Consider the following 57,671-nt stretch of genomic DNA (forward strand, 5'->3'; position numbering starts at 1 on the left):
GGCTGGACTTCGCTAGTCGCTCCGAATGGAAACAGGCTTCTCTGTCGAGCAGAACTGCTTCTGCCAGCTTTAAAAAGCACGCGGGATAACTCAGGTTGTCTAAGGCTTATGGGAAACCTGATCTCATCAATCCGACAGGAGATTCTTTTTGAATGTCAGCCCTCTTCGCAAGTAAGGCTCTTTTTCAACCATTCAAGCGTATGCCCAAACTGTTTTTTAGATGTAACCAACAGCTGTAGAGATGAAAAAGGAGAAAACGGCGAAGGTCTTTGGGACACCTCCCAGGCGGAATGGAAAAAGCAAAACACGCTTTTAGCGTCCAACTCTGAAACGCTTCTTCGAGCCAGCCGCTTTTGGACGCGGTTTTGCTTTTGGAATGCAGCCGGACAGTCCAACCCCTCGCAGTGTCCCACCGAACCTGTAGCCGTTTTCTCCTTTTTCATCTCCTCCACCAAAAGCCCGTCCATCCACCAACAAAAAAGCGGCTCCGTCGAAAGCCTAGATTACAAACGAAACCGCCGATTGCCCGGCGGTTCGATGACTTGCTTCTTTGCTATGTTGTCTGCTCAGTGGTCCGCTGATCGACCTCTTCGCGAATGATCTGCATCGGATTGCCGCCCACGAACGCTCCGGGAGGAACATCCTTGTGGACAACCGTTCCGGCAGCCACGATCGCCCCTTCGCCGATGGTGATTCCCGGCAAAATGGTGCTGTTGGCCCCGATCAGCACGCGGTCTTCAATGCGGACTTCTCCCAATCGGTATTCATCCACCAGGTACTCGTGCGCAAGAATGGTCGTATTGTAGCCGATCACGCAATTGCGGCCGATCTTGATCAGCTCCGGAAACATGATGTCCATCATGACCATCAACGCTACCGCTGTCTTTTCTCCGATGTCCATCCGCAAAAAAGTCCGGTAGAGCCAGTTTTTCCAGGAGAGAAACGGCGTGTATCGGGCAATCTGTATGACGACAAAATTTTTGACCACTTTCCAGAAGCTAACGGTTTTATACAACTGCCACAACGGATTCGCCCCGTGAACGGGAAATCGTTTGGTCTTTCTGCTCATCTGCTCGTCCCTTTCGCGTGTGCCTTTCACAAGATGCTGGTAAAGCTGACCGCTCTTGAACAGCTCGTCTACAAGTCGGAATCGGTGTCCTCCAAAATCATATCGGACTGCTTTTTGGAAAAATGAACGGCGGCATTGTATCCCATCCGCTTCAGCCTGAAGTTCATCGCGGCCACTTCGATGATGACCGCCAGGTTGCGGCCGGGACGGACAGGCACGGTAATGATCGGGATTTCCGTATCCATAATCTTGATTGTTTCTTCATCCAGCCCAAGTCGTTCGTATTGCTTATGCGGTTCCCACAGCTCCAGTTGGACTACCATGGCGATGTTTTTGACGTTCCGGACGGCACCCGCGCCAAACATGGTCATCACATTGATAATGCCGACACCGCGAATTTCAAGCAAATGCTGAATCAGCTCCGGAGCGCTTCCGACCAGCTGCCCTCCCTGGGTTTGGCGAATTTCTACCGCGTCATCCGCCACGAGACGGTGCCCCCGCTTGACCAGCTCCAATGCCGCCTCGCTTTTTCCAATTCCGCTAGAACCCATGATCAGCACGCCTACCCCGTAAATGTCGGTCAACACACCGTGAATGGTAGTCGTCGGAGCCAGCCGATTCTCCAGGAAATTAGTCACTTTGCCTACCAAAGTGGTAGTCGCGAGCGATGATTGGAGGACGGGAAGACCGCGTTCATTGGAAATCTCCAGTATTTCTTCCGGCACCTGCAGGCTGCGGGCCACACAAAAACAAGGGGTTTGGTCTTGCATGAGAAAACGCATGCGTTCCAGCCTTTCTTCCCTGGTGAGCGTCTCGAAAAAATTTATTTCGGTCAATCCGAACAGTTGGATGCGTTCTTCGGCGTAATACGAGTAATAGCCGGCCAGCTGAAGACCCGGACGACTCAAGTCCGTTACCGTTATCTCTCTCCCCAGCCCTTCTTCGCCGCTCAGCAGCTTCATGTTGAAATGATCCATCAGGTGACTTACTTTTGTTTTCCTCACTAGTCTTCCCCCTCCAAGTCTGCCTGCGCTCGTCCCTTTTTGTATCCCCATTGTATCGAAAGAGCCAGCGTCGCTCAACATCAGAATATTCAAACTCTTTCAACATCATTTACATTAATCGACTTATTTCATAAGATAGAAGTAGTGTTTCAGCTTTGTTACATACAGTCTGGTATACTAGAAGTTACATAATTGCCCCCGTTTTTCGTATGTGCGTTACAGATTGAGAGGAGGCAAGGTAATTGGATTTCCTGCTCCGTTTCTTCCTTATAGATGTACCCGAAGCCTTCTTGCTTCTGACAATCGGTTTTGCTCTATTCAATCAATCTCCGGTTGCCCAATTAAAGAAAGCTATCTTTTTTTGTATCCTATTCGCAATTGCAGGGGAGTCTCTCAGCCTGTCAAATGTCCCCTACCAACCGAAAATTGTCACGATGCTTCTCGTGACCTGCCTGTTTATCCTGCTTCTCTTTAAAGTAAGGGTGTTTGTGGCTGTTTCCATGGCGATTGCCTCGATCGGAGGCATGATCCTCGCAGAATTTGCACTTCTGATGCTGTTCAACAGCCAACAAATTTACGGAGTTGACATTATCACCACATCGTTTCTGAAGCATTTTGCGGGCTTGCTTTATTTATTGATCCTGGCGCTTTTGGCTTTCTTTCTGCGAATGCTCAAGATCGATTTACGGAGGATGATTCCGCGAAACCGTCATAACCGTTACCTGTTCATGCTGATTTTGATTGGAAGCGTTGAGTTTTTGTTGATCTTGTTTATGAACACATCGTTTTTTATCAGGGGTAACAATTCTCCTTTACTTCAATTTTACACGACACAATATCAGCTATTCTTTCAACTCGTCATTCTGTTCTTGTTTATCGTGATCGTCTACCTTTTCCGAATTTACGTCAACCTGACGATTAACCGCGTCGAGACTGAAACGGAAACCCCTTATCTGCAAAGCATCAACGACCTTTTGACCGCGATCCGGTCCATCAAACACGATTCTCTCAACCACTACACGGCTATCAATGGTTTCCTGAAGGAAGGCATGCATGATATGGGCAGAGAATACGTGCAGCAGCTTCTGCAGGAAACGGTGTCAATCGAACAAGCGGTGGAAAACAGTGTCCAAGTTTTGGAGGGCATTCAAAATCCGGCCATCTCTGCGCTGTTTCAATCGAAAATGGCTATTTGCATCGCCGAGCGAATATCCTGCGACATCAAAATCTTCGGAACTCATCAATTTTCTTTTATTCGAACGTATGACCTGATCAAGATTATCGGCAACCTTTTCGACAATGCCATTCGAGCTTCCTCCTACGAACTGGAGGAAAACCGTTATATAAAGCTGGAATGGGGTTATTCCGAAGGGGAGCAATACCTTAATATCGAAAATAGTGGACCTACGATTCCACCAGAAAAACTCGAAGCCATATTTCAACTGGGATATACGACGAAAACAAATGGAGAAGGAGGGGTTGGACTGGCTATTGTCAAATCCGTGACCGAAAGATACGGAGGCAAGATTCAGGTTCGCTCAGAACAAGGCGTTACCAGCTTTCGTATTTCCTTTAGCTTGTAATAAAGGGGTGTTTCGATGGGATGGATGGAAAAGACATCGAAGCGGATTGCCAAAAAACTCATATCTGATGATACCACTCACACAGAGGAACAGCTCTCTCACGGCATCGAAATCTTTCTCTTAAATCTTTTAAACGTGTGCTGCCTGTTCCTCGTTTCTCTCCTACTCGACATCGTATGGGAGGTTTTTTTCCTCACCGCCATCTACTACTTGCATCGCCTTATCACCGGGGGGGTTCACATGAGCACCCCTATGTCCTGTCTCATCGTCGGGACAGTGACCTTGTCAGGAGCAGGATTCGCGATGGCCCGTCTTCCCTTGCTTCCCATACCATTGGCCTATTTCTTGATCATCATTTCCATGAGCGCAGCCTTTTTGATTAATTGGCGGCATGCTCCCGCCGCGCATACGTATCTGCCTACCGATGAAGGAGTAAGACAACTCAACAAAAAAATAGTTTTATTTATGGTTGCGATAGGTTGCGTTTTTATATTTTTTCTAGTAATATATTACCAAAAACCAGCTATGATTTACACACTCGCTGTTTTTCTTCAGTCGCTGCACCTCCATCCGGTTTCATACCGTATGGTGGCCGGCCTTGAACAAATGATTCGAAAGGGTGGTACGTTATGAAGAAATTGCGTAAACTGGCATCTAATTTCTTTGCATCCTTGTCAGCCTTGCATGTTGCCGGAGTATTAAAAGGAGGCTTCTTCTACGAACCGGTTCCTCCTTCTCAGCGCGAAAAACAGCAGTAGTCTTTCCGCCTTTACACACACAAGGGTGTCCCCGAACGCGGGGGCTCCCTTTTTTACGTGAAAAGCGGCTGTTTCGCGAGGAAAGCTCTACCTGCGAAGACAGCCACTCTCTTTTTTCCTGCCATCTTTCATCCAGTCTTCCGGTCCTTCCAGTCAGGCTGGCTGCACCCCACCATGTCCTTTTATGAAACGTTGCTTACTTGTTTTTGCTGAGGACGCTCTCAATGATCCACCCAAACAAGCTCATTAGCGCCGCTGCCATCAGAACCGTCCAGAATGATCCCGGCCAGTTCCCCACCTCAAAGCCATTGATCATATAGGCGGTCAGCGCAAAGGTGAGCGTGTTGATCACGAACCAAAACAATCCCAGTGTCAAGAAGTGCAGCGGCAAGGAAAAGAACACCAGGATCGGCCTGATAACCGTGTTGACCACCCCCAGGATGAATGCCGCCCAGACCGCTACCCCGAAACTGGAGAGGGTAATCGTCTCAAACCACTGGCTAATCAACAACAAGGCCGCACCGTTCAACAAGAGCTTGAGTATCCATCGAATCATCCGTTTCCCCTCTTTCCTGTGGCTTTAGAAACAGGCAACGCTGCCTGAATCACTAAAGCTCCCCTTGCAGTTCTTTGTTCCACTGTTCAAAAAACTGTTGCATAAAGGCGTGGCGCTCTGCCGCGATACGACGTGCTGTCCCGGTTATCAGACGTTCTTTTATCCGGCTGAGCTTCCTTTCGTACTCCTTGGCGGGCGTATGCTGGGACGGCTCATCCGAGACAAGCGGTTGACCGATCACTCCCGAATAGGCAAACGCGCGAGCAATCCCGATCGCACCAATCGAGTCCAGTTTGTCGGCATCGAAAAGGATCTGGTCCTCAAGCGAAGTCGGCGGCCGCTCCTTTCGAAAGCGGTGAGCCAGGATCACCTGTTGGACCAGCGCTACTTTTTCGGCAGAATAAGCGTACTCTGTCAGCAGCTCCGGCACGAGGCGTGCGCTAATTTCCGCATGACACTCCCCCGTCCGTCTTTCTTCCGCACGGCCAATATCGTGAAGCAAAGCAGCCAGCCGGAGGATTTCCATATCTGCCGATTCCTCGCGCCCGATCCGCTCACATAGTCCAATGACGCGAAGATTGTGCTGCCAATCATGCGCCGGGTCCTGTCCGCCGAAAAACCGTTCCGCCTTTTTTACCAATAGCTTTGGCAAGCATGCCAGCGCTTCTTTTGCGAACTCCATCTCTTTACACTCTCCCTTTACGGACGGAAGTAAAGCACTGCTTTTTTAAAAGAAATCCGATTTTGCTGCTTCGGAAAGAAAACCCGGAGTGATTACTCCGGGCTGTGTCGTGCATCTCTTGAAGCTCGTTCTTATTTAGATGAGCGCCTGCATGGGCCCTCTCGTAAAAATGCGCACATTTGACTGACATCCTTGCCGAGTCATACTCCATTATACTCACGAGCCATCGTGCTCATGTCAGTTGCACTTACTTGGAGACGAGCTCTTCCAATCTGGCTGCCGTGCGAGCGCGGTCGCGTTCCAGGACAGGCTTCAGGAACTGGCCGGTATAAGACCCCTGCACCTCTGCCAGCTCTTCCGGCGTCCCGGTGCCTACGATTTGTCCGCCGCGGGTACCGCCTTCCGGGCCCAAATCAATAATGTGGTCTACCGTCTTGATGACATCCAGGTTGTGCTCGATCACCAGTACCGTGTCCCCGTTTTCCACCAACCTCTGCAATACTTTCAGCAGGCGGTCAATGTCGTCGGTATGCAGGCCAGTCGTCGGTTCGTCGAGGATATAGAGAGTACGGCCGGAGCTTCGGCGGTACAGCTCGGAAGCGAGCTTGACGCGCTGCGCTTCCCCGCCTGAGAGCGTGGTGGCCGGCTGTCCCAGCTTCATGTAGCCCAGTCCCACGTCGAGCAAGGTTTGCAGCTTGCGCTCGATCCTCGGCAGGTTGCGGAAATACTCCAGCGAATCCTCAATCGTCATTTCCAGCACGTCGGCAATGCTTTTGCCCTTGTATTTCACTTCCAGCGTTTCCCGATTGTAGCGCTTGCCGTGGCAAACCTCGCAAGGGACGTATACATCGGGCAGAAAGTGCATTTCAATCTTGATAATTCCGTCACCGCTGCACGCTTCACAGCGGCCGCCCTTCACATTGAAGCTGAAGCGGCCCTTTTTGTACCCGCGGACTTTCGCTTCGTTGGTCGACGCAAACAGATCGCGGATATCGTCGAACACGCCGGTATACGTGGCAGGGTTGGAGCGCGGCGTACGTCCGATCGGCGACTGGTCGATATCGATCACCTTGTCGAGGTGCTCCAGACCCGTTATCCGCCTATGCTCGCCCGGCTTTGCCTTGGCGCGGTTGAGCTCGCGGGCCAGCGCCTTGTGCAAAATCTCGTTAATCAATGTGCTTTTTCCCGAACCGGACACGCCCGTGACGGCGACAAACAAGCCGAGCGGGATTTTCGCAGTGACGTTTTTCAGGTTGTTTTCTTTTGCTCCCTCGATAGCAAGCCACTTGTCGCTTGGCTTGCGGCGCTCCATCGGCACCGGAATGAACTTGCGTCCGCTCAGGTAAGCGCCCGTCAAGGAATCGGGGTTCTCCATCACTTCCTGCGGCGTACCTGCCGCAATGACTCGTCCTCCGTGAATGCCGGCTCCCGGACCGATGTCGATGATGTAGTCGCAAGCCATCATCGTATCCTCGTCATGCTCAACGACAATCAGCGTATTGCCCAGCTTGGTCATGTGCTCCAGCGTCTTGATCAGGCGGGCGTTGTCGCGCTGATGGAGACCGATGCTCGGCTCGTCCAGGATGTAGAGAACGCCCATCAGGCTGGAACCGATCTGGGTGGCAAGCCGGATGCGCTGCGCCTCCCCGCCGGAAAGCGTACCTGCCGCACGGCTCAACGTCAGGTAGTCCAGTCCGACGTCGATCAGGAAGTTGAGGCGAGCCTTGATTTCCTTCACGATCAAGTTTGCGATCTTCATTTCTTTTTCGGTCAGATCCAGTGTATCGATAAACTGATACGCATCGGTGATAGACAGATCGGTCAGCTCGGAAATGCTGCGCCCGCCCACCCGTACGGCCAGGCTTTCCTGACGAAGGCGATGTCCCTTGCAAACAGGGCAATGCTTTTGGCTCATGAAGCCTTCGATTTGTTCGCGAATATAGTCAGAACTGGTCTCCAGATGGCGGCGCTGCAGGTTGGGCACCACACCCTCGAAAGGAACCGTCGCCTCCCGCACCTGGCCAAACTCGTTTTCGTAGCGGAACTGGATTTTTTCTCCCTGGCTGCCGTACATCAGGATTTGTTTGTGCTCCTCCGGCAGCTCTTCGTACGGGATGTCCATCCGAATGCCGAAATGACGGCAAGCGGACTCCAGAAGCTGTTGGTAATACGTCGAGGATTTCGGCTCCCAGGCCCCGATGGCACCGTCGGCAAGCGACTTGGTGACGTCGGGTACGACCATGTCCGGGTCCACTTCCAGCTTGACGCCCAGTCCATCGCACTCCGGGCAGGCGCCGAACGGGCTGTTGAAAGAAAACATGCGCGGCTCCAGCTCACCGATGGAAAAGCCGCAGACCGGGCAGGAGTGTTTCTCGCTGAACAACAGCTCTTCCTGCTCCATGACGTCGACGATCACCTTTCCATCGGCCAGACGAAGCGCCGTCTCCAGCGAATCGGCCAGACGCGCCTGCACGTCCGGCTTGACGACAATCCGGTCCACGACGACCTCGATGCTGTGCTTTTTGTTTTTCTCCAGCTTGATCTCCTCGGACAAATCGCGAATCTCGCCGTCTACCCGCACGCGGACAAAGCCCTGCTTACGGATGTCCTCCAGGAGCTTGACGTGCTCCCCTTTGCGTCCCTGAACCATTGGAGCCAGGATTTGCAGGCGCGTACGCTCGGGGTACACCATCACGCGGTCGACCATCTGCTCGATCGTCTGGGACTGGATCTCGATGCCGTGTTCCGGACAGATCGCTCTGCCTACGCGTGCGTACAACAGGCGCAGGTAATCGTAAATTTCGGTTACGGTCCCTACCGTAGAGCGCGGGTTGCGGCTCGTCGTCTTTTGATCGATCGAGATCGCGGGAGACAAGCCTTCGATGGAATCCACGTCCGGCTTGTCCATCTGCCCGAGAAATTGACGGGCATAAGCGGACAGCGACTCTACATACCGCCGCTGTCCTTCGGCGTAAATCGTATCAAATGCAAGCGATGACTTCCCTGAGCCCGACAATCCCGTCAGCACGACAAACTTGTCGCGAGGAATGACGACATCGACGTTTTTCAGATTGTGGGCACGGGCGCCTTTTACCACAATATGTTCCAATGGCATGCAATTCCCTCTCCTTAGAGCTCTGCCTTCAGCTCAAGAATCAAATCACGCAACTCGGCTGCTCGCTCGAACATGAGGTTGCGCGCCGCTTCCTTCATTTCTTCTTCCATCCGCTCGATCACCTGGATGCGATCCTTCTTCGGCATTTTTTTGAAGTCCGCATGCGGCAGGTAGTCTGCCTTTTCTTCCGCCACCTTGGTCGCTTCGATGACTTCGCGGACAGCCTTTTTGACCGTTTGCGGCGTAATTCCGTGCTTTTCGTTGTATTCCGTCTGGATTCTGCGGCGCCGCTCGGTCTCGCTGATCGCCGCCTGCATCGAATCCGTTATTTTGTCGGCGTACATGATGACGCGTCCCTCGGCGTTGCGCGCGGCGCGTCCGATCGTCTGGATCAGGGAGCGCTCGTTGCGCAGGAAGCCCTCTTTGTCCGCGTCGAGAATGGCGACGAGCGAAACCTCCGGCAAATCGAGACCCTCCCGCAGCAGGTTGATCCCGATCAGCACGTCAAATTCACCCAGGCGCAAGGAACGCAAAATCTGCATCCGCTCAATCGTCTTGATGTCAGAGTGCAGATAGCGAACCTTGATGCCAATATCCTTCAGGTAATCGGTCAGGTCTTCGGACATCTTTTTCGTCAAGGTCGTCACCAGAACCCGTTCGTCCTTGGCGATCGTCGCCTGAATCTCGCCGATCAGATCGTCGATTTGCCCCTTGATCGGGCGGACGGTCACAGTCGGGTCCACCAGACCGGTCGGACGGATAACCTGCTGGACGACTTCGGGACAATGCTCCAGCTCATAGGGACCCGGTGTGGCGGAAATGTAGATCGCCTGCTTCAGCTTGGCTTCGAACTCTTCGAATTTGAGCGGCCTGTTGTCGCGCGCCGACGGCAGACGGAAGCCGTGATCAACGAGGACATCCTTGCGCGCCCGGTCTCCGTTGTACATGGCGCGGACTTGCGGCAGGGTCATATGCGACTCATCCATGACGACGAGAAAGTCGTCGGGAAAATAATCGATCAGCGTATACGGCGCGTGTCCTTCCGGCAGGCCGGTCAGATGGCGCGAGTAGTTTTCGATCCCGGAGCAGAAGCCCATCTCCATCATCATCTCGATGTCGTAGCGGGTGCGCTGCTCCAGACGCTGGGCCTCCAGCAGCTTGCCTGCTTCGCGAAACTCCGCGAGCCTTGCCTCCAGCTCCAGCTCAATGTTTTGGACGGCGCGTTTCATTTTTTCTTCCCGCGTCACGTAGTGGGAAGCAGGGAAAATCGCCACGTGATCGCGCTGCCCGAGGATTTCCCCGGTCAGGACATCGATGGCGGTGATTCGTTCGATCTCATCGCCGAAAAATTCGACCCGAATCGCCTGCTCGCTGTGCGAAGCAGGGAATATTTCCACGACATCGCCTCGTACACGGAATGTCCCGCGCGTGAAGTTGATGTCGTTTCGATCGTATTGGATGTCCACCAGACGGTGCAGGATCTCGTCACGGCTTTTTTCCATCCCGACCCGGAGCGACAGCAGCAGCTCCCGGTACTCTTCGGGAGAACCCAAACCGTAAATGCACGACACCGAAGCGACGATAATCACGTCGCGCCGCTCAAACAACGCGCTGGTTGCGGAGTGGCGCAGCTTGTCGATCTCGTCGTTGATGCTGGAATCCTTTTCGATATACGTATCCGATTGGGGAATGTACGCTTCCGGTTGATAGTAATCGTAGTAGCTGACGAAGTATTCCACCGCGTTGTTCGGGAAAAACTCCTTGAACTCGGCACACAGCTGGGCAGCCAGCGTCTTGTTGTGGGCCATCACCAGCGTCGGCTTGTTGACCTGGGCTATCACCTGGGCTACCGTAAAGGTCTTTCCCGTACCGGTCGCGCCCAGCAGTGTCTGGTGCCGCTTTCCGGCAAGTACACCCTCCACCAGCTCGGCAATGGCTGTCGGCTGGTCTCCGGACGGCTGAAACTCCGATACCAATTCAAAACGGTCCATTCCCTCGTTCATCTCCTTGTCACATCTCATTTCCATTATAACACAATCATTCAAAAAATAAGCCGGAAATTCGAACAAATGTTTGTCTTCACTTTCAGGCCGCTTTTGCCGATACTTCTAAAGAAGAATTCGACCGTATCGAAGGACCCGTCAGGACAGGGAGGACAGTCATGTCAGATACAAACACCGTCAATAACAGCACTTATATACAACCCCATTTGAGCTATAAAGGCAAAAAGGAGTTTTCCACCGAGCTGGACCAAAATGCCTTTATGAAGCTGATGCTGGAGCAGCTGAAACACCAGGACCCGCTCTCTCCGATGGACAACTCGCAATTCCTGCAGCAGACGAGCATGATGACCATGGTCGAGAAGCTGACTAAAATGGCCAGCCTGATGGAGCAATCTAACAGCAGCATGCTGACCCTGCGCGAATACGAAACGCTCGTCGGCAGAACAGCCAGCTATGACATGCAGACAAAAGACGAAATGACCGGCGAGGTGACCCATAAGAAAAAATCGGGAGTCATCGAAGCCGTATACATGGATCAGGGAAAAATCTATTTCCGCATCCAGGGCGAGAAAACGCCGGTTCCGCGCGAATGGATCGAGGGCCTGGAATCGAAGGGCTTGTCCGGAAACAGTCTGGACAGCAGCATCAAGTACGCCGGGATGATCGGCAAGGAGGTTTCCTATACCGAATCCAAACAAGTGGACAAGGACGGAAACCCTGACACTACAGATGACGTCACGACCGTCGATGAGGTCAAGAACGGAGTCATCGTCGGATTTACGCTGAAAAACAATGTCGTTCAATTCCAGTTGGACAACGGAAATGCGATCCAGCTGGAAAACATCACAGGCATGGCGGTCAAGCCGGACAATGTGAGTATGGATAATACCCTCCAGTACGCCCAGATGATCGGCTATAAAATCACCTACACAGACTCGGCCACCCAAACAGACGGTACGACCACGACCAACGAACACACAGGAGTGATCAAAGCCGTCAGCATGAAAAACGGCCTGGTCGAGTTTGTTCTAGGCGATGACAAGAAGGTAAAGCTGAACCAGATCATCGGGTACGAAGCGCAAGCATATGCATAAAACCCTTTTCGGGAAGCAAGTCAAAAGCCGTTCGGATTCTTCTTCCGAACGGCTTTTTCTGTTTGTGGAGCCAGCGTCTATTCATCGACCATCACTTTTCCAGTCAGAGCATCCACGTAAACGGTCGTATCCACCCGGGGCTCCGGTCCGCAGAAGCAATGGGCACGCGATTGTCGGAAGGACAGGTCGTACACAAGCTTCCACTCCGGTTTGTCCTCTGGTCTGTTTTGCAGCTTTACGTACGTAAGCTCCAGCGGATACGCCTGCAGCAGGGCGTTTAGAGCTGCTTGCTCGGCAATGGCTTTGGCACGCTCCGGCAATTTCGCCTGATCATAGCGCTCCGCCCTCAGTTCGCGGATCGAACCGTCCAAAGGATTGACTTCCACGACATATGCGCCCTCTTCTGCGGATTGTCCGCTCTTGATCACCGGCAGACCCGCCACGACCGGATCGGCCACCCAAATGCTCCGCTCTTCGTTGCCCTCATCAAACACGCGGAACTGCTGAGTACCTGATGGCAGCAGCTTTTCCAACCAGGAGACAGCCGATTGGAGATCCCTGCTCTTGTCTGTTTTTTTCCGTGGAGACGTCCCATCGGTTTGGCTCATGCCCATCAGTTTGCCTGTCTTGGCATCGACTTCGACGAGCAGATGATATCTCTTGTCTCCCTTCGCCTCGTCCGGAAAATTTCCCAGTTGGTACGGCTTCTCCTGATCAGTCACATCTTTTTTGAAAATTCCCCAGACATAAACGCGGTGCTGCTCACCATTCTCCATGTCCTTTGCAAACTCCGACAGCGGCCATTTCTCCACGTCTTTTCCAGTGATTTCCTTGGCAAATACCTTTACCTCCGCCTCGTTTTTCAGAGCGGCATAGCTTCCTTTGCCGACAACGGAGACCGTTTTCGCCTTCGCGGGGGCGGCCTCCATGCGTTTTCCCGTAAAGGCATCAATGGCACTGCCGGTATGAGGGCCTGCTACTATCCCGCCCTTGATGGCATAGACCAGATGCGCCTGGGGTTTGCCCGCTTCTGCTCCGGACAACGGTGAGGCTTGCCCGGGAACCATGTACATCAGCTCCAGCGGCTTGCTTTCGGCAAAGCGCTGTTGGGCTGTCGCCATCGACAAAACGCGCTGCGGAGACGGCATTTCCTTGTGGTCGATCGGTTCGTAAAGAGCGCCGTTAAACGTTCGGAAGCCGATAATCCGGCCTGTTGCATCGACAGTGACAAAACAGTCGTAGGGATCGCTTAGTGCGACTTGATTATGCTTGCGGACAAAACGCACCGTAAACGTACCGTCCTTGCGGGTGACGTCTCGCGCTTCATATGATTTTCCGAAAGGATGAAGGCCAAAAAGAAAGCCGGCAGCCCTCGACTTGACGACTTCCTCGGTCAGCTGCCCTGTCTGATGGTTTGAGGTACCCGCAGGGTTCAGCTCCAGCACCAGCAGATTCCCCGATTGACTATCGAATATCGCACGATCAGACTTCACTTCCCCTTTATTCACCGCCATGATAAAAGAAATACTATCCCCGCTGACCCCTGGACCGTCAACGGGACCATCGTATACAACCGAGCTGTTTCTCAGCTCGGGAATCAGCCGGGTCACATTTTGAATCCCCTTGGAGATCGCTACCGGTACGGGCGTGACCGCTGTCGCGGCGTTGGCTGCCGCAGCAAGGCCGGACGAGGCGAGCGGGAATGAAAGAAGACTGGCTGTTATGACTGTTCCGGCACAAAAACGCAGCGCATGTTTTCTATATGTGTTCATGCAGATTGTATCCTCCTTTTTCCACTATTAACAAGACGCGCGGAGGGGTTGTCTTGTTACATCGTAACTGTATAGAAAAATGTGAAAAAAGCTTTGTCCTTTATGTCCCACGGGGGAAATAAAAAAGCGCGGAACCTTTGCCCGCGCTTTTTATCGATTTAAAACATTCATGTAAAAGTTTGCCGTTACGCCCCGAGATTCAGCTTTTCCAGCTTCTGCTTCACCAGCTGCACGACGCTTGCCTGCTGCATATCCACGAACACTCTCGTATTTGCGTCCGGCACCACGATAATCCCCAGCTGATGATGATTGCCCGCATAGACGGCGCACTGGACAAATTTGACCTCGCCGTCCAGAGTGAGCACCTCCATTTTGCAGAAAGCGGGATTGACTTGCAGGGCGGGGTACAAGTCTTCCTTGTTCCGCACTGACACGCCGTTTACCTTGACGATAATCTCTCCCGGCCTGATCCCGATCTCTTCCGCTGGAGTGCCCGGCAGAACGGCCATTACCTTGACTCCCTGCGTGGACTGGATAAAATACGGAGCTTTTTGCCGCTCCTGCCACTGGCTCAGCCAGAACAGACCTTCGTGGCCGATGAGCGAGAACAGCGCAGCCAGGAGGATGAGCGGCATCCACAAGGCCGCCAGGGCAGTCAATCCGAGCAGCACGACCGCATACAGCGCCAGTTGTCTGGATATTTGTCCCGCTCGCTGTGCTGGCGTCTCTGTCTGTGTCAATACGGAAAAACCGGTAACCGAAGGGAGCAGCAGCAAAGCGAAGGAAGCTGCGCCAGGGGCAAAAAACGGCCAGCTTGGATACAGCGCTCCGCTGAAGCTTCCCGCCTCCACAGGCACAAACAATGCAAGCGGCGTCACCCAAAACGAGTGCAGCAGATAGGCTCCGACGATCCTTCCTCGCTGCCCCTCCACGAACAGCGGCGACGCATCCCGTCCCCTGTTCCAGCGGACCAGAAATGCCTCGATCAAGTGCATGATGGCTACAAGGGCCAAAAGCGGCACGGGCTTGGCCTGAACGAGCATGCTCCAGACCGTCCCGATTCCCGGTACAGCAGAGACGTCGGGAAAGACCCTTGCAATCGCGTGAAACAGCGTCAACAGTCCCGCTGCATAGGCAAAACAGAGAAAGCGCAGCCGGATTAAAGCCAAGACCGCCGCAAAGCCCCACAGCAGCCAAAGATCCTGTATTTGTATGACAACCCCCAATGCAGCAGCCAAAAGAGAAATCAGCAGTCCTCCGGTGATGCCCATGCCGAGAGAGCGGATCGTCTGCTGAAGGGGGAATTGAATACGAACGGCAAACAGCTGTCTCTCCAGCAGCATCTGGCGTCGGTAGTGCAAATAAATAAACAGCAGAAACAAGTAAAAAACGGGGTTGAGAAGAAAGCCGCCAAACCCGGCCAGCACCGAAAGGGTATCTCCTTGAAACGCCATTTGCCTCACCTCGCATAAACAGCTTTGAAAAGCGTGACTTTGCCAAGCTGCGGCACCGTCAACGCAGCGCTTTTCCTGTCATTTGCAATCAAAAAAGAAACCACGACCGTTCATAGCCGTGGTTACCATTTCTACGGAAGACAGGAGATTCCCTGCCACATCCCGCTGGATTATTTTACCTTTGTCTGCTGAGCCACTACTTCGAGCGCTTTTTGCAGTTGAAGGTCATTTTCCGGTTTGCGAATTTCTTCGCGCAGACTGTCCTCCAGCGCTGTCCGCGTCGCCTGATCGACCGCTCCCGTCACCGGCAGCTTGTGGGCAGCCTGGAATTTCTTCACGGCCTGCTCCGTCTTCTCGTCAAAGTAGCCGTCGTCACGGCCTGCCGGAAGCTTCAGTCCGGTCAGGATCAGCTGCAGGTTCTTGACATCGCTGCCCGCCATGTCACGGGAAAGCGCCTTGTCTGTCGGCAACTGCGTCGCGTTGAAGTACTCAGGCTGCGCTACCTTCACGTCAGGCTCGATACCTTTCTCGTGAATCCAGTTGCCTTTTGGCGTCAGCCACTTGGCGATGGTCAGCTTCAGTTGGCTTTTGTCTGCCATCTCCATGGTGCTTTGCACGGTTCCTTTACCGAACGATTTCTCTCCGACAAGCTTGTAGCCGCCGCTTTCGCTCATCGCTCCGGCGAGAATCTCCGACGCGCTCGCGCTGCCCCCGTTGATCAGGACCGCGATCGGGTACGGTTTGGCCGCGTCTGTCTTGGAAAAATACTCTTCGCGCTGTTTGTTCGCAGAGCCGTATTCGATCTCGACGATCTTGTCTTTGTTTGGTATCAGCGACTCGCCGATTTCTTTTACGGCCAGCAAGTAACCGCCCGGATTGCCGCGAACGTCGATGATCAAACCGCCGATGCCCTTTTTCTCCAGATCATTCAACTGGTCAGTAAAATGCTTGGATGTGTCGGAGGAGAATTGCGTCAGGCTGATGACTCCCACCTTGACTCCGTTCTTCTCTATGATTTGGCTCGTCACCGTCTCGATCGGAATATCGTCGCGGACGCAGACGACCGTAAGCGGCTCGGCGACTCCCGGACGGGCGATCTTCAGCACCGCTTTGGAGCCTTTGGGACCGCGAATTTTGGTAACAGCCTGATGGAGATCAAGTCCCTCAAGCGACTCTCCGTTTACGCTGAGAATCTGGTCGTTTGGACGCAGGCCCGCACGTTCGGCCGGGGAGCCCTTAAAGGGCGATACCACGGTCACACGTCCGTTCTGCATCGTCACTTCCGTACCGATCCCCTGGAATGTCGAATGCAGCGTCGAATTGAATTCCTCCGCCGATGACGGGTCCATGTAGTCGCTGTACGGATCCTTCAGGGAACCGACCATGCCGCCGATGGCCCCTTCAACCAGTTGATCAGTCGTCACATCCTGAATGTACTCCTGCTTGATGGCGGAAAACGCATCGAGCAGCTTCTTGAATTCTTTCGGGTACTCCTGCTGGCTCCCCGCGAACAGAGAGCCTGCCGCCGCAGTAACGGCCGTAGCGTTACTCGAACCGGCGGACGTTTTCATCAAACCCATGGTCAAAATGCTACTCGCGACCATGGCGACAAGCACGAGGGCAAACACGGAACGTCCATTCCATTTCATCGTCACGACACCATCCTTTGTGCTCCCCGGTGGAAAAGGTATGCAGCTAGTGTATGCAAATCTGTCAGGCAATATTTGCCTGAACGTCTCCGGAACGCGTTAGCGAAGGTACGGCATCGGATCGACAGCCACATCGTTTTTGTACACGGTGAAATGCAAGTGGTTGCCTGTAGAACGGCCGGTAGAACCGACCTCGGCAATGATTTGGCCTTTATCCACTTGTTGTCCCACCGACACCTTGATGCCTCCCTCGCGGATATGGCCGTAAAGCGTTCTAATCTCGGGACTGTGCTTGATCATCACCGCGTTGCCGAAGCCTCCGTAGTAGCCGGCGAAGACGACAATGCCCGGAGCCGCTGCCTTGATCGGCGTTCCCTTATGTGCAGCCATGTCTACTCCATTATGCCCAGCGGAGCGGCCGGTAAACGGGTCTTTTCGCACGCCGAAGCCGGAAGACCAGCGGAACAGCCCGTCATCGATCGGCAGAGCAAGCTGCCCGCCCTTGTAGCCGTTGCTGCCGGCGCTGAGCGCCCGCACTCTTTCAGCGTACTTGGCATCTTCCTGTTTTACAAGGGCCAATAATTGCTGGCCGTATTCTTCCAGGCTCTCATTCAGCTGCGCTTCTTGCTTCTGCAGCTCGGCCTTCACGACAACGCTGCGCTTGTACTGCTTGTCCAATTCGGCTTTCAGATTTTCCGCCTCTTCGTACATCCCCGCATACACGGTGAGCTGGTGGTCGATCTCTTTTTTCTTCTTTTCGATCGTGTCCTTGTCCCGCTTGTTGTCTTCGAGAATTTTCGTATCCTGCTCCAAAATCAGCTTCAAACCCTGCATGCGGGTCAGAAAATCGCCAAAGTCGGAGGCGCCGAGCAAAACATCCAAGTAGGAGACGGTTCCGCGCTCATACATGACCTTGACACGCGTCTTCAAGAGGGCGTCCCGCTTGACGACCCGGTCGATAGCCTCGTCGAGGTGGTCCTGCGCTTCCGCCGCCTTTACCTTGGTCACTTCCATCTCGGCTTCGAGCTTATCCAGCTTGTTCTGGGTTTCGTTTCGGCGAAGGTCAATCGCCATCAGCTCTGTTTCCAGGTCTTTCGTCTGCTTTTGGACCGTAGCGATCTGTTGTTTGGTCGCCTCTACCTTTTTTCGCTGCGCATTTTTCTTTTGCTGAATGGCTTTCAATTCCTGATTGATTTTGTCTAGGGATGACTTGCTTGCTGCCCAGCTGACGGTTGAAGGCGCGGCGGAGACAGCCAGGAGGCCTGTCACCAATACGGATAGCAGTATCTTCTTCCTCATAGTTCTCCTCCCTAGTAAGTGATTACACCCGCAAAAAGCGGCGGACTGACACCAGACTGCCCCAAATGCCGATAAAGGCCCCGATAGAAAGCAGCGCCAACGCCACCTGGTAGACAAGCGGGAACAGCGGCAGCAGTTGGAACATTTGCGATCCGATCAGGCTTCCATTGATCGCTTCGACCAAATAGTGATAGCTGATAATCAAAAGAACGATCGGGATCAAGGCGCCCAAGATGCCCATCAGCAGGCCTTCGACAAAGAACGGCCAGCGGATAAACCAGTTGGTGGCGCCGACGAGTTTCATGATCTCGATCTCCCGGCGGCGCGCTACGATCGTCAGCTTGATCGTATTGGCAATGAGGAACATCGCCGTGAAGCCGAGACCGATGATGAAGCCGATCCCCACGTTGCGGACCGCGCCGGTGGCGACAAACAGCTTTTCTACCGTTCCTTCGCCGTAGTTGATGCTGCTGACAAACTCCAGCTTCTTGACCTCGCTGGCGACTGCGGCCGTTTCCTGCGGGAGCCTTGTTTTGACGACAAACGCGTCCGGCAGGGGATTCTCCTTTTCCATACCTTCAAACAAATACGCCTTTTCGCCCATGCCCTCCCTCAGCTGCTTCAGTCCCTCGTCTTTCGGAATAAACTGAACGGATTCCACTTTGGGAATCGACTTAATCTTTTGCTCAAGCGACGCGATGTTGTCTTTTGTCGCAAGGGTGTCGATAAATACGCGAATCTCGACTTGCTTTTCCACATTTTGGGCGAAGAAGTTGACGTTCATCGCCAAAATCAGAAACACGCCCAAAATCAGCAGAGTAATGGTAACGGCGCTGATGGAAGCGAAGGTCATCCAGCCGTTCCTGACGAGGTTTTTGACCCCTTCACGGGCGTGGCGTCCCAGCGTTCTAATCTTCATAACCGTATTCCCCTCTCTGCTCGTCGCGGGCAATCTGTCCCGCCTCGATGGCAACGACCCGCTTTCTCATCGTGTTGACAATTTCCCGGTTGTGCGTAGCCATGACGACCGTCGTCCCCCGCTGGTTGATCTCTTCAAACAGCTTCATGATCTCCCACGAAGTTTCCGGGTCGAGGTTGCCCGTCGGCTCGTCCGCGATAATGATGCCCGGGCTGTTGACCAGCGCCCGCGCCAGCGCGACACGCTGCTGCTCGCCGCCGGACAGCTCGCTCGGCAGCATTTTTGCCTTGTGCTTCAGCTTGACAAGCCCCAGCACGTCCATGACGCGCGGCTTGATCTGTTTCGGCGATGCCTCGATGACCTCCATGGCGAAGGCCACGTTTTCGAAAACGCTCAAGGTCGGGAGCAGCTTGAAATCCTGAAACACGACGCCGATGCTGCGGCGCACCATCGGAATCTGGCGCTCCTTGATCCGGCTGACATTAAAGCCTCCGAGGAAAATCTGCCCCTTGGTCGGTTTTTCCTCGCGGTACATCAGCTTGATGAAGGTCGATTTTCCCGCACCGCTCGGACCTACTACATACACGAATTCGCCCTTTTCGATGCGAATATTGATCCCTTTCAAGGCATTGGTGCCGTTGGGATAGGTTTTCCAGACGTCAAACATCTCGATCAAGCAAATCACATCCTACATTGTCAGATCCGTCTATCTTTGCTCTCTAGATCCTCGTATTTATGTACACATTCAAAAAGTAATGAACAACCGTCCTTATCCGACAAAGCTTGCATCCATCCGTCTTCCGCCGCCGCGAGATGGTAAATTGCGACAGCGGATATAGCCATCCGTTCTATTATACCACCGTGTTTCGAGGATGGTATCCACTAAATCTCTCATTTCTTGTCGAATCGCTATCACTTTCTCATTTTTTTCTATTTCTCCCCTGCACTTCGCGGCACATCGTCAACTGGTTTGTTTGTTTTCGCTTGGCTACAATAAAGGGGTGACGACTTGCGAAAGGGGCTCTGACCGTGAATCATTTTGTTTACCATAATCCGACTGAACTGATATTCGGAAAAGGACAATTGTCCCATCTGAAAGACAAGGCCGCCAAGCTGGGCTCGTCTGTTCTGCTTGTCTATGGCGGCGGCAGCATCAAGCGCTCCGGCTTGTACGACAAGATCATCTCTCTACTTGGGGAGGCGGGCTGCCAGATGCATGAGCTTGCCGGAGTGGAACCGAACCCTCGCCTGTCTACCGTAAAAAAGGGCATCGACATTTGCCGCAAGCAAGGGGTCGATTGGGTTTTGGCCGTTGGCGGAGGCAGCGTGATCGACGCGTCCAAGGCGATCGCTGTCGGCGTGCCGTACGAAGGGGACGTTTGGGATTTCTACACCCGCAAGGCTGTACCCCAAAAAGCGCTTCCGCTCGGCACCGTTCTGACGCTCGCCGCAACCGGCTCCGAAATGAACCGCGGCAGCGTGGTGACGAACTGGGAGACGCAAGAGAAGTTTGGCGGCACCACCACATTCCCGACCTTCTCGATCCTCGATCCGGAAAACACCTTCTCGGTGCCCCGGGACCAGACGGTTTACGGCATGTGCGACATCATGTCCCACGTGTTTGAGCAGTATTTCAGCCACACGCCGGAAATTCCGCTGCAAACCCGCTTCGCAGAATCCATTCTGAAGACCGTCATCGAGAACGCCGAGCGCGTGCTGGCCAATCTGGAGGATTACGACGCCCGGGCCAACATTATGTACTGCGGAACGATGGCTTTGAACGGCACGCTGCCGGTCGGGGTGGAAACGGACTGGGCGACGCACTCGATCGAACATGCAGTCAGTGCCGTCTACGACATTCCGCACGGCGGCGGTCTGGCGATCATTTTCCCGAAATGGATGCGTTACGTCTACCGTGAGAACGTGGAGCGCTTCAAGCGCTTCGCGACAGAGGTATGGGGAGTCGATCTGGCAGGCAAGTCGGATGAGGACATCGCCCTTGCCGGGATTGAGGCGACAGAGGCTTTCTTTGCCCGCATCGGCGCACCTGCCCGGCTGGCAGACTATCAGATCGGCGACGAAAAGCTTCAGGTAATGGCCGAGAAGGCCACGCCGTTTGGGCCGATTGGCCGCTTTAAGAAGCTGGAGAGCGCGGATGTGGCCGAGATTTTGCGAATGTGTCTGTAAGCATTCAGGAACAAAAAAGAGGATAGGAGCCACTGCGAGCTTCTATCCTTCTTTGCTTTTTATGGCAGCTGAGGGAATGATCCCTATCCAGGCAGAGCTTATTTCTCCGGTGTCTGGCTCGTTTACTTGACCGGCAATTCCACGCTCCAATCCACATCCGCATACCTTTTGGTCACGGCCGACAGGGATATCGTCAGCTGTTTCGGGATTTGCTCCATCTCTCCCACATCCAGACCAAACCTCATGATTTCTCTGCCTTGGGCATCTTTCCCGATGCTGTCGTAAGTAGAGCCGTTAATCGGATAGGACTTCCCGCTCTCATCCGTGATCACCCACCAAACGAACTCGATGGACGAAATGTCCCGAACGGCTGCTTCCAACGTAAGAACCGTACTGTTTTCGCGGATCTGAGGGTCTTCCGCTTTCAAGCTTTTCACGGTAAACAGGCTTCCCTTGTACTCGACGCTCTTCGGCTCCGCCGCCAGCTTCTCCGGCTGAAATGAAAACGTCAGGTCTGCCGGTTCTGTCACATGTACGGCGTCCAACACAAACGTAAACGGACCGCTTTCTCCAAATGGCACATAGGCAGTATTCCACGTAAAGTGTCCATATCGGTCGCCAGAACACCGCCCCTCCGTCAGCATTCCCTGCTCGAGACCGTCGTCTTCCCGTTTATAGGCCGTCACATCTTTTCCGTTTTTGTCCAGTATCCGATACTCCAGGCGATACTGCTGATACGGGACGTAAGGAGCGTAATCAGGGTCTTGCGTTTTTCCCGTCATCTCCCGGGCATATTGTGAAAGCCTCTTTTTCGCTCCTTCATCCCATTTGGTTTCCATTCCCAGCACTGTAGACGAGGGAGCGTCCGTTACCGTGTGAAGCGCAATTTGCAGCCCTTGTGGCGTTGTGTACCGGCCATCCACAGGAATAATGCGGGTGGCTGCGATCGCTTCCTTCATGGAAAACGGCACCTCCAGCTTCCAGTTGCCTTTTACTGTTCCGATTTTCCGCACATCGATGAGCAGCTTCATCTGATCAGGAACCGGCCGCTTTTCCAAGTCTTCCAAGGAAAAACTGAGGTAACCGAGATATCTCTCCCTGTCCCCTCCCCCACCAAACCCGCTGTTCAGCGGCTGATTTTTCTCGTCTGTCAGTTCGATGACTTTGTCAAGGTTCTTCCGAATCTCCTGTGGATCGATAAAAGTTCCGTCCGTCTTTTTGATTTGGTAGGATACAAACACTCGGGTAGGGTCGGCCATAATCGCCTTGACTTCAATCGTAATGCCTTGGTCAGTAACGGAGGCATTGACGGATCGGGCATGCCCCTCAATTGTTGCCCTCTCGATACCCTTGTCCAGACTTCCCTCTCCAAACAATGCTCGTACCTTTTCTTGCGCCGCCTGTGCAGTTCCCTCCAGATTCGTCTTGTTCGAAACTCCCTGTCCGATCAATGACTTTACCTGGGCGGAAAAGTCCGGAGACACATACGTGCCGACCCCCACTGCAAACATTACCGCTCCCGCTGTGGCGAATGACATGGAGGCCCAGCGATACCAACGACGTTTACCCTGACGCGGCTTGCGCTTGACCGCCGCAGTCGGCATCACAAAATCCGGAATCTCCTCCCGTTCAGCCATGCGATTCAATACAGAAGAAATCTCCTGATCGAGCTTATTCATTTGCACTCACTCCTATCTCGGACAACTGGGGTTTGTCATCTTGCCTTCGCAGTTCTGCGCCAATCAGCTTCCGGGCATGATGCAGCCGGGATTTCACAGTTCCCTCAAATACGCCAATCATCTCGGCAATCTCCGCGACGCTGAAATCTCCATAGTAGTACAAAATCACTACCGTACGGTGTTTTACCTTCATCGTGCAGATGGCCCTCCAGATCTGCTGCTGTTCTTCTCGTTCGATCACGCTCTTCAAAGGGTTAGCCGATTCATCCGCCCATTCCTGGTATACACCGGAAGGCCTGTGTCTGCGAACGGCATTGAGCGCGCGATGGGTGACAATCTTGGCGAACCAGGTCCGAAACGACACGCCCCTGTCGGGATCAAAGCGATCCAGAGACTGATACACCTCAAACAAGGCCTCCTGTACAGCGTCCTGAGCCAGCTGCCGATCGTGGATGATCAGGCAGGCTGTACGGTAAGCCATCGCCAAGTGAGGCTGAACCAGCTCCTCGAAGCTGGCGCTATCGCCCTGCCGGCACTTGACGGACAACTCCGTTTCCTTCACTTCCCTCACATTTTGTCCTCCTTTCAGGTTCTTTTGCTCTATATTCACCGCTCGAACGGATTTGGTTCAAAAAAAAATTTACGTTTTTCCGATTTGTATAACACATCCTTACCTGCTATTTTATAGAAAACAGCAAAAAGATTCAGGGGAGAGATTTCGGATGCACATGAACGAACGTGTTACCCACAAGGAGGGGCAGAGGTTTCGGAGCAAGCTGCTCTGGGGATTTGTCATCGGCTTCGACGTTTTCATGTTTGTTGGCTTCAGCTGGTTGTTCTACTACCTCAAGTTTACGGAGAACGGCTTGTCCCAACCCTCGAGCGATCTGGAGATTTGGACGATTTTCATTCTCTTTGGCCTGTTCATACCGGCCCTGATCACCTCGCTGTTTTTGATGAAGCTCGTCGTTGTAGTGGGGGAACACGCTCTGACCATCCGCATGTCCCCGCTCGTAAAGCGGCGTATCCCTTACAACAAGATCGTTTCGTGCGAAATCTGCCAATTTAACCCCGCCCTGGATTACGGCGGCTGGGGAGTCAGGTACACGTTTGGCGGCTGGGCTTACATCGTCAGCGGAAACCGCGGAATTAAAATTTCCTTGGAACAGCATAAACAGGTCGTCATCAGCTCGGACGATCCGGAAAAACTGCTGGAAGCCTTGACGGAAGCGATAAACAAAGCAAAAAACCCCCAAGCGCCGCTGTAATCGCGGACTTGGGGGTTTTGACGTCCCGGCTTACGCCGGCGACCCGACATCGATCAGTGATTCGATCATGACCTTTTGGCTGTTTTTGTCGACCCAGGCATGCGTCTCCTTGAGAAGCTCGCGGTATGCGGCGATTTGCGCTTCCACCTGGCCGCGTGCCGTTCCGCCGAGCACATCGCGGGCGTTGACGACCGTCTCCACTGCCAGTGCCTCATACACGTCGCTGTCAATGTCGGCGGAGAACATCCGAAACTCTTCAAGCGTCAAGTCCAGCAAGTATTTCTGCTGCTCGATGCAGTAGAGCACGGCGCGTCCCACCACTTCATGCGCCTGGCGGAACGGCATTTCCTTGCGCACCAGATAGTCGGCGAGGTCAGTCGCATTGGAAAAATCCTGTGTCACGGCCTGGCGCATCCGGTCCGTCTTGACCTGCATCGTCTGGATCATCGGCGTGAGCAGGGCCAGTGCCCCGTGCAGCGTCGCAACCGTGTCGAACATGCCTTCTTTGTCTTCCTGCATGTCTTTGTTGTAAGCGAGCGGCAGCCCCTTCAGGACGGTCAAAAGGCCAAACAGGTTGCCGTACACCCGCCCCGTCTTTCCGCGAACCAGCTCCGCCACATCCGGATTCTTCTTCTGCGGCATGATGCTGGAGCCGGTGCAGAACGCGTCGTCCAGCTCCACAAAGGAGAACTCCTGGCTGCTCCAGATCACCAGCTCCTCGCACAGACGGGAGAGATGCGCCATTAAAAGGGACGCGCTTGCCAAAAACTCCACGATGAAGTCGCGATCACTCACCGCGTCCATGCTGTTTAGATAGATGCCGTCAAACTGGAGAAGCTCAGCGACGAAAGCGCGGTCGATCGGGAACGTGGTGCCAGCCAGCGCACCGGCCCCGAGCGGCAGCACGTTCACCCGTTTCCAGCAGTCGCGCATCCGCTCGATATCTCGCTGCAGCATGGATACGTACGCCATCATATGGTAGCCGAAGAGGACCGGCTGGGCCCGCTGCAGATGAGTGTAGCCCGGCATCACTGTATCCAGATGGCTGTTTGCCTGCTCCAGCAGCGCCTCTTGCAGGTACATGGAGAGCTGGATGATCTCCATCAGCTTTTCCCGCAAATACAAATGCATGTCGAGAGCTACCTGATCGTTGCGGCTCCTTCCCGTGTGCAGCTTGCCGCCCACCGGGCCGATTTCCTCGATCAGCATTTTCTCTATGTTCATGTGCACATCTTCATGCGCCACGACAAATTGCACGTGCCCCCGCTCGATCTTTTCCTTTACCTTCTTCAGGCCGGCGATGATCTGCCTGACCTCATCCATCGGCAGGATGCCGCACTTGCCCAGCATCGCCACGTGAGCCAGGCTGCCGACGATATCTTGCCGCCACATCTGCTGGTCGAAAGAGATGGAAGCTGTATATTCTTCTACAAGCTGATTCGTCGGCTTCGTGAAGCGTCCTCCCCACAGTTTCATTGCACAATCGCATCCTTTTCGTCCAAAATCTTGATTGGCGTCTTCACATTTTCATGCAGTACGCCCTCATTCACCTCCGCGTACACCTTGGTCGGCAGGCCCCACAGCTTGATGAAGCCAATCGCCGCTTTGTGGTCGAATTGGTCGCCCGCCGCGTACGTAGCCAGCTCGTGGCTGTAGAGCGTGGAATCCGATTTGCGGCCCACGACGATGGCATGCCCCTTGTGCAGCTTCACGCGCACCACGCCGGTGACGTATTTTTGCGTCTCTTCGATGAAGGCTTGCAGGGCGTTGCGGATCGGCGAATACCAGAGTCCCTCGTAAATGACCTGCGCTACTTTTTGCTCGACGATCGGCTTGAACTGGGCCACCTCCCGCGGCTGGGTCAGGAACTCCAGCTCGCGGTGCGCCAGGATCAATGTGGTCGCGGCAGGAGTCTCATACACTTCCCGGGACTTGATCCCGACCAGGCGGTTTTCCACGTGGTCGATGCGGCCGACGCCGTGGTTTCCGGCGATTTTGTTCAGCTTCAGAATCAGCTCGGACAGCAGAAGCTCTTCGCCGTTCAGCGCGGTCGGCACCCCTTTGACAAAGGTGATCTCGATTTCCTCCGGCTGATCTGGCGTATCGGCGATGGATTTGGTCAGATCGTACGCGCCCTCCGGCGGCGCTGCCCAAGGGTCTTCCAGAACGCCGCACTCGCAGCTTCTGCCCCACAGGTTTTGGTCGATGCTGTAGGGATTGTCCAGATCGATCGGGATCGGGATGTTGTTCTTTTTCGCATATTCAATCTCTTCGTCGCGCGTCCAGCCCCATTCGCGGACAGGGGCCACGATTTTGAGATTCGGGTTCAGAGCCGTAAAGGAAACGTCGAAGCGGACCTGGTCGTTTCCTTTGCCCGTGCAGCCGTGCGCGACAGCGACAGCGCCTTCTTTTTCCGCGATCTCTACCAGAACGCGGGAAATCAGGTAGCGGGACAAAGCGGAGACGAGCGGGTATTTGCCTTCGTACATCGCGTTTGCCTGCAGTGCCGGAAGCACGTATTCCTGGGCGAATGCCTCCTTCGCGTCGACGACAATCGACTTCAATGCGCCGACCTGCAGCGCTTTCTTCTGGACAAAATCAAGGTCCTTCCCCTCGCCTACGTCCAGCGCTACCGCAATGACGTCGTAATTGTATGTGTCTTGCAGCCATTTGATTGCTACGGATGTATCTAAACCGCCAGAATAGGCCAAAACGATTTTTTCTTTTGCCATCGTTCTTTCTCTCCCCGTGTAGAAGAATTATTTATGAGTAATTATACATTTGAACTCATAAAAATACAACACTTTTTCTGTTCTTCCCTTTTTGGAAGGATCTCGGCTGCAAATCCTGGAAAACTTGTTTGTCGCATACGCCATTCCCTTGGTTTTCATCTATAAATGGGATATATAAGAATAAAGGATAATGCTATAGATATTCCTTTCTATATTGCTTGCATGCAAAAAAACATTTTTTAAAAAAGCGATTGACTTTGACGCATACGTAAAGGTGTACAGTGATGTTGTCAGGAGGTGAGCACATGGAATATACGGTGCAGAAACTAGGCCAATTGGCGGGGGTCAGTACGAGAACGCTTCGGTATTATGACGAGATCGGGATTCTTAAGCCGGCGAGAATCAACTCATCAGGATACCGGATTTATGGTCAGGCGGAGGTCGACCGGTTGCAGCAAATCCTGTTTTACAGAGAATTGGGGATTACCCTGGACGTGATCAAGGAAATCGTGACCTCCCCGTCCTTCAGCCAGGCCCAGGCGCTAAAAGAACATCGTGAGCAGCTCCTCGACAGAAGAAAGCAGCTTGATCTGTTGATCAAAAATGTCGAAAAGACGATAGCCTCTATGGAAGGGAGAACGACCATGACCGATCGGGAGAAGTTCGAAGGATTTAAACAAAAGCTGATTGACGACAACGAGCAAGCGTATGGAGAAGAAATCCGCAGAAAGTACGGGAATGAAACCGTAGACAAGTCCAATCAAAAGCTGAAGAACATGTCGCAGGAGGAGTTTGCGGAGGTAAAGCGCCTGGAGAGCGAAGTGGCCTCCACTTTGGCCGAGGCCCACAAAACCGGCGATCCGGGAAGCGCATTGGCCCAGAAAGCGGCGGATTTGCATAAACAGTGGCTGTTGTATTCCTGGAGCAAATACAGCCCGGAAGCTCATGCGAATCTGTCGCAAATGTACGTGGATGACGAGCGGTTTAGAGCGTACTACGATGAAAAGCAGCCGGGAACGGCCGAATTTCTCAGAGACGCCATCCACATCTATACTGGCTTGAAGAAGTAAGTTCGCATGATAAGGTCGCTTTCGGGCAAGAATGTTGAAAAACGGGTTGTACCTGGGAACCAAGTCCGGGTACAGCCCGTTTTGTTTGCGATTTTAAAAATGCGCTTTATTCAGGTATGATCATATCAGACGACTCGAAATAGTCATGCTGCGCTCTAGTTATGCTCCGTTCTTTGAACGCTTCCCGCTTGCGCTGCCAGAGCCGATGATGCTCCATAACGGCGTCGATCGAACCGGAATGGTCTCATGCCTTATCCAAAAGGACCATCACATGTGAGAAAAGGATGTGACTCCCCTGAGATTGTCTCGCCTCCATCCCTTGTTTTATCACCTCCGGGTCAGCCAAAAGCGGCTTGGCCGGATGCTGTCTGACCGCGCCTCCAACGTTTGCTTTGCCCGGGAGCAGAAGACGTCCTCCCTTTCCTTTACCTGCAAAAAGCACCAGTCATTGCTCCGGAGAAAGCTGGGAAGCTCCGACCCGCAGCTGCAGGAAAACAAAATCGTCAATTTGCGGATTGCGATTCCATCCATTGACGGGCTGTTGATCAAACCCGGCGAGACCTTTTCGTTTTGGAACCGGGTTGGAAAGACGACAAAGAAAAAGGGATATGTGGAAGGGCTTCTGCTGTCTCAGGGAGAAGTCAGAACCGGCGTGGGAGGAGGCTTGTGCCAGCTTGCCAACCTGCTCTTCTGGATGGCGCTTCATTCGCCGCTCGCGATAGCGGAACGGCACCACCACCAATTTGACCCGTTTCCCGACGAGCAGCGCGTCCTGCCCTTTGGCAGCGGTGCCAGCGTTTTTTACAACTATGTCGATCTGCGGCTGTACAACCCGACAGAGCAAACCTTCCAATTGCGGGTCTGGCTGACCGATACGCATCTCAAGGGAGCGATTTACACGGATCGCGAGTGGCCCCTCTCTTACCATCTCGAAGAGCGGAACCACCAGTTTATCCGCCGGGAGGACAAAAACTACCGCCGCAATGAAATCTGGAGGCTCGTCATCGACAAGAAAACCGGAAACCGGACGAGCGAAGAACTGGCAATCCGCAACTTTTCCGAGGTCAAATACGCGCTGGACGAAGTTCCCCCTCGCATTCCGGGCTGTTCCATTTAATTTTCATACATTAAAATGAATATATTATGCATTCGTTTTGTACGGAACCTGCGGGACGTATTCCTCGCCCTTATGCTTTTTGATCCAGGCGAGCTCAGCTGCGGCCAGGCGTTCAAAATTTTCCGCAATATGAATGTCCCCCTCCGCTCTCCATCCCGCAATGATCGGATACATCGGCACATAAAACCCGTTGATATACCACATGTCAAACAGCAAGTCAGGGTGGACGAGACCATTTTTATGGAGAACGCCGATCATTTCGAAAAAGCCGTACAGCGTCACAAATTGGGAGAATTCTTCGCTCCCACGGGGATACCGGTCGATAAACGCACCGTAGCTCCATTCGCTGTTTGCTATCGTATTTGCGAACCACTTTTTCGCCTTTTGTATTCGTTCGGATTCATATTGCTGATACAGCTTCAAAATGATGTCGGCATCCTGGTAGGTAGGAATCATTGCTTTCACGCTCCTGTCTGAGTTGGAAAAGTTAATTATATATTGGAATTACCATTATTCAAAAAGGACAGACGTTTTGTCCATGCTTTTTTGCGATGAGCTTTTAGCCATTTTCCTGTTTTCTAGTAAAAGGAGGGTTTTCAATGAAACATTTCTACCTCGTCAGGCACTGTCAAGCGGAAGGCCAGGCTCCCGATGCGGCACTCACTCCCTTGGGCCGCCAGCAAGCAGAAGCGCTCGCCTCTTTTTTTAGAGACATACCGGTGCAGCGGGTCATCGCAAGCCCCTATTTGCGTGCACGCGACACCGCCGAGCCGCTCGCCCGGCATTTCGGACTCACCGTGGAAACCGACAGCCGACTCGAAGAAAGAGTTCTTTCCAGCCAATCAATGCCTGACTGGTACGAGCGATTGCGCGACACATTTTCCGATCTCGCGCTTTGCTACGCCGGCGGCGAAAGCAGCAGGACGGCCATGGATCGCGGATTTTCCCTGGTGCAGGAAGCTCTTTTGGCCCCCTGCTCCCACACCGTTCTAGTTACGCACGGCGGTCTGTTGTCCCTCCTTCTGAAACAGCTCGATGACAGCTACGGCTTTGCCGAGTGGGAAGCTCTGACCAATCCGGATGTGTACCGCCTCTCTTATCAGGAAGACAAATGGACAATCAAGCGTGTCTGGAATGAAGTGGCCGGCTAACCGTTCTCTTGAACAGAAATCGCCGGAAAGCAAAAACAGTTACAGCGAGCTGTTCCTAATGGAGCACCTCCTGTAACTGCGTTTGGTTATCTTGCTGGATGATTTTTTCAAGCTCTTCCCGGGACAACTGACTGACCACGCGAATAAACTGGTGAGCCAGCTCCGCATCAAACTGCGTTCCTGCCCCTCTCCTGATCTCCTGCAGCGCATCCTCTACCGGAAGACCTTTGCGGTAGGGACGATCGGCAACCATGGCGTCAAAAGCGTCGGAGATAGCCAGGATCCGTGCCATCAGCGGGATTTCGTCCCCCTTCAAGCCGTCCGGGTAGCCCTTCCCGTCAATCCGTTCGTGGTGAGAACGGATTGCGGGCAGCAGCTCATGAAACATCCCTGCCTGCAAGATAATTTCATATCCAATCACCGTATGCTGTTTGATCTTGTCGTACTCTTCCGGTGTCAATTTTCCTTTTTTATTGAGAATGTGATCCTCGATACCGATTTTTCCGATGTCATGCAAAATGCCGCCAAAATAGACCTCATCCACTTTATCCGGGGGCATTCCGATTGCCCGCGCAATTTCCCTTCCCCAGTGCGCCACACGCTGAGAATGGCCGCTCGTATAATGGTCACGGGCATCGATAGAAGCCGCCATCGTCGTGAGAAAGCTGTGGTTGAAGGTTTTGATTTCGTCCATTTTTTGATGGAGCTTGTTCATGTTATGAAAGTATTGGCGGAACACGATATTCAAGGCGATAAACGCGGCCAGCAGCGGAATGAGGGAAGGCCATCCGTATACGGCTACCAGACGGGCTCCAATACCGCCAATAATCATGAGCATGACGTACGTGTTTGATCCGCCCTTTACCATGCCGGTAAAGGTATCCAGCCATTTTACTTGAAAGAAGTAAGAGATTCCCGCAGCAACGAGCGACGTGTTGACGAACCAATAAACAACAATCAGCAACAAGTCCGAAACCATCCACGGCATCCCGGCCGAGTCGGCAGCGGTATGTAAAAACCCTACCAGCCAAAGGGTCAGCAAAATTTGGCCGCAGTTAAACATGGCCTTTTTCAAGGAAGAACGGCTTAGCACGGTCACGATCAATAATTCTACGAACGCAGCCCAGACTGCGACCCACGTGCCATACAACAGAATTCCCGAAAAGAACAAAGCGTTGTTGACAGTCAGTCTCGCATTAAAGGTGCTGATAGGGGCAAAAGCCCCTATGATCGTTAAAAACGTAAAAATAAACAAGACGCTCCAGTGATTGCGTGGCTCCCAATCCGGCAGGACCGAAACAAAAACGCCGATCGCCGCAAGAGGGAGAAAAAACTGAATAAACAGATGTTTGAAAAAACGGGCAAGGTCAATATTTCTCTGCATAATTTTTACCTTCGCGCAATCGAATTAAAGAGATAGGCTTGTTTGTAATGCGCTGAACAAGGAGAAACGTCCCCAACATGATAAACAGGTCGCCAATGCTTATAAGCCTCGGGATCGGGAACGGCATATGCATAATATCCGCAAGGAAAGGGAATACCGTTTGATCTGTCAAAAGCGTATGCTTGAAATCCGTACCATTCAGCAAAGGTTCGATCGGGTAGGGAAGCTGTTTGGCCTGCTCGATATCGACAGGCATTCGCCCCGCATTCAGCCAAATGACCAGCGCGTTCAAAAACCACCCGATCATGAATATCCTGATGTCCTCATGCTCCCTGTTAAAGTAGAAGAAGAGCAGCAGCGAGAGATAGGCAACGGATACAAAAACTCCGCCGATTGACGGGAAAAAGCCTGAACAAATCTGAAGCACAATACAGATGGCCAGGAAGGCTAGTCCGTTAAACGTCGGAATGCTCTTTACCCGCCCGCCTCTTAGAAAAGCGATGAAAAACGAGAAGGCTATCACGTCAAGCAGCATATGTCGTTACCTCCGAAAAAGCAATGAAAAACACCACTTAAAAAAGCGGTGTTTCTCTAGTATTCCTGCCTTTAGCCAACGTACCAGTTAGCAGAAGTCGCAGCAACGATACCTGCTACCAATAGAAGTGCTCCGAGCCATTTTTTCATGCCATTCCCCTCCTTAAATGAATAGTGGAGAAAGCTAGCTTCGCTACTTCGCTCTTATGACAGGCCAAGCGACCAGATACAGCCTGTACAGCTTTCCTCTTCCCGAAGGAAAAGGGTGGATTCGCTACTTGCTCCATACAGACCAAGCGACCAGATACAGTCTGTACTTCTTCGCGCTTTCATGCCTATATTTTACACATAAGTGACAAAATTCGGCAATAATAGATTCGTAGTCTATAAGCTTCAATTGCAAGTAGGGATTTATACCTAGAACTATATTCACACAACGGCAGCCAATACTGCTTTCTGAGCATGCAGCCTGTTTTCCGCCTGATCAAAGACGGCAGAGTTGGCACCGTCGATCACGCCGGCGGATACTTCTTCCCCTCTGTGAGCGGGCAGGCAGTGCAGGAAGAGGTAGTCAGGGCGCGCGTGGCTGACCAGCTCTTCATTCACCTGATAAGCGGCGAACGCTTGCAGCCGCTGCTCGTTTTCCGCTTCAAAGCCCATGCTGGTCCAGACGTCGGTGTAGACAGCGTCAACGTCTTTCACTGCCTCCACGGGATCGTGGGTCACCAGCAGCCTCCCGCCGTTTGCCTCCGTATATCCCTTTGCCTTGTCAACGATCGCCGCGTCCATTTCGTATCCGGGCGGCGTGGCGATGCGCACGTCCATGCCCAGCAGCACAGCCGCCAGCACGAGCGAGTTGGCCACGTTGTTTCCGTCTCCCACGTAAGCCAGCTTGATGCCCTTCAGCTTGCCCTTGCGCTCCCGGATCGTCAGCATGTCGGCCAATGCCTGGCACGGGTGGAATTCATCCGTAAGTCCGTTGATGATCGGAATCGTGGCGTGTTCTGCCAATTCCTCCACACCCGCGTGGGAGAACGTCCGAATCATGATCGCGTCGACATAACGGGACATCACTTTCGCCGTATCGCTGATCGGCTCGCCCCGTCCGAGCTGCAGCTCTTTGCCGCTCAGAAACATCGCCATGCCGCCAAGCTGGTACATGCCTACCTCAAAGGAAACGCGGGTCCGGGTGGATGACTTGTCAAAAATCATGCCCAGCGTTTTTCCCTGCAGCGGCTGATACGGCTGACCGTTTTTCTGCTGCTGTTTGATGTGGGACGCCAGCTCCAAAAGCTGCATCAGCTCTTCCCCGCTGAACTCGTCGATCCTCAACAGGTCTCTTCCTTTAAATTTGGCCCACTGTACGTTTGGAAAGCGATCCAATATCTTCACAGGCTGCATGCCCGTCACCTCTTTTCTCCGAAATGGCTTGCACGTACAAAGCGAATGTCTCGCTTGATGTAAACAAAGGAATTCCTTGCTGGACTGCCCGGCTGCGCAGGGCGAATCCGCTGCGGCCGCGGCTGTTCCCTTTGGTCGCGGTGATCAGGGAGAATGCCACGCCCTTTGCCTGAACAAGCTCTACAAGCGACTGCTCATCTTTGATCACGTGCGGGACGCTCAATCCGTTTTCCTTGAGCCAGGCCGCAGTCCCAGGCGTCCCTGCCAAAACGCCTCCCTGCTCCCGCAAACGTTTCAGCGCAGGCAGCACGGCTTCCGTCTTGTCGCCATCCGCAAGAGATACGAGGCAGATCTGCCCCTCTTGCCAGCTTGCGAAAATGTCGTCTTTATAGGCAAACGCCTTTCCCGCGGCTTCCGCGAAGCTGTGGCCGAGCCCCAGCACCTCTCCGGTCGACTTCATTTCCGGCCCGAGCGCCGGGTCCACACCCGTCAGCTTCACGGTAGAGAAGACGGGAGCTTTCACCACGGCGAACGAAATGTCCGGCAAAAGTCCGGTTCCGTACCCCATCTCCGCCAACTGCTCTCCAAGCTGGGCACGGACAGCCAGTTCGACCATCGGGATGCCTGTCACCTTGCTCGTAATCGGCACGGTGCGGGAAGCGCGAGGGTTCACCTCCAGCACGTATACCGTGTCGCCGCTGATGACAAATTGAATGTTGATCAGGCCGACCGCGCCCATCTCCCGGGCGATCGCCTCGGTGTAGCGAGTTATCGTTTCCCTGCATTCGTCAGTCAAGTACGGCGCCGGGAAAAGGGCAACGCTGTCGCCGGAGTGAATCCCCGCCTTTTCCACGTGCTGGTATATGCCCGGAATCAAGACCGAATGGCCGTCGCATACCGCGTCTACTTCCGCTTCCATGCCTGGCACGTATTTGTCGACGAGGAGCGGGAAAAAGTCCCGGCTGTTTGGCTGCTTCAGCCAAACGTCAATCGTGGCGGAAAGCTCGTCGGGGTCATGGACTACAACCATGCCCTGTCCGCCGATGACGTAGGAAGGACGCATCAGGACCGGATATCCCACTGAAGACGCTGCAGCCGCCGCTTCCTCGAGCGTGGATACACCTTGTCCGGGGATATGCGGGATGTTCAGCTTTCTCAGCATGGCGTAAAAGAGCTCGCGATCCTCCGCCCGCTCAATCGCTGCCAGCTTCGTGCCCATCACGGTCAGGCCCGCCGCTTCCAGCTTGGCCGCCAGATTGATCGCCGTTTGACCGCCGAACTGCACCATCACCCCGTCCACCCGCTCCCGTTCCGCCACATGCAGCACATCTTCCGCGTGAAGCGGCTCGAAGTAGAGGTGATTCGCTGTCTCGTAATCGGTGCTGACCGTCTCGGGGTTGTTGTTGACGACGACGGCCGCGATCCCTCTCGCCTGCAGCGCTTTTGCGGCGTGCACCGAGCAGTAGTCAAATTCGATTCCCTGCCCGATCCGGATCGGCCCTGAGCCGAGTACCAGCACTTTTTTGCCGGTCAGCTCCTCGACTTCGTCGACACCTTGCCAATCGGAGTAGTAGTACGGCGTCTGCGCGTCAAATTCGGCTGCGCAGGTATCGACAATTTTATACGTCGGCTTGATGCCGTACTTTTTGCGAAGCTGCTTTATGTCCGCTGCCGCGCATCCAGTCAGCTCTGCGATCGTCTCGTCCGCAAATCCGCGCCGCTTCGCTTCCGCAAGCAGCTCCTGGCTCGGCGTTCCGCATGCGGCCAGCTCTTTCTCCAATGCGACGATCCGGGCGAGGCTTCTCAGGAAAAACGGATCAATTCCCGTCAATCCATGCAGTTCACTTTCCGTAAAGCCTTGGCGAATCGCTTCCGCAAGCGCAAACAGCCGCACATCCGTCGCCTCCTGGACGAGCCTGGTCAATGTCTCCCGGTCACATCCGGCGAGGTCGGGGCGGGCGAGATGGGTGCAGCCCTGCTCAAGAGAGCGCACTGCCTTGAGCAGTCCCGCTTCCAGATTGCGGGCGATCGACATCACTTCGCCGGTCGCTTTCATTTGCGTCCCCAGCTGCCGGTCGGCCAGCGGAAATTTGTCAAACGGCCAGCGCGGAATTTTCACCACGATGTAGTCCAGCATCGGTTCGAAGCTGGCGTACGTATAACCGGTAATCGGGTTCAGCACTTCGTCGAGGTTGTAGCCAAGCGCCAGTTTGGCGGCGATCCGGGCGATCGGATAGCCCGTCGCTTTGGATGCGAGCGCACTGGAGCGGCTCACCCTCGGATTGACCTCGATCAGGTAGTAGCTGTCCGAATGAGGGTCGAGGGCAAACTGGATATTGCAGCCGCCGACCACGCCCAGCGAGCGGATGACCTTGGTGGAAACGCTTCGGAGCATCTGGTACTGCCTGTCGGTCAGCGTCTGGGAAGGCGCGACAACGATGCTGTCTCCCGTGTGGATGCCCACCGGGTCCAGGTTTTCCATGTTGCACACGATGATGCACGTATCGCTCGCATCCCGCATCACTTCGTATTCAATCTCTTTCCAGCCTTTGACGCTGCGCTCGATCAGCACCTGACCGATCGGGCTTGCGGCGATTCCGTTTGCCGCTACTGTACGGAGGGATTGCTCGCTGTCCGCGATGCCGCCTCCCGCTCCGCCCAGCGTATAGGCAGGACGGACGATGACCGGGTAGCCGATGGAATCGGCAAACGCGACGGCAGACTCGACGGATTCGACAGTGGCGCTCTCCGGCACAGGCTCGCCGATTTTCTGCATCAGCTTCTTGAACAGCTCGCGGTCCTCTCCGTTCTGGATCGCTGCCAATGGCGTTCCGAGCAGCTCTACGCCGTACTTCTCCAGTACGCCCGCCTCCGCCAGGGAAACAGCAAGATTCAACCCCGTCTGGCCGCCCAGCGTAGGCAAAAGACCGTCCGGGCGCTCCTTGGCGATGATCGCGCTCACGGACTCTACCGTGAGCGGCTCCAAATAGACTTTGTCAGCGACTTGCTCGTCTGTCATGATCGTGGCCGGGTTGTTGTTGACCAGCACGACCTTGACCCCCGCTTCCTTCAGGGAAAGGCAAGCCTGTGCCCCGGCATAATCGAATTCCGCCGCCTGACCGATCACGATCGGTCCCGACCCGATGACCAACACTTTTTGAATGTGCGGCAATTTAGGCATATCTCTTCGCTCCCACTACACGCATCGACTGCAAGAATTGTTGAAAAACATGCGAAGTGTCGCTTGGCCCCGGATGGGCTTCCGGGTGAAACTGGACGCTCATGACCGGCAGCGATTGATGGCGGATGCCCTCTACCGAGCCGTCGTTTACATTTCGATAGCTAACCGTCAGCAGCCGTTTGTCCAGCGACTCTTCCTTTACCACATAGCCGTGGTTTTGCGAGGTCATGTATACGTTTCCGGTCGTCAGTTCCTTGACCGGATGATTTCCTCCGCGATGGCCGTATTTCAGTTTCTCCGTCTTCCCTCCGAACGCCAGCGCCAGGACCTGATGGCCGAGGCAAATGCCGAGCGTCGGATACTGCTCGGCCGCTTTTCTCCATTCACCGCAATAGGCAAGCAGGTCTTCCGGATCGCCGGGCCCATTGGAGAAGAGCAGTCCGTCCGGCTGCAACGCTTGAATCTGCGCGTACGGCGTGTCAAACGGCACCACCGTCACCCGGCAGTCCAGCTCCAGCAGCGCGTCCAGGATCGATTGCTTCATCCCCAGATCGATCAGCACTACATGCTCCTGGGAGCCGGGGTAGCGTCTGATCTCTGAGCCGGATACTTCTGCCACCAGCGATTTTTTGACGTGCTTTGTCTTGAGCGCGACGGCTTCTTCCGCCGTCAGAGGCCGATCGGAAATGGCTCCCCACAGCGGGCCGTCCCGGCGCACCCGCTTGGTGATCGTCCGCGTATCGATCCCGGCCAGGATCGGAAAGCCGAAATCCTCCGCCGCTTCGGCCAGTGTCCGGCTGGATTGATAGTGGCTCGGCTGCATGCACAGCTCGCTGACGACCATTCCGGCCAAGGCCGGCTTGGCGGCTTCGTAATCGTTGTCGTTTATGCCGTAGTTGCCGATCAGCGGATACGTAAACGTGACGATCTGACCGGCAAAGGACGGGTCGCTCATCACTTCCTGATACCCTGTCATTCCTGTATGAAAAACCACCTCGCCGATTCCTTTCAATGGGGCCCCATACAGTGTTCCGGCAAATACCTCGCCGGTCTCCAGCGTTAAATAACCTGCTCCCAAACCTTGTTTCTCTCTGTCCATCTATGAAAGCCACTCCTCTCCAAAGGGCACTCACTTACGAAAATTTATGCAACTTACTGTATTAATATACATTTGCAATTATAAAAATGCAACGAGTTTTTTGGCGTTTCCTACTCGTTGCATGTATTTTCCTGTCTTTCTGGCTCCGCGGCCTTGCAAGCCGCTTCTTTTCACGAGCGTGGGCAGAGCTGTTTGGCATGCCGTTTGGCCGAATGCCGGGAACGCTTGCCCCCGCTTCTGTTCATTGCAGGCTACGCTTGGGCCAGCGCTTCCTTCAGCACAGCCGCTGCCTGGGCTATTTCTTTTTCCGTCGTGATAAACGACGGCAGGAGCCGGATGACTTGCGGACCCGCGAGCAAAAGCAGCAGTCCTTTTTCCCGGGCGTAATCGAGCACAGGAGCAGCCGGGATCGAAAGCTCCATTCCCAGAAGCAGTCCCTTGCCCCTGATCTCGACCACTTTGTCCGGATAGGCTGTCTTGAGCTGCTGCAAGCTGCTTGCCAGCACCTTATGCAGCTCGTTCACCCGCGCAAGCATCGCGTCTTCCTCTATCGTTTCCAGCGTGGCGATGCCTGCCGCCATGGCGAGCGGGTTGCCGCCGAAAGTCGTCCCGTGGGTGCCGGGAGCAAAAGCCAGGGCCGCTTCCTCCGTAGCCAGAACGGCGCCGATCGGGAAGCCGCTGCCCAGTCCCTTGGCCAGCGAAACGGCGTCGGGCACAATACCGTATTGCTGAAAAGCAAACCAAGTGCCGGTCCGGCCGATGCCTGTCTGCACCTCATCGATCAACAGCAGCAGGCCGTGCTCATCGCAAAGCTGACGGATGCCTTTGACAAACGACTCGTCTGCCGGATGTACGCCGCCCTCGCCCTGCACCAGCTCAAGCATGATGGCGCACGTCTTTTCGCTCACTGCGTCCTGCACTGCTGCCAGATCATTGTAGGGAACGGTCACGAATCCGACGGGAAGCGGCAAGAAGCCGTCCTTTACCTTCTCCTGTCCCGTTGCGGTCAACGTGGCCAGCGTCCTTCCGTGAAACGACTGGCCGAACGTAATGATTTCGTAGCGGTCTGTCCCTTTCACCTTCTGCGCGTAGCGGCGTGCGAGCTTGATCAAGCCTTCATTCGCCTCGGCGCCGCTGTTGCAAAACAACGCGCGGGAAAGACCGGAGAGCTCGCTTAATTTTGCCGCCAGCTTCTCCTGCCCCGGAACGTGGAACAGGTTGGAGCAATGCCAGAGCGTGTCTACCTGTTCATGCAGCTTTTTGGCTACTTTGGGCGGTACATGGCCCAAGGACGTGACGGCGATGCCCGAGATGAAGTCCAGGTATTCCTTGCCCGTCTCGTCCCAGACCCGGTTTCCCTCTCCCTTTACGATATAAATCGGCCATCTTGCATAGTTATTCATTACATGGAGTGGAGCTGTCGTCGTACTCATGGTTTCTCCTCCTCGGATTACTGCTTGATTTTCTCGACGGCCCCGGCAACGATAGCCGTACCGGCGTTCTCGCCCTGGCACACCTTGCGCAAATCCTCCGCTGTCCCGCGGCAAATCACGACCTGGGCCACTCCAGCCGAAAGCGCATCGAGAGCGGCCTGTACCTTGGGGATCATTCCGCCTGTGATAATCCCCTCGTTTATCATACGTTCGATTTCTGCTTGATCCGTTTTGGCCACCAGCGTTTTGGCACCGTCCGCCTCCGGCTTCAGAATGCCCGGAACGTCTGTCACCATGACCAGACTTTCGGCTCCCAATGCGGCGGCGACTGCCCCGGCTGACACGTCTGCGTTGACATTGTACCGTTCCGCTTCGCCGATCCCTGCCGCAAGCGGAGCAATCACCGGCACATAGCCCTGTCCGAGAATAGTCAGCGGAATCGCGGCATCTACTGCCGTCACTTCGCCTACCCAGCCCAGCGGCTTATCCGTCCGTTTCGCCGTGAGCATGCTGCCGTCCATCCCGCTCACGCCCCACGCTTTCGCTCCGTGCTCTGTCAGGCGTCTGACCAGCCATTTGTTGATCTGGCCGCACAGCACCATTTCCACTACCTGCAAGGTATCTTCGCAGGTCACACGCAGTCCGTCCACAAAGACAGAGGAGATCGCCAGCCGCTCAAGCATGCTGTTGATCGCAGGCCCTCCTCCGTGGACGACGACGAGCTGCTTCCCCATTTTCTGAAGCTGTGCAATGGTTTGAAAAAAGCTGTCGGGAAGCTGCTCCATGGTGCTTCCCCCGCATTTGATGACGACAATGCCCTGCATGTTTTCCCTCCTCTACGGAAAAAGCGGTACGACAGACAAGCCGGCTGTCTCCGGCAGCCCAAGCATGATGTTCATGTTTTGAATAGCCTGACCTGCAGCCCCTTTGACTACGTTGTCGATGACGGAAAGCACAATGACCCGGCCGGTTCTCTCGTCGACATGCAGCGCGATGTCGCAATAGTTCGAGCCATACACCTCTTTGGTGCGCGGATGGCTTCCCGGCTGGCGTACGCGGACGAACGGCTTATCCGCGTAGGCGGACTCGTATAGCTCCTGCAGCTCGGAAAGAGTTGCTGCCTTCTCCAGCTGTCCGTAGGCCGTCACCAGGATTCCGCGCGTCATCGGAACGAGATGGGGCGTAAACTGGACGAGCTGCTCCAACTCGGCCTGCCCTGTCAATTCCTGCTCAATCTCCGGCGTATGCTGATGGGATGAAACCTTGTATGCCTGGATGCTTTCATTGATTTCACTGTAGTGAACTCCGAGAGAAACACCGCGCCCTGCGCCGGATACGCCTGATTTGGCGTCGACGATCCAGCTTTTCGGATGGATCCAGCCCGATTTTGCCAGCGGAATCATTCCCAGCAAAGCGGCAGTCGGGTAGCAGCCTGGATTGGCGATCAGCTCCGCTTCCGCGATCTCTTCCTTTTTCCATTCGGATAACCCGTACACCGCCTTCTGCAGCCATTGGTCCGCCGCCGGCTGGCGCTTGTACCAATGCTGGTAGGCAGCCGCGTCCTTCAGACGGAAATCACCGGACAAGTCAATCACCTTCGCGCCGTTTTGGACCAGCTCCGGCGAGAGCTCTGCACTCACTCCCGCAGGCGTTGCGAGAAATACAACGTCGTTGTCCGCCCCCATTTGCCCGGCATCTATTTTAGCGAGGACGGGGAGCTCGCGAGCGTGCACGTGAGGAAACACGCTCGCCAGCGACTCTCCTTCTGACGTGCTTGAGTATAAATTCGCCACCCGCACGTGAGGATGGCCGGCCAAAAGACGTATCAGCTCGACACCGCTGTAACCTGTCGCTCCAACAATTCCGACCCGGATCATAGTTCCTCTCCCTATCTGTATTTTTATACATGAATAATAATAAAAATTCATTCAAAAAACAACCCTTGCAATAGAAAAAGCGCCCGACAATTTATCGGACGCTTTGAACATGCATTTTCTGGCAAGCGCTGTTTCGCTTCGCGTGTGCAACAGTTATTTCTTGTCTGCCAGCCAGGCTGCAACCGTCTCGGCGTCTTGATCCTTGACGAGACCGCCGGGCATGCCGCCTTTTCCGTTTTTCAGGATTTCCAGAATCTGTTCCTTGGTGTATTTGCCGCCCACATGAGTCAAATTCGGGCCGACGGAGCCGGACAGATCCTGTCCGTGGCAGCTGGCGCAATTGTTTTTAAACAGCGTTTCTGCCGTCGCCGCATCGTACCCTCCAGCAGGCGCGCCGGGAGTCGTCTCGCCGGCTGGCTGATTCGCAGGCGGCTGGGCCTGATTGCCTCCTCCTCCACAAGCGCTCATGAAAAGAACGAACGCAACAGAAAGCACAGTGAATGGGAAACGCTTCATGGCTGTTCCCTCCTTATTGAAGAATATTTCTTCGCTAAGTATGCCTCTGCTGCGCTTTATTCATTCTTCCTTTCGTCAACTCATCCCAGAGGAAATTCCAGCGGACTCCACTCACGCAATTCCAGTGTGCGGGCTCGCTGCTTTACCACCGGATCTTCCTGCGCCAAGCGCAGCGCTTCCTCCTGCGTATCGGCCTTGTAGATGACGAGTCCCCCTTTTTTATCGGTAAATGGGCCAGCCATCACGACTTTTCCTTGCTTGTACAATTCATTGATGTAGTCCAGATGGGCGGGACGTATTTTGGCATTCAAATCCTGATCGATAATTGTCAGCATAGCGACGTAGAGCATTCTTTTCTCTCCTTCTTCCTTTTGTCTCTGTGGAGAAGCGCGCTACCTCTGAGGCGACTCACAAAGGCCGCTCATGCTCCGTACCTCGCCAGGCTTGTTGGTGATAATCGCATCGATGCCATATTCCGTCAGCCTGGATGCATCCTCCGGTTCGTCTACTGTGTAGGCAAACACGCGCAGCCCTGCAAGGTGCGCCTGCCGGACGATTTCCGCGGTAACCAGACCATGCCAGAGATGCAGCGAGTATACCGGGTACGGCAGCGACTGCACGTATGTAACCGGATCGTACAGCCGGGCTTCGTACAGCAGCCCCAGACACAAGGCAGGCTCTCGCCGATGCACCTCTTCCAGGACCAGATGGTCAAAGGAAGAGACAATCAACGAGAGCTTGTTTTTCCACATGCGTAATTGTTCGGCCACAGCAGTACCGATTCCTCCGTACCAGGCGGGGCCGTTTTTTATCTCCACATTCACAGTGGCCCCTGCCGGCAAAAGCGACAACACTTCTGCCAGCTCCGGAACCTTCTCTTCCGAATGGCCAGGATCAAACCAGCCCCCGGCCGACAATACGGAAAGCTCGGCCATGGTCTTTGCCCCCACAGGGCCAAGGCCGCTTGTGGTCCTATCCAGCGTGTGATCGTGGATGACACAGAGACGCCCGTCTGCAGTCAGCTGGACGTCCAGCTCCACTCCGTCAGCCTGTTGCTCCATCGCCAGGGAAAAGGCTGCACAGGTATTTTCCGGCGCATCATGAGATGCTCCTCTATGACCGAGAATCAATGGCTTTCCCTTCATGGAAGCCTCCCCGCTTCTGTGCTGTCCGAAAAAGGCGTGCCTATTCCGGACGGTTGATTTGCGAACGGAGATACGCATCGATAAACGCATCGATCTCTCCGTCCATGACAGCCTGCACGTTTCCCACCTCTACATTGGTGCGATGATCCTTGACAAGGCTGTACGGGTGAAACACGTAGGAGCGGATCTGGCTGCCCCAGGCGATATCCTTTTGCTCTCCCTGAATCGCCTGCAGGGTCTTCTCCTGCTCTTCCCGCTTTTTCTCAAACAGACGGGCTGCCAGCATTTTCATCGCCCGCTCGCGGTTTTTGATCTGGGAACGCTCCGTCTGGCAGGTGACGACAATTCCGGTCGGAAGGTGCGTGATCCGGACGGCGGAGTCTGTCGTGTTGATGTGCTGACCGCCTGCGCCGCTGGAGCGGTAGGTGTCAATCTTCAGATCTTCGGTACGGATGTTCACCTCTGTGTCATCCTCGATCTCAGGCAGCACGTTGCAGGAAACAAAAGAGGTGTGACGGCGCCCCGATGAGTCGAACGGGGAGATTCGTACCAGCCGATGGACTCCCTTTTCCGATTTGAGGTAGCCGTATGCATTATGCCCCTTGATCAAGAGCGTAACGCTTTTGACTCCCGCTTCATCCCCCGGGAGGTAGTCCAGCGTTTCCACCTTGAAGCCCTTCGCTTCCCCCCAGCGAGTGTACATGCGAAGCAGCATGGATGCCCAGTCCTGGGATTCCGTTCCGCCCGCACCGGGGTGAAGCTCGAGAATCGCGTTGTTTTTATCGTACTGGTCGCTGAGCAACAGCTCCAGCTCAAAGCTTTCAAACTCCTTTTTCAGCGCCTGGGTGCTGTCGTACACATCCTGGATCATCGAATCGTCGCCTTCTTCGATGATCAGCTCCAGCATGACCTGCAAATCCTCGTATTGCGCATCCAGCTTGCCCATGGTCTCGACCAGGCCCTTCAAGGCGTTCAGCTCGCTGATTGTCTTTTGGGCGGCGTCGTTGTCGTCCCAGAAGTCCGGGGCCAGCATGCGCTCCTCCAGCTCCCCGATTCTCTCCTGCTTGACTGGGAGGTCAAAGAGACCCCCTGATATCCGCTAAACGTTTAGCCATGCTCGCCATCTCTTGCTTGATGTCGGCAATATCAATTAATGCCATGTGCGAATCACCTACTCTTCTTTATGCTATGTATCATTGTACCGTAATTCGGCGGAATCGCAACATGACCAGTGATCACGATCTGGTGCCCAAATAACGGGAGTCCGGGCCCTCCCACAGTGTTGGCGGTGCCGGCGCCGATCTTGTCTCTTGCGGCTCGTTTGGTTTTGTGGACGCTTTTTCCGGTCGGACCATACTGTTCAGCAAGAGGAGGATTGATCCTCCCGCACGTTTCTTCTTTTGCCTCGTTCTCGATTGGGGTACGCTGCGAGAGCCGGTTGCGACGTGGCCGCTTCCTGTCCCCGCGTCCGTAATGAATGCAGCCTGCAGAGGCAGCCTCCTCTCCCAGTTGGGCTCCGGCAGCTCGGTTGTCAGTCTGTGGTCGTCAAAGACTGCGCCTTTCGAGGCGACAATCACCCGCTGCAGGGAATCTGCTTCTCCGCCCTCCCCAGCCAGATTCTCTTCGGTTGTTGCACCGCCGTCTGCGAGCAGGTAGCTCTCTTTTTCGTCCTGCATGCTGCGTTTCAACACTTTCCAGGTCTCGTCGATTCTCTCCAGGATCAATCGCGCTTGAATTCCCATAACGTTTCCTGTCGTTCTCATGTCTCATCCCTCCACTCATCTCTTCATCAAACGTTTCCGTCTCGTTTCATCCGTCAGCGCATTGTAAATGCTTGCTTCCCCAGCGCCGAAGTACTTGTCACAGTCAGGTCCAGCATCTTGCCATTGGCGGCGATAGCACCGGCCACATGCGTTCCGTGGCCGTTTTGATCCCAAGCGTCGCTTGTTCCCGGCACAAGTGTTTTGTTGCCCTCTTCATCCGCATTGTCCCGAAGGTCCGGATGGTCGAAGTCCAATGGCCGATACAATCCCGATTTCATCGATAGCGGTTTCCACCGATCCTCCCGATTCTTCGATTCTCTCTTCGAAGCCGCTCGGGAGGTCGTTTTTATAAGCGATGAGATAGGCCCTTTCCTCGCTTTTCCCGGCTGCCGGGGTCTGTACCACAGAGAGGACGGAAGCTGCCAAGCCCAATACCAATGTCGTGCTCAGTACCATTCTGACTGCTCTATTCATCGCTATCAGCCTCCATCGAATAGTGGGTGTACTATCGATTGTAAGGATTTTCCCTATTTTTTCTATCAGAATCGTTCGATCCGATCTTGCAGTCTCAGACAAACAGCGATCATTTTTCCAACGAAGAAAGTGGGAAAGGGGCGAAGCCTGTCTGACGGTCAGGAAGAAAAACGAAAAAAACCCACTCTCTCCGGCTTCGGAGCGAGTGGGTTTCGCTGTTTTCTAGCAAAAGTGACGCTGAATCTATCGTTTTTTATTGATTCCGTTTCATCTGACGGCGGCGCTCCTGCTCCTCGGCGCGGCGTTGAGCGCGGTTTTTCGGATCGGCATCTCCGGAGGTATCGCTGTCAGGACGCTCGGATGGGCCGGACGTTTGCAGCTGAGACTGATCGGCCGCCTGACCACGAATTACTTCCTGACGCTCCAGGTTTTGGCTGACCTCTGCTTTCATGATGTACATCGCCACTTCCTCTTCGACGGTAGCGATCATCGACTGGAACATCTCGTAGCCTTCGAACTGGTACTCGCGCAGCGGGTCGTTCTGCCCGTAGGCGCGGAGGTGGATACCTTGACGAAGCTGCTCCATCGCGTCGATGTGATCCATCCACTTGCTGTCGACAGCGCGGAGAACGACAACCTTTTCAAACTCGCGCATCATCTCGCCGATTTCCAATTCACGCTGCTTGAACTGACGCAGCGCCTCCTCTTTCAAAAGCTCGGCGATTTCCTCTGCCTCTTTGCCCTTCAGTTGGTCCGCCGTCATGATTTCATCGTGCAAGAAGCTGGTGTTGGCTGCTTCGGCCAGGCCTTCGAGGTTCCATTCTTCCGGTACCTCTTCCTTCGGACAGAAGCTTTCCACAGCGCGGTCGATGACGCTGTAGATCATCGGCAGGACTACTTCGCTCAAGTCCTCCTGCTCCAAGATGTCACGGCGTTGCTTGTAAATGACAGCACGCTGCTGGTTCATGACATCGTCGTACTGGAGAACCACTTTACGGGCGTCAAAGTTGGAGCCCTCAACCCGTTTTTGCGCGGATTCGACAGCACGGGTAACGAGCCTGCTTTCGATCGGCATATCCTCTTCCATGCCGAGGCGGTCCATCATGTTCATGATGTTGTCCGCTCCGAAGCGTCTCATCAACTCATCTTGCATGGAGAGGAAGAACTGGGAAGACCCCGGGTCCCCCTGACGTCCTGCACGTCCGCGCAGCTGGTTGTCGATCCGGCGGCTCTCATGGCGCTCGGTACCGATAATGTGCAGACCGCCCAAGTCGGCTACGCCTTCGCCCAGCTGAATGTCCGTACCGCGGCCGGCCATATTCGTCGCGATGGTGACAGCGCCGTACTGACCCGCACGAGCGATAATCTCCGCTTCACGCGCGTGCTGCTTCGCGTTCAACACGTTATGCGGCACGCCCTTTTGCTTGAGCAGCTGCGAGAGCATCTCGGAGTTTTCGATGGAAATCGTACCGACCAGAATCGGCTGGCCTTTTTTATGACGCTCGACGATATCGGCCACGACCGCGCGGTACTTGGCCGCTTCGGTTTTGAAGACCAGGTCCGGCAAATCTTGACGGATAACAGGTTTGTTGGTCGGGATCACGACTACATCCAAGCCGTAAATCTTTTTAAACTCTTCTTCCTCTGTTTTGGCGGTACCGGTCATACCGGAAAGCTTTTGATACATGCGGAAGTAGTTTTGCAAGGTAATCGTCGCCAGCGTCATGCTCTCGCTTTGTACGCGGAGTCCTTCCTTGGCTTCAATCGCCTGGTGAAGCCCTTCGCTGTAGCGGCGACCCACCATCAGACGACCGGTAAATTCGTCGACGATCACAACCTCGCCTTCCTGGACCACGTAGTCGACGTCGCGCTTGAACAGGACTTGCGCTTTCAGAGCGGCGGTGATGTGATGGTTGAGAGTCATGTGCGCGGTATCATACAGGTTTTCAATGTTGAACGCCTGCTCGACCTTGGCCACGCCTTCATCGGTCAATGAAACGATTTTTAATTTTTCGTCCACCGTATAGTCTGTTTCCGCCTCCAGACGCTTCACAAAATGCGAACAGATGTAGTAAAGTTCTGTAGTGCGGTTGGCAGCACCGGAAATGATCAACGGCGTACGCGCTTCGTCGATCAGAATGCTGTCCACCTCGTCAATAATCGCAAAGTAAAGCGGGCGCTGAACCATCTGTTCTTTGTACAGCACCATGTTGTCGCGCAAATAGTCAAAGCCAAACTCGTTGTTGGTACCGTACGTAATATCGCAGTAATAAGCTTCTCGCTTTTCTTCCGCAGTCAGACCGTTTTTGTTCAGACCGACAGTAAGTCCGAGGAAATTGTAGAGCTGACCCATGATGCTAGAGTCGCGCTCAGCCAAGTATTCGTTGACGGTTACGACGTGAACGCCCTTGCCCTGCAGAGCATTCAGGTAGGTTGCCAACGTCGCGACGAGGGTTTTCCCCTCCCCTGTCTTCATCTCTGCAATACGTCCTTCCTGAAGGACCATACCGCCGATCAGCTGCACGTCAAAGTGGCGCATGCCCAAAACGCGCTTGGACGCTTCACGGACGACGGCAAACGCTTCGTTCATAATATCGTCGAGCGTCTCTCCCTGCGCGAGCCTATTTTTGAATTCCTCCGTCCTCGCCCGCAACTGCTCATCGGACAACGCTTGTACAGCTGGTTCCAGCGCATTGATTTTTTCTACGCGCTTAAACATCTTTTTGACTTCGCGCTCATTGCTGTCGCCAAAAATCTTTTTTACGAGTCCCAGCATAAGGACACCCCTTCCTAGTGGCAAAACTACCTTGAATAGACTTCCTGCGCAGCCACATCAGAGTCCCCGCAGGGGGCTTCCTAGTGGCAAAACTACCTCGAATAATCTTCCTTGCGCAGCCACATCAGAGTCCCTGAGCGGGGACTTCCTGGTGGCAAACCTGCTTTCTATTTCATGCACCCTCTTGCAGAAAACCTTGTAAGGCTCCAAGGGCAAATCAACCTTCCCTTTCATGAAAAACGACACTTTTTACATAGGCTTCTTCCCTAAAATGATATTTTATCAAATGAGAATAGGAGTACACAAGTAAAGGGAGTTGCCAGAATAAGCAACTCCCTGTTTGACGGTCTTTATTTCGGTTCAATCAATCCGTAACGGCCATCATTTCGGCGGTAAACGACGTTGACATCGTTCGTGTCGCTGTTCTGGAAAACGAAAAAGCTGTGGCCCAGCATATCCATTTGCATGACTGCTTCCTGGGCGTCCATTGGCTTTAGGTTAAAGCGTTTGGTCCGAACGATATCGATATCGACATCTTCCCCATCTTCCAAGTCTTCGGTCAAAACGGCGACCGCCTGGCGGTTATTCCCCGCTGCCTTGTTGGCCGATTCGACACGGAGCTTGCGTATCAATTTGGTTTTATGCTTGCGAATCTGTCTTTCCAGCTTCTCCACCACCAAATCGATGGAGGCGTACATATCTTCATGCGTTTCTTCCGCGCGGAGGATCACTCCGCTGAGAGGTATGGTCACCTCAATGGTTCCTTCTCCCTTGAGAACTCTCATCGTAACCTGTACATCAGCAGGGCTGGAGTTCTCGAAATACTTTGCAAGACGGCCCACTTTCTTTTCTACATAATCTCGAAGTGCTTCGGTAACCTGAATGTTTTCTCCACGAATGTGAAATTTCATGGTTCCAACCTCCTTCCGTCTTTCCTATACCTATTCCTTAGCAATGTAAAAAATCCTCCCAGCCGACTCAAAAAAACCTTTACAAAATGTTTACATTTCTACAAGTTACGACAATTTTCCCAGTAAACCTTCCAAAATCGACTATGATATATTACGATAATTAGGTAATAATTACCGCGCAACACAACTGAATGGGGGAATCCTCATGGAAGAGGTAAAACCTTCGCATTCCATCACGGGAAAGACGCTGGCACAAGACGTTTACAACGAGAACGGGCTCTTGCTCTTGCCGGCTGGCGCGGTATTGCACCAAAGCGACATTCGCTTACTTTGTGCCCACCAGGTCGAACGGGTATATGTAGCCACGGATGGCGACTTGCCTGATCCTCCCTCTCCCCTGCTCCATTGGAACGAAGTGGAAGCAGCTCGTGAATACATGGAAGCTGTCAAACAAACGGAGGAGTTGTTCATTCGGATCGCGACCGGCTCTATTCCTCCTCTTCATCAGTTCAATGAAGTGTTTTATCCTTTGCTGGACGATATTCTGCAGCGCTGCGGGGTTCAGCGCTTTATCTACATAAAGGAAGGAACCGCCCAATACACGTACCGGCACTCCCTGCATGTGGGTATTCTCGCGGCATTAATCGGCAAGCTGATGGGGCACACGCAGGACAAAATTGTGTTTTTAGGGCAAGCAGGCCTGCTGCATGACGTAGGCAAAATGTTGATTCCGAAAGAAATCCTGCTAAAACCGGAGCGGCTGACCGAAGACGAATACGAGGTGATGAAGCTGCACACCAGGCTTGGGGAACAGCTGCTTCGCCATATGGAGGGTGCAGACGAGCTGCTTGTCCTTTGCGCGCTTCTGCATCACGAACGGCTGGATGGAAGCGGCTATCCGGAAGGCCGCACACAGGAGCACATCCCGATGGAGTGCCAGATCGTCAGTGTCGCGGACGTATTTGACGCCATTTGTACGGACCGGGTTTATCGCAAGGGAACCTCCCCGTTCGAAGCCGCAACCGTTCTGTCCGAATTGGCCTACTCGGGGAAGCTGAACGCGGAAATTGTCACTCGCTTCATTCATTATGTCGTCATGCTGTATGTCGGGGCGGAAGCTTACCTCAATACTGGCGACCGCGTAGAAGTCATCATGATCCATACAGATGAACCGATGCTGCCTCTCGTACGCCGCGGAGGAGAGTATCTCGATTTGCGTCTGCACCGTTCTCTCCGGATCAAGAGCATCATCGGCTGACAGCAGCCTGAAAACGAAAAAATCCCCCATACCTTTCCGGTACAGGGGGATTCGCTTTTGTTGGTGGCTAGCCTTTACAATTAGAAACGAAAACTAGGGGATGACAACATTCGCTGCTTGGGGACCGCGATCCCCTTCCACGATATCGAATTCTACAGTTTGTCCCTCTTCTAATGTCCGGAAGCCTTCTTTTTGGATAGCCGAGTAGTGTACGAATACATCTCCGCCGTCCTCGCGCTCAATAAAGCCAAATCCTTTTTCTGCGTTAAACCATTTTACTTTGCCTTGCATGCTGATGCACATTCCTTTCTTTTGTAAAAACTTGGGATTCCCAATCCCATGTGAATGAATATATCATCCGCCCAAACGAGAGTCAAATGGCTCATTTGGTTGAATATTTCTTTTCCAGTCCCCTGACGACAATTCTCGACAAGAACAGCGTAAGCACCAAATAGACAGCGGCTTCCGTCAAATACGGGGGGTAGCGTTCCAAGGTGCTTTTGGCTACGCTCATCGCCGCATAGTTCAACTCCGGCGTGGCGATAACCGCAGTCAGGGAAGAGTCTTTCAACAGCGAGATGAATTCGTTTCCAAGCGCAGGAAGCATCCGGGTGAACGCTTGCGGAATGACGATCAGCCGCATGGCCATTCCTTTGGTCATCCCGAGCGAACGGGCCGCTTCCATCTGCCCGGGGTCAATCGATTGAATCCCCGCCCGAAAAATCTCGGCAATATAGGCCGCCGCATTCAAGGACAATGCAATCATACCGGAATAAATGGCTTCCGGGCTGCTCTGACCCGGAAAGAACACCTCCCAAATGGAAGGGATAACGGCAAAGTGAATCAATAAAATTTGCACCAGCATCGGGGTTCCCCGAAACAGCTCCACATAGATGGAGCTGGGAATTCGCAGCCACGCCTTGTTCGATTGCTTCCCCAAACTGATAAACAGTCCGAGAAGCGTCCCCACGACGGTCGCAATTGCTGTCAGCAGGATGGTATTGAGAATTCCGCGAATAAACAGTTCCCGATAATCATAAACGACACCCCAGTCCAGAGTTGTATCCTCCCTCCATGTTGTTTGGCTTTGGACGAAAAAAACAGCAGGGGTACGCCTGTTGACGTACCCGTCCGCGCTTCCCTCTACTCTTTATTAAAGTACTGATTGTAGATTTCTTGCAGCTTTCCGTTTTCCTTGATCTTCTTCAAGCCGTCGTTAATCTTGTTCATGATCTCGGTATTGCCCTTTTTGACCATGATGCCGTAATGCTCCTTTTCAAACGAATCGTCTTTAATCAGTTTGAATTTCTTGTCCTTGATTTTTTTCACGTAATATTGAATGACGCCATTGTCGCCGACGACGGCATCCACGCGTCCGTTAAAGAAATCATCCACAGCGGAAGGCATGTCATCGTATTCCTTCAGTCCTTGGTACGTGTCGCCGAACGCTTTCTTCACCACTTCGCCTCCTGTGGTTGCCCCCTGAACGCCGATCTTCTTGCCTTTCAAGTCGGCGAGCTTGTTGACCGGAGAGTCCTCTGGCACTAGGATCAGCTGGTTGGCCTCGAAATACGGTTCAGAAAAGTCGTACTTTTTCTTGCGATCTTCAGTGATCGTGATGGAAGAGATGCCGATGTCCACAGTTCCTCTGTCCAGCCCGTCAAACAATGGGTCCCAGCCGGTATTCTTCCATTCGACCTTGAAGCCGCCCGCTTCGGCAATCGCGTTTAACACATCGATATCGTGGCCGGTGATCTTGTTGTCGGCCTCCAGCATTTGAAACGGAGGGTATGCCGCATCAGTGCCGACCACGTACACCTTTTCCGACGTGCCTCCTCCGGACGTGCCGCTGCCGGAAGAAGCCTGGTTCCCTCCCGTTCCACAGGCAGATACCAAAAGGCCCACCCCGACAGTCAAGACAAGCGACGTCAACCATGTTTTCCTCAGCTTCATCTGTTCATGTCCCCCTTATCTGTGTCTACCTTGCCCCTCTTTTCCCCAGCTTTTGTCCACATCAGCATGCCGCTTATTTTGTGTCATCCACAGAGTTGTCCACATTATCCACAGGCCGTTGTGCACAAGCTGGGCATAACTCGCCCTACTGCTCTTTCTCCTTACCAATATGTTGTCTAACATGGAAATAGAACAAGGGTTCGCACAAAAAGGAAAGAAGGATTCCTATCAGAGATACTTCTCTCTAATACAAAGGAATCCTTCCGGAAAAGCTGTTTTATTGACAGAAAATTTTATTTATTGGCTCTTGTCAGCCAAAATGACAATTTCTACACGGCGATTTCGACTTCGATTTTCAGGAGATGTGTTATCAACCAACGGCTTGTACTCTCCCCAACCGGCAACGGTGAATCGCTCTGCGGCCAGGCCGTGCCCGTCCACCATCTCCCGCATGACTGCAATCGCGCGGGCGGAGGACAGCTCCCAGTTGGACCGGAAGGAGCTGCGGGTGATCGGTACGTCGTCCGTATAGCCTTCAATACGGACCTGATAGGAAAAACGCTCCAGGACCTGTGCGACATGATCGACCACCTGCTTGCCATCCTCCCTGAGTTCCGCGGAGCCGCTGGAAAAGAGAATGTTTTCCGGCAGGCGGACCCTCAAACCTTCCTCCGTCTCCTCATAGTCGATGTTCTGCTCCTCCAAGGCTGAGGAGAGCGCTGTGCGCACGGTATCCATATCCCGGTCGCTCTTGTCCTCCAGATCCACCGGAACGGCCGGTTTGGGCACCGTCTCCCCTGTCTCTCCGTTCACGGCGGCCTCCAGCGCCCCGCGTCTCGCTTCCAGCTCGTGGACCTGGCGCTGCAGCTCCAGCTTCTGTATGTTCAGCAAGTCGATGCTTTCGTGTACTTCTTTCAGATTTGCCTGCTGCTTTGCCTCCTCCTGCTTGATTTCCTGCATGTCTGTCTTCAGCTTGGCCGAATGGGCCGCAGCGACGATGAGGATAATCACGAACAGCAGGGTAAACAAGTCGCTGTAGCTGATCAGCCAGCTTTTTTCCAGCTCTTTTTCGTCGTACAAGCGATCGTCATGCATGGAGATCCTGCCTTTCAATCGTCCCTTTCATGCTTCCAGGGGTTTTAATGAGGACGAGCTTTTTGTCTCCGGGCAAAAACGAGTTCAGTTTTTCAAACAGCACGCGCGGCGTCTCCATCCGCTGAAGGCCAATGCAGCCCTCCAGGTAAAGCCGCTTCTCGAACATTTCCTGATCAACCAGGTCCATCAGCCGGTAGTAGCACGGCAGGGCAAACATGTTGGCCAAGAGAGCCCCGTACAGCGTCGCTACGACCGCCGAGCTAAGGCTGTAGCCCGTCCGGGTCAAATCATTCAGCGTCTCCAAAACACCCGTCATCCCGAGCAGCGTTCCCACCAAACCCATGCCGGGCGCCAAAAGGCTGACCAGGCGGAAAAAGCCTGCCGCCTGCTGGTAGCGATGCTGCTCGCCTTTCAGCTCGTTTTCCAGGATCAGGCGAAGCTCCTCCTCCGGTACACCTTCGATGGCGAGCAGGCTGCCGCGGCGGACGAAGGAATCCTTTTCATTTTGCAGCTCTTTTTCCAGCTCCAGATAGCCTTGCTCTTTTTGAACAAGCGCGTAGTAATAAAACCGCTTGATCGTTTCTTCCACGTTGCCCTCCCGTCCGTGGATCAGCAGACGGATCGTTTTGCGCACCTCCAGATGCTTGCGCTTGATCGCGTACGAGATGAGCACAGACAAGCCGACCAGCTCGATGGCTGTCAGGTTCAACAGATCGGACAGGTTTCCTTTCAAGTAAACCGCATGTGTAAAAATAAGCACTACTGCCCCTACCAACAGGAGCGAGCGTCGTTTCGTCGACAAAACCTGTCACCTTCCCGCTTGCTTTCTTCACTTCCTTTATCGGAAATGTTCAGTTTGATTATAATACCAAAGCCGTTCCAAGCCGATAAAAAAGTGAAGGAGCAGTAATAAAAGGAGGGAAACATCCGTGGACATCAATTCCATTATGGGCGCGCAGCTAGCCCAGCTGAAGCACACCGTCAGCCTCAGCGTCATGAAAATGGCGCAGAACACGATGGCGGCAGGGGCAACTGCCATGATCGAGGACTTTGCAAACGCGCAGCAAAGCGTGCAGCAAGCAGCCCAGGCAGCGCCTCATCCGACAGCGGGAAAAACCATCGACATTAGCGTATAAGAATACGAAACGGACGCAGGGGTTTGACCCGCGTCCGTGTTTTTTTTACGTGTGCAATTGGCGTGGAGGCAAAGGGTCATTGCGCTTTCTTCCGCAACTGACGTTTGGCGTACACGGCCCGGTGAACCGTGCCCTCTTCATTTCGGAGGAACAGCACCGGGATATTCACGCCTCTGCGGTGAAAGACGAACAAATCATTACCGGCCGCCCGAAGCGTATAGGTCGTGCCGTCCATTGTCATCGAGCACACCCCGTCTTTTGCTTCCACACTCATTTCCATCCATTCCTGGCAGGTATACTCTCCCGCGTAATCGACGAGCCTTTCCTCCGTCAGCGGCTGGTCCGCAAAGGCAAACAACGGGGTCTCAAGCGGCCTGCCCATGAGCAGGTTCAGCGCCCCTACGGCAATCTCGCGCACTTCCACGCCGTCGACATTGGTCAGGACAACCCCTGTGATGCCCTTTTCCGGCAGCGCAAAAATTTGCGAGCTGACCCCTTTCAGCGATCCTCCGTGATCGATCAGCTTCCCGCCTGCGAAGTCGGGCACGATCTGCAGGCCGTACCCGTAGTGCCAGCAAGCGTCGCATTTCACATGAGCAGCCGTCATGCTGGCGACGCTTTCCGGAGAAAGGATGCGGGCCCCTTTTGCGTTTCCTCCCGTGCGGAAAATGTCCAGATACCCCAGCAGATCAGCCACGCTCGACTTCAGGAAGCCTGCGGCCCTCATCGCCGGGGCATCGTGCAGAACAGGGGCGTGGAAGACCTCGTCCGCTCCGTTCCGCGTCTTGCGCGTGAACAGCTCCGCTACGTCCGCATGTGCCGCCAGCTCTTCCGGAGTAAACACGCTATGAGTCATCCCTGCCGGGGCCAAGATGTGTTCCGCGACATACTGTTCATAGGACATGCCGCTGACGCGCTCCACGATAGCCCCCAACAGCCCGTACACATCGTTGTTGTAGCTGAACGCCTCTCCTGGCCGCCCCAGAACCTCCTCCGGAAACGAGCCGATTTGCTCCATCAGTTCCTCGTACGTATCGACGACAGGGATCGACTCGTTTACACTCTCCGGCTCTGTCTCGAGAACCGCAGGGTCTTGTTCCATCGAACGCTTCATGGCGGATGTCAAAAAGGGCAGCGGCGGCATACCCGGCGTATGGGTCATAAAGTGATGAATCGTCACATCCCGCGTGAATTGGTCCTGCGGCATTCGAAACTCCGGCAGATAGCTCACGACAGGATCGTGAACGGACAGCTTGCCAGCCTCCTGCAATTTCATGATGGCCATACAGGTAAATGACTTGGTCACGGAAGCGATGCCAAAAATCGTATCCGGCGTGATCGGATGCCGCCTTTCCACATCGCGAAAGCCGAACGAGCCAAAATAGACCAGCTCGCCGTCCTTGCATATTCCGATCGCGCCTCCGGGCACCTGCGCTTGCTCCATGCGAGCCTGTGCGAACGGTTCAAACACCTCTTTCCATTCCCGGTGATTCATTTCGAAAACCCCCTTCCCGAACTTCTCTTGAATGCGACTTTTGCTTATTGGAAATATTTCTCTGGCGCAGCTGCCTATACCTCTATTCCTTGTAACCCCACTTCATGTCGATGTAACCGAGCGGGTCTACGGTTACGCCTTTCAGCTTGTCATTTTGTACCCAGACGTTCACATTGCTGTACAGCCCGGTGACCGGCATCTCGTTCATGAGGATGGACTCGGCTTCCTGCAAGAGCTGGTTTCGCTTCGCTTCATCCGCTTCCTTGTGGGAGCGGTTGATCAGGTCGTTGTAGGCCTCGCTGTGCCACAATGTACAGTTGTTGTCGCTGTGCTTTTCCATCAACAGCTCGAGGAAATTGACAGAGTCGTTGTAATCAGCCGTCCACGCTGTTACCGAGATCATGTATTTGCCCTGGGCCTGCTCGTCAAACATCACGTTCATGTCCTTGTTGATCAGCTTCACTTCGATGCCAAGCGTTTTTCTCCACTGAGCCTGCAAAGCCTCGGCAATTTTCTTCTGGGCGTCGGAATTAAAATACAGGTACGTAATTTCCGGCAGCTTTTCGATCCCCAGCTCCTTCATTCCTTCCGCCAAAAGCTGCTTGGCCGTGTCCGCATCGTTGTCCTTGAAATAGCCGTCCGGCTTCAACGAAGCAGACTGTGGCACCAGCCCCGTCAGAGCTGTCTGTCCACCCTGCAAAATATTGTCTACGATCTCCTGGCGATTGATGGCGTACGCAAACGCTTTGCGGATCTTTTCGTTGGTAAACGGCGCCTGCTCCGTCTGGAACAGCAGGTAGTAGGACTGCGCCTTTTGCATGGATTGCAGCTTGCCTTCTTCTTTCATCGCCGGAATCGCGTCTACCGGCAGGCTGCTGATCGGTCCGCCAGCCCAATCCAGTTCGCCCTGGTTAAACATCTCCAGCTCGGTATTGGCGTCCTCTACCATCGAGAACTCAACCTTGCTCAGTTTGACGGCATCCTTGTCCCAGTAATGCTCGTTTTTCACCAGAACAATTTTGCTCTTGTGCTCCCAGGTCTCGATTTTGAAAGGACCGTTGGTGACGAGTGTGGCAGCTTCATTGGCCCACTTCTCGTTTCCTTCGACAACTTTCTCGTTTACAGGATAATAGAAGGTGGCCAGCGTCAAAAAGTACGGAGTCGGATTCTCCAGCCGCACTTCGATCGTTTTGTCATCGATGACCTTGATGCCCACATCCTCTTTCTTTGCTTTCCCCAGGTTAAAGGCCTTTGCATTGACGATGGGGTAGTATTTGTATGCGGAGCTGCTGGCCGTCTTCGGGTCCAGCGTACGGAACCAGGCGTAAGCAAAATCCTTGGCCGTCAGCGGATCGCCATTGGACCATTTCGACTCTCGCAGCGTAAAGGTATACGTCTTTTTGTCATCCGAAATCTTGATATCGGATGCGACGGAATTGACCGGCTTGCCATCCTTGTCCAGGCGGACCAAGGCGTCGTAGATCGCCCGGATGTAGGCGCCTGAAGCTACGTCGTTGGAAAGCCCCGCATCCAGCGTTTTCGGCTCACGGCCATTCATCTGCAGGATTTGTTCGGATTCGGTTCCGCTCCCCGCCTCTTGCTTTGGCCCGGACGCTTCCGGCTGTTGCGCTGTTCCGGCCGGCGCCGACGGACTGCTGCTGCACCCGACCAGTGCGCCGATCAGGAGAAGTGCGGAGAACAAGGAAAAAAAGCTTTTTTTCATCAGATGGACCCCTCCGTATTTTTGATTTTTTTAAATTATCTTGCAATTTTTATGCCATCTGAAGCAGCCTTGTTTCTCGCAAGCTGATTTTTACCGCTATTCAATGATGAATACAGGTATAGGCAAAGATGGAATAGGCTTCTTCCATACTAAGTTCTGTTCTTATTCAATTTGTAATAGCATTATTCTAAATTGAATAGGTTGGCTTGATGATAAATGAGAGGAGCCAGAATGTCGCAATGGTTTGACTTCAGCTGATCTGGAAATATAGAAAAACCAACCTTTCCTTTCTTGCAAGCAAGGTTGGTTTAAAGCGGCTTGTCGCCTTCGTTCTTGGAGCCGCGACTCGCGACATT

53 protein-coding genes are annotated in these 57,671 nt (G+C 53.9%); 12 read left to right on the top strand and 41 right to left on the bottom strand.

Annotated features, from left to right (window positions below; all coding sequences use genetic code 11):
• A partial coding sequence (locus Q3F21_RS01875; protein WP_340249609.1) for a hypothetical protein occupies window positions 1–600 on the top strand: 600 nt, incomplete at its 5' end.
• On the opposite strand, the gene Q3F21_RS01880 is transcribed toward Q3F21_RS01875, so the two are convergent.
• Together Q3F21_RS01880 and hprK are read right to left on the bottom strand one after the other, a co-directional pair.
• Complete coding sequence (locus Q3F21_RS01880; RefSeq protein ID WP_340249611.1) at window positions 554–1,069, bottom strand: acyltransferase; 516 nt, start codon at window positions 1,067–1,069, stop codon at window positions 554–556. The two genes, Q3F21_RS01875 and Q3F21_RS01880, sit on opposite strands and share 47 nt — an antisense overlap.
• 68 nt (window positions 1,070–1,137) lie before the next feature.
• Complete coding sequence (hprK, locus tag Q3F21_RS01885) at window positions 1,138–2,073, bottom strand: HPr(Ser) kinase/phosphatase (protein ID WP_340249613.1); 936 nt, start codon at window positions 2,071–2,073, stop codon at window positions 1,138–1,140.
• 242 nt (window positions 2,074–2,315) lie between these two features.
• On the opposite strand from hprK, the gene Q3F21_RS01890 reads away from it, so the two are divergent.
• From Q3F21_RS01890 to Q3F21_RS01900, 3 genes are read left to right on the top strand one after another with little or no spacing between them, the layout of a single operon-like run.
• Window positions 2,316–3,656 carry a sensor histidine kinase gene (locus tag Q3F21_RS01890; protein ID WP_340249615.1) on the top strand — a complete coding sequence of 447 codons (1,341 nt, stop codon included), beginning with the start codon at window positions 2,316–2,318 and terminating at the stop codon, window positions 3,654–3,656.
• Between the two features lie 15 nt (window positions 3,657–3,671).
• Window positions 3,672–4,289 (top strand): accessory gene regulator ArgB-like protein, encoded by a 618-nt coding sequence (locus tag Q3F21_RS01895; protein ID WP_340249617.1) that lies wholly within the window; start codon window positions 3,672–3,674, stop codon window positions 4,287–4,289.
• A complete protein-coding gene (locus Q3F21_RS01900) occupies window positions 4,286–4,414 on the top strand; it encodes a hypothetical protein (RefSeq protein ID WP_340249619.1) in 129 nt (42 codons plus the stop codon). The genes Q3F21_RS01895 and Q3F21_RS01900 overlap by 4 nt, the downstream gene beginning before the upstream one ends.
• 196 nt (window positions 4,415–4,610) lie before the next feature.
• Here Q3F21_RS01900 and Q3F21_RS01905 read toward each other — a convergent pair whose 3' ends face one another.
• The 4 genes from Q3F21_RS01905 to uvrB all read right to left on the bottom strand — a co-directional run bounded on the left by Q3F21_RS01905 (window position 4,611) and on the right by uvrB (window position 10,758).
• A complete protein-coding gene (locus Q3F21_RS01905; RefSeq protein ID WP_340249620.1) occupies window positions 4,611–4,970 on the bottom strand; it encodes a phage holin family protein in 360 nt (119 codons plus the stop codon).
• 52 nt (window positions 4,971–5,022) lie between these two features.
• Window positions 5,023–5,652 (bottom strand): HD domain-containing protein, encoded by a 630-nt coding sequence (locus Q3F21_RS01910; RefSeq protein ID WP_340249621.1) that lies wholly within the window; start codon window positions 5,650–5,652, stop codon window positions 5,023–5,025.
• 247 nt (window positions 5,653–5,899) lie between these two features.
• Window positions 5,900–8,767 (bottom strand): excinuclease ABC subunit UvrA, encoded by a 2,868-nt coding sequence (gene uvrA, locus Q3F21_RS01915; RefSeq protein ID WP_340249622.1) that lies wholly within the window; start codon window positions 8,765–8,767, stop codon window positions 5,900–5,902.
• 14 nt (window positions 8,768–8,781) lie between these two features.
• The gene (gene uvrB / locus Q3F21_RS01920; protein WP_340249624.1) at window positions 8,782–10,758 is read right to left on the bottom strand and encodes an excinuclease ABC subunit UvrB; all 1,977 of its coding nucleotides are present in this window, start codon (window positions 10,756–10,758) and stop codon (window positions 8,782–8,784) included.
• Window positions 10,759–10,928: 170 nt separating this feature from the next.
• On the opposite strand from uvrB, the gene Q3F21_RS01925 reads away from it, so the two are divergent.
• Window positions 10,929–11,864 carry a flagellar hook assembly protein FlgD gene (locus Q3F21_RS01925; protein ID WP_340249625.1) on the top strand — a complete coding sequence of 312 codons (936 nt, stop codon included), beginning with the start codon at window positions 10,929–10,931 and terminating at the stop codon, window positions 11,862–11,864.
• 77 nt (window positions 11,865–11,941) lie between these two features.
• On the opposite strand, the gene Q3F21_RS01930 is transcribed toward Q3F21_RS01925, so the two are convergent.
• The 6 genes from Q3F21_RS01930 to ftsE all read right to left on the bottom strand — a co-directional run bounded on the left by Q3F21_RS01930 (window position 11,942) and on the right by ftsE (window position 19,633).
• Window positions 11,942–13,636 (bottom strand): hypothetical protein, encoded by a 1,695-nt coding sequence (locus Q3F21_RS01930; protein WP_340249626.1) that lies wholly within the window; start codon window positions 13,634–13,636, stop codon window positions 11,942–11,944.
• A 185-nt stretch (window positions 13,637–13,821) separates the two neighbouring features.
• Window positions 13,822–15,090: a PDZ domain-containing protein gene (locus Q3F21_RS01935; protein ID WP_340249627.1), complete on the bottom strand. Its 1,269-nt coding sequence runs from the start codon at window positions 15,088–15,090 to the stop codon at window positions 13,822–13,824.
• Between the two features lie 170 nt (window positions 15,091–15,260).
• Window positions 15,261–16,739 (bottom strand): S41 family peptidase, encoded by a 1,479-nt coding sequence (locus Q3F21_RS01940; RefSeq protein ID WP_340250082.1) that lies wholly within the window; start codon window positions 16,737–16,739, stop codon window positions 15,261–15,263.
• Between the two features lie 99 nt (window positions 16,740–16,838).
• Window positions 16,839–18,038, bottom strand: coding sequence for a murein hydrolase activator EnvC family protein (locus Q3F21_RS01945; RefSeq protein ID WP_340249629.1), 1,200 nt, complete (start codon window positions 18,036–18,038; stop codon window positions 16,839–16,841).
• Between the two features lie 22 nt (window positions 18,039–18,060).
• Window positions 18,061–18,957, bottom strand: coding sequence for a permease-like cell division protein FtsX (ftsX, locus tag Q3F21_RS01950; protein WP_340249631.1), 897 nt, complete (start codon window positions 18,955–18,957; stop codon window positions 18,061–18,063).
• A complete protein-coding gene (gene ftsE, locus Q3F21_RS01955; protein WP_340249633.1) occupies window positions 18,947–19,633 on the bottom strand; it encodes a cell division ATP-binding protein FtsE in 687 nt (228 codons plus the stop codon). Before ftsE ends, ftsX begins: the two co-directional genes overlap by 11 nt.
• Before the next feature lie 353 nt (window positions 19,634–19,986).
• Between ftsE and Q3F21_RS01960 the strand changes: the two genes are divergently transcribed.
• Window positions 19,987–21,144 carry an iron-containing alcohol dehydrogenase gene (locus tag Q3F21_RS01960; RefSeq protein ID WP_340249635.1) on the top strand — a complete coding sequence of 386 codons (1,158 nt, stop codon included), beginning with the start codon at window positions 19,987–19,989 and terminating at the stop codon, window positions 21,142–21,144.
• A gap of 122 nt (window positions 21,145–21,266) precedes the next feature.
• Here the strand turns inward: Q3F21_RS01960 and Q3F21_RS01965 are convergent, their stop codons facing one another.
• Together Q3F21_RS01965 and Q3F21_RS01970 are read right to left on the bottom strand one after the other, a co-directional pair.
• Window positions 21,267–22,823 carry a DUF4179 domain-containing protein gene (locus tag Q3F21_RS01965; protein ID WP_340249638.1) on the bottom strand — a complete coding sequence of 519 codons (1,557 nt, stop codon included), beginning with the start codon at window positions 22,821–22,823 and terminating at the stop codon, window positions 21,267–21,269.
• A complete protein-coding gene (locus Q3F21_RS01970; RefSeq protein WP_340249639.1) occupies window positions 22,816–23,394 on the bottom strand; it encodes an RNA polymerase sigma factor in 579 nt (192 codons plus the stop codon). The genes Q3F21_RS01965 and Q3F21_RS01970 overlap by 8 nt, the downstream gene beginning before the upstream one ends.
• A gap of 151 nt (window positions 23,395–23,545) precedes the next feature.
• On the opposite strand from Q3F21_RS01970, the gene Q3F21_RS01975 reads away from it, so the two are divergent.
• Complete coding sequence (locus tag Q3F21_RS01975; RefSeq protein WP_340249641.1) at window positions 23,546–24,091, top strand: hypothetical protein; 546 nt, start codon at window positions 23,546–23,548, stop codon at window positions 24,089–24,091.
• Between the two features lie 30 nt (window positions 24,092–24,121).
• Here Q3F21_RS01975 and argH read toward each other — a convergent pair whose 3' ends face one another.
• Together argH and Q3F21_RS01985 are read right to left on the bottom strand one after the other, a co-directional pair.
• Window positions 24,122–25,567: an argininosuccinate lyase gene (gene argH / locus Q3F21_RS01980; RefSeq protein WP_340249643.1), complete on the bottom strand. Its 1,446-nt coding sequence runs from the start codon at window positions 25,565–25,567 to the stop codon at window positions 24,122–24,124.
• The gene (locus tag Q3F21_RS01985; RefSeq protein WP_340249644.1) at window positions 25,564–26,823 is read right to left on the bottom strand and encodes an argininosuccinate synthase; all 1,260 of its coding nucleotides are present in this window, start codon (window positions 26,821–26,823) and stop codon (window positions 25,564–25,566) included. Before Q3F21_RS01985 ends, argH begins: the two co-directional genes overlap by 4 nt.
• Window positions 26,824–27,128: 305 nt before the next feature.
• Here Q3F21_RS01985 and Q3F21_RS01990 point away from each other — a divergent pair, with 305 nt between their 5' ends.
• Both Q3F21_RS01990 and Q3F21_RS01995 read left to right on the top strand, forming a co-directional pair.
• Complete coding sequence (locus Q3F21_RS01990) at window positions 27,129–27,893, top strand: MerR family transcriptional regulator (protein WP_340249645.1); 765 nt, start codon at window positions 27,129–27,131, stop codon at window positions 27,891–27,893.
• Between the two features lie 286 nt (window positions 27,894–28,179).
• On the top strand, window positions 28,180–29,010 hold the full coding sequence (locus Q3F21_RS01995; protein WP_340249646.1) for a VanW family protein: 831 nt from the start codon (window positions 28,180–28,182) through the stop codon (window positions 29,008–29,010).
• Between the two features lie 24 nt (window positions 29,011–29,034).
• On the opposite strand, the gene Q3F21_RS02000 is transcribed toward Q3F21_RS01995, so the two are convergent.
• Window positions 29,035–29,466, bottom strand: coding sequence for a DUF4760 domain-containing protein (locus tag Q3F21_RS02000; RefSeq protein ID WP_340249647.1), 432 nt, complete (start codon window positions 29,464–29,466; stop codon window positions 29,035–29,037).
• A 143-nt stretch (window positions 29,467–29,609) separates the two neighbouring features.
• Here Q3F21_RS02000 and Q3F21_RS02005 point away from each other — a divergent pair, with 143 nt between their 5' ends.
• Window positions 29,610–30,161 carry a histidine phosphatase family protein gene (locus tag Q3F21_RS02005; protein ID WP_340249648.1) on the top strand — a complete coding sequence of 184 codons (552 nt, stop codon included), beginning with the start codon at window positions 29,610–29,612 and terminating at the stop codon, window positions 30,159–30,161.
• A 55-nt stretch (window positions 30,162–30,216) separates the two neighbouring features.
• On the opposite strand, the gene Q3F21_RS02010 is transcribed toward Q3F21_RS02005, so the two are convergent.
• The 17 genes from Q3F21_RS02010 to hpf all read right to left on the bottom strand — a co-directional run bounded on the left by Q3F21_RS02010 (window position 30,217) and on the right by hpf (window position 48,655).
• On the bottom strand, window positions 30,217–31,545 hold the full coding sequence (locus Q3F21_RS02010; protein WP_340249650.1) for an HD-GYP domain-containing protein: 1,329 nt from the start codon (window positions 31,543–31,545) through the stop codon (window positions 30,217–30,219).
• Entirely contained in the window at window positions 31,529–32,080 is a 552-nt protein-coding gene (locus Q3F21_RS02015) for a DUF5317 domain-containing protein (RefSeq protein ID WP_340249652.1), read from the bottom strand. The genes Q3F21_RS02010 and Q3F21_RS02015 overlap by 17 nt, the downstream gene beginning before the upstream one ends.
• 428 nt (window positions 32,081–32,508) lie before the next feature.
• Window positions 32,509–33,480 carry an ornithine carbamoyltransferase gene (gene argF / locus Q3F21_RS02020; protein WP_340249654.1) on the bottom strand — a complete coding sequence of 324 codons (972 nt, stop codon included), beginning with the start codon at window positions 33,478–33,480 and terminating at the stop codon, window positions 32,509–32,511.
• Window positions 33,425–36,661, bottom strand: a complete 3,237-nt coding sequence (gene carB / locus Q3F21_RS02025; protein WP_340249656.1) for a carbamoyl-phosphate synthase (glutamine-hydrolyzing) large subunit — start codon at window positions 36,659–36,661, stop codon at window positions 33,425–33,427. The genes argF and carB overlap by 56 nt, the downstream gene beginning before the upstream one ends.
• Window positions 36,654–37,760 carry a carbamoyl phosphate synthase small subunit gene (locus Q3F21_RS02030; RefSeq protein ID WP_340249658.1) on the bottom strand — a complete coding sequence of 369 codons (1,107 nt, stop codon included), beginning with the start codon at window positions 37,758–37,760 and terminating at the stop codon, window positions 36,654–36,656. The genes carB and Q3F21_RS02030 overlap by 8 nt, the downstream gene beginning before the upstream one ends.
• A gap of 251 nt (window positions 37,761–38,011) precedes the next feature.
• Window positions 38,012–39,193: an acetylornithine/succinylornithine family transaminase gene (locus Q3F21_RS02035; protein WP_340249660.1), complete on the bottom strand. Its 1,182-nt coding sequence runs from the start codon at window positions 39,191–39,193 to the stop codon at window positions 38,012–38,014.
• A gap of 17 nt (window positions 39,194–39,210) precedes the next feature.
• On the bottom strand, window positions 39,211–40,017 hold the full coding sequence (gene argB, locus Q3F21_RS02040; protein ID WP_340249662.1) for an acetylglutamate kinase: 807 nt from the start codon (window positions 40,015–40,017) through the stop codon (window positions 39,211–39,213).
• Window positions 40,018–40,029: 12 nt separating this feature from the next.
• The gene (argC, locus tag Q3F21_RS02045; RefSeq protein ID WP_340249664.1) at window positions 40,030–41,070 is read right to left on the bottom strand and encodes an N-acetyl-gamma-glutamyl-phosphate reductase; all 1,041 of its coding nucleotides are present in this window, start codon (window positions 41,068–41,070) and stop codon (window positions 40,030–40,032) included.
• Window positions 41,071–41,223: 153 nt separating this feature from the next.
• Complete coding sequence (cccB, locus tag Q3F21_RS02050) at window positions 41,224–41,586, bottom strand: cytochrome c551 (protein WP_340249666.1); 363 nt, start codon at window positions 41,584–41,586, stop codon at window positions 41,224–41,226.
• A gap of 80 nt (window positions 41,587–41,666) precedes the next feature.
• Window positions 41,667–41,936, bottom strand: a complete 270-nt coding sequence (locus Q3F21_RS02055; RefSeq protein ID WP_340249668.1) for a YciI family protein — start codon at window positions 41,934–41,936, stop codon at window positions 41,667–41,669.
• A gap of 42 nt (window positions 41,937–41,978) precedes the next feature.
• The gene (locus Q3F21_RS02060; RefSeq protein WP_340249670.1) at window positions 41,979–42,731 is read right to left on the bottom strand and encodes a glycerophosphodiester phosphodiesterase; all 753 of its coding nucleotides are present in this window, start codon (window positions 42,729–42,731) and stop codon (window positions 41,979–41,981) included.
• Between the two features lie 40 nt (window positions 42,732–42,771).
• Window positions 42,772–43,891, bottom strand: a protein-coding gene (gene prfB / locus Q3F21_RS02065; protein WP_340249672.1) for a peptide chain release factor 2 whose coding sequence is annotated in 2 segments (ribosomal slippage) — window positions 42,772–43,809 and window positions 43,811–43,891 — 1,119 coding nt in all. Because the reading frame shifts where the segments join, the coding sequence is not laid out codon by codon here.
• Window positions 43,892–43,966: 75 nt separating this feature from the next.
• Window positions 43,967–44,494 (bottom strand): hypothetical protein, encoded by a 528-nt coding sequence (locus Q3F21_RS02070; protein ID WP_340249674.1) that lies wholly within the window; start codon window positions 44,492–44,494, stop codon window positions 43,967–43,969.
• Window positions 44,495–44,547: 53 nt separating this feature from the next.
• Entirely contained in the window at window positions 44,548–44,772 is a 225-nt protein-coding gene (locus Q3F21_RS02075; protein WP_340249676.1) for a S8 family serine peptidase, read from the bottom strand.
• Window positions 44,708–44,968: a hypothetical protein gene (locus Q3F21_RS02080; RefSeq protein WP_340250092.1), complete on the bottom strand. Its 261-nt coding sequence runs from the start codon at window positions 44,966–44,968 to the stop codon at window positions 44,708–44,710. The genes Q3F21_RS02075 and Q3F21_RS02080 overlap by 65 nt, the downstream gene beginning before the upstream one ends.
• A 253-nt stretch (window positions 44,969–45,221) precedes the next feature.
• Window positions 45,222–47,744: an accessory Sec system translocase SecA2 gene (gene secA2 / locus Q3F21_RS02085; protein ID WP_340249678.1), complete on the bottom strand. Its 2,523-nt coding sequence runs from the start codon at window positions 47,742–47,744 to the stop codon at window positions 45,222–45,224.
• A 350-nt stretch (window positions 47,745–48,094) separates the two neighbouring features.
• Window positions 48,095–48,655, bottom strand: coding sequence for a ribosome hibernation-promoting factor, HPF/YfiA family (gene hpf, locus Q3F21_RS02090; RefSeq protein ID WP_340249680.1), 561 nt, complete (start codon window positions 48,653–48,655; stop codon window positions 48,095–48,097).
• Between the two features lie 205 nt (window positions 48,656–48,860).
• On the opposite strand from hpf, the gene Q3F21_RS02095 reads away from it, so the two are divergent.
• Complete coding sequence (locus Q3F21_RS02095; protein ID WP_340249682.1) at window positions 48,861–49,913, top strand: HD-GYP domain-containing protein; 1,053 nt, start codon at window positions 48,861–48,863, stop codon at window positions 49,911–49,913.
• Window positions 49,914–50,006: 93 nt separating this feature from the next.
• Here Q3F21_RS02095 and Q3F21_RS02100 read toward each other — a convergent pair whose 3' ends face one another.
• The 5 genes from Q3F21_RS02100 to Q3F21_RS02120 form a co-directional block, all read right to left on the bottom strand.
• Window positions 50,007–50,204: a cold shock domain-containing protein gene (locus Q3F21_RS02100; RefSeq protein ID WP_340249684.1), complete on the bottom strand. Its 198-nt coding sequence runs from the start codon at window positions 50,202–50,204 to the stop codon at window positions 50,007–50,009.
• 91 nt (window positions 50,205–50,295) lie between these two features.
• Entirely contained in the window at window positions 50,296–50,970 is a 675-nt protein-coding gene (locus Q3F21_RS02105; protein ID WP_340250083.1) for an ABC transporter permease subunit, read from the bottom strand.
• An 86-nt stretch (window positions 50,971–51,056) separates the two neighbouring features.
• Window positions 51,057–51,866: a basic amino acid ABC transporter substrate-binding protein gene (locus tag Q3F21_RS02110; protein WP_340249686.1), complete on the bottom strand. Its 810-nt coding sequence runs from the start codon at window positions 51,864–51,866 to the stop codon at window positions 51,057–51,059.
• A gap of 297 nt (window positions 51,867–52,163) precedes the next feature.
• The gene (locus Q3F21_RS02115) at window positions 52,164–52,961 is read right to left on the bottom strand and encodes an OmpA/MotB family protein (RefSeq protein WP_340249688.1); all 798 of its coding nucleotides are present in this window, start codon (window positions 52,959–52,961) and stop codon (window positions 52,164–52,166) included.
• Window positions 52,954–53,763, bottom strand: a complete 810-nt coding sequence (locus tag Q3F21_RS02120; RefSeq protein ID WP_340249690.1) for a motility protein A — start codon at window positions 53,761–53,763, stop codon at window positions 52,954–52,956. Before Q3F21_RS02120 ends, Q3F21_RS02115 begins: the two co-directional genes overlap by 8 nt.
• 127 nt (window positions 53,764–53,890) lie before the next feature.
• Between Q3F21_RS02120 and Q3F21_RS02125 the strand changes: the two genes are divergently transcribed.
• Window positions 53,891–54,097, top strand: coding sequence for a polyribonucleotide nucleotidyltransferase (locus tag Q3F21_RS02125; RefSeq protein WP_340249692.1), 207 nt, complete (start codon window positions 53,891–53,893; stop codon window positions 54,095–54,097).
• A 76-nt stretch (window positions 54,098–54,173) separates the two neighbouring features.
• Here Q3F21_RS02125 and Q3F21_RS02130 read toward each other — a convergent pair whose 3' ends face one another.
• The gene (locus Q3F21_RS02130) at window positions 54,174–55,592 is read right to left on the bottom strand and encodes a serine hydrolase domain-containing protein (protein WP_340249694.1); all 1,419 of its coding nucleotides are present in this window, start codon (window positions 55,590–55,592) and stop codon (window positions 54,174–54,176) included.
• 82 nt (window positions 55,593–55,674) lie between these two features.
• A complete protein-coding gene (locus tag Q3F21_RS02135; protein WP_340249696.1) occupies window positions 55,675–57,315 on the bottom strand; it encodes an ABC transporter substrate-binding protein in 1,641 nt (546 codons plus the stop codon).
• Window positions 57,316–57,671 lie beyond the last annotated feature (356 nt).

Origin of the sequence: Brevibacillus borstelensis, from assembly GCF_037834415.1 — a bacterium.
In the GTDB taxonomy this organism is placed as follows: Bacteria; Bacillota; Bacilli; order Brevibacillales; family Brevibacillaceae; genus Brevibacillus; species Brevibacillus borstelensis_A.

Bases quoted from the DNA above. Each gene is read 5' to 3' on its own strand.
- Q3F21_RS01880 (WP_340249611.1), bottom strand. From the start codon at position 1,069: ATGAGCAGAAAGACCAAACGATTTCCCGTTCACGGGGCGAATCCGTTG.
- Q3F21_RS01895 (WP_340249617.1), top strand. From the start codon at position 3,672: ATGGGATGGATGGAAAAGACATCGAAGCGGATTGCCAAAAAACTCATA.
- Q3F21_RS01900 (WP_340249619.1), top strand. From the start codon at position 4,286: ATGAAGAAATTGCGTAAACTGGCATCTAATTTCTTTGCATCCTTGTCA.
- Q3F21_RS01905 (WP_340249620.1), bottom strand. From the start codon at position 4,970: ATGATTCGATGGATACTCAAGCTCTTGTTGAACGGTGCGGCCTTGTTG.
- Q3F21_RS01910 (WP_340249621.1), bottom strand. From the start codon at position 5,652: ATGGAGTTCGCAAAAGAAGCGCTGGCATGCTTGCCAAAGCTATTGGTA.
- uvrA (WP_340249622.1), bottom strand. From the start codon at position 8,767: ATGCCATTGGAACATATTGTGGTAAAAGGCGCCCGTGCCCACAATCTG.
- uvrB (WP_340249624.1), bottom strand. From the start codon at position 10,758: ATGGACCGTTTTGAATTGGTATCGGAGTTTCAGCCGTCCGGAGACCAG.
- Q3F21_RS01925 (WP_340249625.1), top strand. From the start codon at position 10,929: ATGTCAGATACAAACACCGTCAATAACAGCACTTATATACAACCCCAT.
- Q3F21_RS01930 (WP_340249626.1), bottom strand. From the start codon at position 13,636: ATGAACACATATAGAAAACATGCGCTGCGTTTTTGTGCCGGAACAGTC.
- Q3F21_RS01935 (WP_340249627.1), bottom strand. From the start codon at position 15,090: ATGGCGTTTCAAGGAGATACCCTTTCGGTGCTGGCCGGGTTTGGCGGC.
- Q3F21_RS01940 (WP_340250082.1), bottom strand. From the start codon at position 16,739: ATGAAATGGAATGGACGTTCCGTGTTTGCCCTCGTGCTTGTCGCCATG.
- Q3F21_RS01945 (WP_340249629.1), bottom strand. From the start codon at position 18,038: ATGAGGAAGAAGATACTGCTATCCGTATTGGTGACAGGCCTCCTGGCT.
- ftsX (WP_340249631.1), bottom strand. From the start codon at position 18,957: ATGAAGATTAGAACGCTGGGACGCCACGCCCGTGAAGGGGTCAAAAAC.
- Q3F21_RS01965 (WP_340249638.1), bottom strand. From the start codon at position 22,823: ATGAATAAGCTCGATCAGGAGATTTCTTCTGTATTGAATCGCATGGCT.
- Q3F21_RS01975 (WP_340249641.1), top strand. From the start codon at position 23,546: ATGCACATGAACGAACGTGTTACCCACAAGGAGGGGCAGAGGTTTCGG.
- argH (WP_340249643.1), bottom strand. From the start codon at position 25,567: ATGAAACTGTGGGGAGGACGCTTCACGAAGCCGACGAATCAGCTTGTA.
- Q3F21_RS01985 (WP_340249644.1), bottom strand. From the start codon at position 26,823: ATGGCAAAAGAAAAAATCGTTTTGGCCTATTCTGGCGGTTTAGATACA.
- Q3F21_RS01990 (WP_340249645.1), top strand. From the start codon at position 27,129: ATGGAATATACGGTGCAGAAACTAGGCCAATTGGCGGGGGTCAGTACG.
- Q3F21_RS02000 (WP_340249647.1), bottom strand. From the start codon at position 29,466: ATGATTCCTACCTACCAGGATGCCGACATCATTTTGAAGCTGTATCAG.
- Q3F21_RS02005 (WP_340249648.1), top strand. From the start codon at position 29,610: ATGAAACATTTCTACCTCGTCAGGCACTGTCAAGCGGAAGGCCAGGCT.
- Q3F21_RS02010 (WP_340249650.1), bottom strand. From the start codon at position 31,545: ATGCAGAGAAATATTGACCTTGCCCGTTTTTTCAAACATCTGTTTATT.
- Q3F21_RS02015 (WP_340249652.1), bottom strand. From the start codon at position 32,080: ATGCTGCTTGACGTGATAGCCTTCTCGTTTTTCATCGCTTTTCTAAGA.
- argF (WP_340249654.1), bottom strand. From the start codon at position 33,480: ATGCAGCCTGTGAAGATATTGGATCGCTTTCCAAACGTACAGTGGGCC.
- carB (WP_340249656.1), bottom strand. From the start codon at position 36,661: ATGCCTAAATTGCCGCACATTCAAAAAGTGTTGGTCATCGGGTCGGGA.
- Q3F21_RS02030 (WP_340249658.1), bottom strand. From the start codon at position 37,760: ATGGACAGAGAGAAACAAGGTTTGGGAGCAGGTTATTTAACGCTGGAG.
- Q3F21_RS02035 (WP_340249660.1), bottom strand. From the start codon at position 39,193: ATGAGTACGACGACAGCTCCACTCCATGTAATGAATAACTATGCAAGA.
- argB (WP_340249662.1), bottom strand. From the start codon at position 40,017: ATGCAGGGCATTGTCGTCATCAAATGCGGGGGAAGCACCATGGAGCAG.
- argC (WP_340249664.1), bottom strand. From the start codon at position 41,070: ATGATCCGGGTCGGAATTGTTGGAGCGACAGGTTACAGCGGTGTCGAG.
- cccB (WP_340249666.1), bottom strand. From the start codon at position 41,586: ATGAAGCGTTTCCCATTCACTGTGCTTTCTGTTGCGTTCGTTCTTTTC.
- Q3F21_RS02055 (WP_340249668.1), bottom strand. From the start codon at position 41,936: ATGCTCTACGTCGCTATGCTGACAATTATCGATCAGGATTTGAATGCC.
- Q3F21_RS02060 (WP_340249670.1), bottom strand. From the start codon at position 42,731: ATGAAGGGAAAGCCATTGATTCTCGGTCATAGAGGAGCATCTCATGAT.
- Q3F21_RS02070 (WP_340249674.1), bottom strand. From the start codon at position 44,494: ATGAGAACGACAGGAAACGTTATGGGAATTCAAGCGCGATTGATCCTG.
- Q3F21_RS02075 (WP_340249676.1), bottom strand. From the start codon at position 44,772: ATGAAATCGGGATTGTATCGGCCATTGGACTTCGACCATCCGGACCTT.
- Q3F21_RS02080 (WP_340250092.1), bottom strand. From the start codon at position 44,968: ATGAATAGAGCAGTCAGAATGGTACTGAGCACGACATTGGTATTGGGC.
- secA2 (WP_340249678.1), bottom strand. From the start codon at position 47,744: ATGCTGGGACTCGTAAAAAAGATTTTTGGCGACAGCAATGAGCGCGAA.
- hpf (WP_340249680.1), bottom strand. From the start codon at position 48,655: ATGAAATTTCACATTCGTGGAGAAAACATTCAGGTTACCGAAGCACTT.
- Q3F21_RS02095 (WP_340249682.1), top strand. From the start codon at position 48,861: ATGGAAGAGGTAAAACCTTCGCATTCCATCACGGGAAAGACGCTGGCA.
- Q3F21_RS02100 (WP_340249684.1), bottom strand. From the start codon at position 50,204: ATGCAAGGCAAAGTAAAATGGTTTAACGCAGAAAAAGGATTTGGCTTT.
- Q3F21_RS02110 (WP_340249686.1), bottom strand. From the start codon at position 51,866: ATGAAGCTGAGGAAAACATGGTTGACGTCGCTTGTCTTGACTGTCGGG.
- Q3F21_RS02115 (WP_340249688.1), bottom strand. From the start codon at position 52,961: ATGCATGACGATCGCTTGTACGACGAAAAAGAGCTGGAAAAAAGCTGG.
- Q3F21_RS02130 (WP_340249694.1), bottom strand. From the start codon at position 55,592: ATGAATCACCGGGAATGGAAAGAGGTGTTTGAACCGTTCGCACAGGCT.
- Q3F21_RS02135 (WP_340249696.1), bottom strand. From the start codon at position 57,315: ATGAAAAAAAGCTTTTTTTCCTTGTTCTCCGCACTTCTCCTGATCGGC.